We start from the raw sequence: 51,476 nt of genomic DNA, 5'->3' as shown, positions 1-51,476 counted from the left end.
CCAGGATCAAACTCTCCATAAAAGTAGTTTGAAAGCTCATTTGCTTTGCTAGCGATCCAACTTCGTTAGAAGTTGAAATCTATTGTTTGCTTCATTTAAGAAGCTTGTTTCATTAACGTTGCTTGTTCAGTTTTCAAGGTTCATTGCGTTGTCGATGTGACAACTTTTATATCTTATCATGATTCAGTGTTGTTTGTCAACACTTTTTTAATGAAAAGTTTTTTTACTGTTGAAGCGTTTTTCTTTCGTGCGACAACTTTTATTATATTACAGCATCCTTTCGCTCAAGTCAACCCTTTTTTAATATTTCGCTTTCAAAAGATGTTATCTTGTAAGGACTTTAAATATAATAACATTTGAAATTCTAATCGTCAATAGTTTATTAAATATTTTCACCCTTTTATTTTAAGTATATTTATATAAATGAAGTTATAATGAAAAGGGGCTGCTTCTTTAATTAAAGAAACAGCTCCCTTAACAATTAGTTCAGTTTATATCCCTTAGTAATTACACGTGAAATATAAAAGCTTCTATTAGATGAAAGATCCACAATTTCTCCTGTACGTGTCAATTTTACAAGTGGGCGTGTAGGTGAGTACTTATTAATGAACATTACTTCACCCAACTCTAAATTCGATAACTCAATTTTCGTTCCTATTGGTAAGTCAACGACAATATTCATTAAAGCTTGAACAACCTTAATATCGAATTTTCCAAACTCCTCTTCCTTAATCATTTCAATTACTTTGAAAAGAGATTGTTTTGAACGATACATACGCTCACTAGTCATTGCATGGAACACATCTGCTACAGCAATAATTTGGGCAAATATTGAAATAGACCCAATACGGTCACCTTTTGGATAGCCGCTGCCATCCAAACGTTCATGGTGCTGATATACAGCAACTTTCATAATATCCTTTATAGCGGTTACGTTTTTAATTAGTAAGTAACTATAGTAAGGGTGTTTTCGTACTTCCCCAAACTCTGACTCTGTTAATACACTCTTCTTATCCCGTATACGTGAGGGAATTCGCGACATTCCACTATCAGCCAGCATTCCGGCGATAGCCAGCTGAATCGTATCCCCTCGTTCATATCCCATTTTCTTTGCAATGACTGCTGCAATTAATCCGGTAGCGATACAATGATGATATAAATAGTCCTTTGCATTCGAATAACTGTTTAAATCGAATATGTAAGAGCGATCCTCTAAAACCATATCCATTAACGGGAGAATTATGTTTCTCACTTTTGTCAGATCGACTCTTCCGCCCGCTTCCCAATTTGAAAACTCTTTTTTCAGTTGTACAATACCATCAAGGTAATATTTTTCGAAACTTGTGAATTGCTGTAGCGGTATAGCTACTGGAGGGACATCCAATTTTTCTTCATTCAGCTCGATTTCTTCAACTTCGAATTCATTATGTACTAATACTGTTTTTAGATTAAATAAATCAAACACACGTAGGTGCTCTGGTTTTACTTTTGTATTTTTATAGATAATCGGATATTGTGTATTGGCGAAAATATCTTCAGCAATTACCTTACCTAACTGCAATTCCTCAACTCTTATCAATATTGCTTCCAATTTCACAACCCCTTATGCTTATTATCAGTTATACAGAAGAAAAAATCTTATCATATAATTTACTCTTACTAGATAACTGCTAAATTTTTCATATTATAAGTTAATTATAGCGAATGGAAAATAAAATACAACCAAAAAAAGTAATCTAGATAGTCTAAACTAACTAGATTACTTTTTAAATTACTCTTCTATATCTGAATTTGACTCTCCCTCAATTTCGGAATCGATTTCTTCATCATCCGGAGCATCTTCTTCTTTTTTAACTCGTGCCACAGTTGCTACATATTCGCCTTCAGCAAGTCTGATTAAACGAACGCCCTGTGTGCTACGCCCGATAACGGATATATCGTTTACATCCATTCGGATTAACATACCGTTAATCGTAATCAGCATAATGTCTTCTGATCCATCCACAGCCTTTACTGCACACATTTTACCGTTCTTATCGGTAATTTGCATCGTTTTCAGACCTAATCCGCCACGGCTTTGTAAACGGTATTCAGATTCTGGTGTACGTTTACCGTAACCATTTTCAGTGACAACTAAAATTTCCTGACCTGGTTCAAGAATTTCCATACCTACTACAAAGTCACCTTCACGAAGTTTAATACCGCGTACCCCGGCAGCTGAACGACCCATTGAACGAATATCGTCTTCTTTAAATCGTACTAACATACCATCGCTTGTACCGATAATAATTTCTTTCGTGCCATCCGTTAAGTGAACAGAAATTAAATCATCGTCTTCACGCAATGTAATGGCGATTAAACCATTTGTACGGATATTGGCAAACTGATCAACAGGTGTACGTTTTGTTACCCCTGTTTTTGTAGTAAAGATAAAGTAAGCATCTTCTTTAAACTCTGTTACGCGAATCATTGCAGTAACATGCTCACCTTTATCAATATTAAGCAAGTTTACTATTGGCAAACCTTTCGCTTGGCGACCAAACTCAGGAATTTCATATCCTTTTGCACGGAACACTTTCCCTTTTGAAGTGAAGAACAGAATTGTATCGTGTGTAGAAGTGAATAATAAATGTTCTACAAAGTCATCTTCATTCGTTCCCATACCTTGTACACCACGGCCACCGCGTTTTTGTGAGCGATACGTGTTCGCAGCTAAACGTTTAATATACCCGTTATGTGTTAATGTCAGTACCGAGTTTTCACGAGGAATTAAATCTTCGTCTTCGATCATTTCTAAGCCGCCAGCTGTAATTTCAGTACGACGCTCATCACTGTAGCGTTCTTTAATATCCGTCATTTCTGTACGGATAATTTCGACTACTTTTGCTTCGTCAGCTAAAATCGCTTTTAATTCATCGATTAACTTTAATAGTTCCTGGTACTCAGCTTCAATTTTTTCGCGTTCCAATCCACTTAAACGCACAAGACGCATATCTAAAATTGCCTGTGCTTGGCGTTCAGATAAATTAAAGCGCTCCATTAATTGAGGTCTTGCTTCTTCTCCGCTGCGAGATGCTCGGATAATAGAAATAATTTCATCGATATGATCAAGCGCAATACGTAAACCTTCTAAAATATGTGCACGTTCCTCTGCTTTTCGAAGTTCGAATGCAGTACGACGTTTAATAACTACTTTCTGGTGTTCTAAGTAATGATAAAGCACTTCTTTTAGACTTAATACTTTTGGCTGCCCATCAACTAGCGCAAGCATATTTACACCAAAGCTTGATTGCATCGCTGTTTGCTTGAATAAATTGTTCAATACGACATTTGCATTTGCATCACGGCGTACTTCAATTACAATACGCATACCATTACGGTCTGATTCATCACGTAAATTAGTAATGCCATCGATTTTTTTATCTCGAACTAACTCAGCAATTTTTTCAATTAGTTTCGCTTTGTTAACCTGATATGGCAATTCGTGTACTAGAATTGTCTCTTTGCCGTTAGAAGCTTGCTCAATTTCTACTTTAGCCCGAATTGTCAGTGAACCACGGCCCGATTCATATGCACGGCGAATACCGCTGCGCCCTAGAATAATTCCCCCTGTAGGGAAATCCGGACCTGGAATGATTTCCATTAGCTCTTCTGTCGTAATGCTTGGGTTATCTGCCACTGCTAATACGCCGTCAATTGTTTCTCCAAGATGATGTGGCGGTATATTTGTAGCCATACCTACTGCGATACCAGAAGCACCATTCACTAATAGATTCGGATAGCGTGCCGGCAATACTAAAGGTTCATTTTCACTACCATCATAGTTCGGTCCATAATCAATCGTATCTTTATTAATATCGCGCAACATTTCCATCGCGATCTTTGACATACGTGATTCCGTATAACGCATTGCTGCTGCACCGTCGCCATCAACAGAACCAAAGTTACCATGGCCATCGACTAGCATATAACGGTAGCTGAAGTCTTGCGCCATACGCACCATTGCATCATAAATTGATGAGTCACCGTGAGGGTGGAATTTACCCATTACGTCCCCTACAATACGGGCACTCTTTTTATATGGTTTATCTGAAGTATTTCCTAGCTCCTGCATACCATAGAGGATACGACGATGTACTGGTTTAAGCCCATCACGTACGTCTGGTAAGGCACGTGAAACGATAACGCTCATCGCATAGCTTAAGAAAGATGATTTTATTTCTGTTGTAATATTTCTAGATTCAATATGTCCATGCTGAATGTCAGACAAAATAAGGACCTCCTTCCAATTGCACTAACTAATCAATTATGCCCGAGCATAATTGCATCTTTCAGCGGTTTGAAAACCCGCTGAAAGATGTTAAACATCCAAGTCTTGCACGTATACTGCATTTTCTTCGATAAAATCACGACGAGGTGCAACTTCATCACCCATTAAGTGATCGAAAATTTTATCCGCTTCAATTGCATCATCCAATTCTACTCGAATTAAAGTACGGTGCTCTGGATCCATTGTTGTATCCCATAATTGTGTCGCATTCATTTCCCCTAAACCTTTATAACGCTGTACATTAGGTTTCGGTAATTTCGGCAGACGGTTTAAAATATCTTCTAACTCCTGATCTGAGTAGCAGTATTCAACATGTTTCCCTTGTTTCACCTGATAAAGAGGCGGTTTTGCTGCATATACATAGCCCGCTTCGATTAACGGACGCATGAAACGGAAGAAGAATGTCAGCAATAGTACACGAATATGTGCACCATCGACATCGGCATCCGTCATAATTACGATTTTATGATAACGTGCTTTTTCTAAATTAAATTCTTCTCCAATACCGGTACCAAATGCTGTAATCATCGCTCGAATTTCGGCATTCGATAAAATACGGTCTAAGCGTGCTTTCTCAACATTAAGGATTTTTCCGCGCAATGGTAAGATCGCCTGGAAATGACGGTCACGTCCTGATTTAGCAGAACCACCGGCAGAGTCACCCTCTACGATATAGATTTCAGATTCGGCAGGGTTTGTTGAAGAACAGTCTGCTAACTTACCTGGTAAGCTTGAAACTTCCAATGCAGATTTACGACGTGTAAATTCACGAGCCTTTTTCGCTGCTACACGAGCACGTGCCGCCATTGTACCCTTTTCAATAACTTGACGTGCTACCGATGGATTTTCAAGCAGGAAACGTTCAAATCCGTCTGAGAATAAAGCATTTGTAATCTGGCTTACTTCAGAGTTCCCTAGTTTTGTTTTTGTTTGACCCTCAAACTGAGGTTCCGGGTGTTTTATTGACACAATTGCCGTTAAACCTTCCCGAACATCTTCGCCTGTAAGGTTGGCATCCGATTCTTTAATTAAGTTTGATTTGCGGGCATAGTCGTTAATAACACGTGTTAAGGCAGTTTTAAAGCCCGATTCGTGGGTACCACCCTCATATGTGTTAATGTTGTTCGCAAAAGACATTATATTCGAGCTGAAACCTGCATTATACTGCATGGCAATTTCAACCGTAATGCCTTCTTTTTCACCCAACACATCAATTGGCGCATGAATCGCTTCTTTATTTTCGTTAATATGCTCAACATATTCGCGAATACCGCCTTCAAAGTGGAATGTCTCCGAACGTTCCTGTCCTGTACGCTCATCTGCAATCGTCAGGCTGATGCCGCGATTTAAATAGGCTAATTCACGGATACGTGTTGCTAAAATATCGTATTCATAAACTGTTGTTTCTTTAAATATTTCGCTGTCCGCTTTAAATCGAGTTGTTGTACCTGTATGGTCTGTTTCGCCAATGACTGTTAATTGTTGAACAGTATGACCGCGCTCAAAAATAATTTCATGGATTTTACCATCTCGATGTACTTGAACAATTGTCTGACTTGATAATGCGTTTACTACAGAAGCACCTACACCGTGAAGACCACCTGATACTTTGTAGCCTCCGCCTCCGAATTTACCGCCGGCGTGCAGTACTGTCATAATTACTTCAACAGCAGGCATACCCATTTTTTCTTGAATATCTACGGGAATACCACGACCGTTATCTTCTACGCGAATCCAATTGTCTTGTTCAATTGTTACTGTGATTCCTGTACAATAACCTGCTAAAGCTTCATCAATACTATTATCAACAATCTCCCAAACTAAATGGTGCAATCCTTTTGAACTTGTTGAACCAATATACATGCCCGGACGTTTTCGAACAGCCTCTAATCCTTCTAATACTTGTATTTGATCCGCATCATAAGATTGCTGGACTTTATTCTCTTCTAAAGCCACTATTGTTCACCTACTCTTTCATAACTATCAGTATGCTTCTTTATTACGTATTTCAATGCACTTATGGTTGTTCAATTGTTCCTTGTGTGACACGGAACAATTTTGCGTGCTGTATTGTGTCATGGTGAATGCCTTCTACACTCGTTGTTGTAACGAATGTCTGGACCTCACCTTGAATTGTATTTAATAAATGTGATTGGCGATAATCGTCCAATTCAGATAAAACATCATCCAATAAAAGAATCGGTGTTTCCTTCGTTTCCTGTTTGATCAGTTCAATTTCGGCAAGTTTTAAAGATAATGCCGTCGTGCGTTGCTGCCCTTGTGAGCCATATACTTGAACATCATAATCATTGACAAAAAACTGCAGATCGTCCCGATGAGGCCCTATAAGTGTTACGCCTCTCTCAATTTCACGCTGCTTCACTTCTTCTAGCTTCTTTGTTAAGTAATCCGCCATTTCTTCGGCAGTCCAGCTTGCATCCATCCCGGTTACAGGACGGTATTTTATGACGAGCTTTTCTAATCCCCGCGAAATACCAAAGTGAATCGGTTCAGCCCAATCCTGTAAAAGCTCGATAAACTGAAATCTTTTACGAATAATTTGAATTGCCGCCTGCACATATTGTTCAGTATAAATTTCAAACATCACATCGGATGCGAGTGATTGTTTACCCATATTCTTTTTTAATAAATGATTACGTTGTTTCAAAATCTTTTGGAATGTTAGTAAATCATGTAAGTAAACAGGGGAAATTTGTCCGATTTCCATATCGATGAATCTTCGGCGAATTTGGGGGCTGCCCTTTACGATATTCAAATCTTCAGGTGCAAACATTACTACATTCATCTGTCCGATATAATTGCTTAGTTTCGTTTGTTCAAGATGATTGATTTTGCCCTTTTTGCCTTTTTTTGAAATCGTCAATTCGATAGGAACGCCACCGTAACGCTTATTTACCACACCTTCTATTTTACCATAATCCGCATCCCAACGTATTAATTCTTTATCGTTCGCGGTACGATGAGATTTGGCCATCGCTAGTACATAGATTGATTCCATTACATTTGTTTTTCCTTGGGCATTTTCCCCAATAAAAACATTAATTTTATCTGAAAAATCCAGTGTTAACGATTCGTAGTTACGATAATTTGTTAGCTGCAAGCGCTCGATGTTCATGAATTAATTTTCTCCGTTTTCAATAAATGCATCGACAATTTTGTAACGTCCTACACCCGGAATATTAACTACATCTCCATGACGCAGTTTTTTCCCGCGGCGATCTTCCACTTCTCCATTTACAAACACTTCATGTTCACTTAAAAACCACTTTGCCATACCGCCAGAGCTAATTGTATCTGTCATTTTCAGCGCTTGACCAAGCGTTATAAATTCTGTATCAATTACTAATTCATTCAACGTAATTCATCCTCCACTTAAATAAAGTCTTATCATTCTATCATACCTAAAAATCGTCCATAAGTAAAAAAGGAACGGTCTCAATAACAAGTTAAGACCCTTCCTTTTAGAATTTTTATTGAATTTTAGTAAGTACGTACCGGTAAAATCAGCTGCAATATTGCATCATCTGCAACAGAACGTAAGATGAACGGACGCATTGCACCTGTAAATTCAATGACTACATCTTGTCCATCGATCGCTTTTAAGGCTTCCATCATATATTTCGCACTGAATGAAATTTTCAAATTTTCGCCTTCTAAACTTTCCACTTGGATCTGCTCTTCAACTTTACCAATCTCAGGTGAATTCGATGAAATTTCGACTGTTTGATTTTCAAGTGTTTCAAAACGAACAACATTATTGCGATCTTCACGAGCTAAAAGTGAAGCACGGTCAATTGCCTGCAATAAAGATTTTCCGTTAATAGTAATCATTGTTTTAAACTCTTCCGGAATTAAACGCGATGTATCCGGATAATTGCCTTCTAAAAGACGAGAGAAGAACAGGACATCATCTGTTTTAAATAATACATGCTGATTCGTTAATACGATTTGAACAGGATTATTTGTGTCTTCTAAAATTTTGTTCAATTCATTTAAACTTTTACCTGGAATTACGACTGAAGTAATATCATTTGGTAAATTTTCAAGATTGACTTTGCGGCGTGCTAAACGGTGACTATCCGTTGCAACGCATATTAATGCATCGCCTTCAACTTTCCAGTTTACACCTGTCAACACCGGACGGCTTTCCGATGTCGCTACAGCAAATACAGTTTCTCTAATAACTGATTTTAATAAATCGGTTGGGATCGTAAATTGTCGGTCAGCAGCAATTTCAGGTAATTGTGGATATTCTGTTGCATCTAAGCCGATAAGGTGGAATTCCGATTTACCTGAACGAATGATTGTTGCATAGCCGTTCGTAATTTCAATTTCAACTTCATTTGTCGGCAATTTACGGATAATTTCATTGTACATTCGAGCTTGTAGCACAATAGAGCCTGTTTGAGTAATATCCATAATTTGTTCGCCATTTTCTTCTACCGGGATGAAAGTCTGGATTGTAATGTCTGCATCACTACCAGTTAACGTCATACCTTCGTTTGTAACATCAATTTTAATTCCCGTTAAAATAGGAATCGTTGTTTTGGAACTTACAGCTTTCATTACATCGTTTAATCCTGCTAAAAGACGATCACGTAAAATAGTAAATTTCATTAGTTTACCTCTCTTATATAATTAATTATTTATTTAAAGATATTAATAGATATAGTAATAGGGCCTGTGAATTTGTGGATAACCCCTAATTTAAACAGGCAGAGCACACTATCCACATGTTGATAAGCTGTGAATAGGTATGTGTGAAAAACATAAAGTTATACACAGAGATTATTTACCTAACATACTACGTATTTGTTTAATATCCTGCTGAAGCTGCTGATCTGTTTTAAGTAAGGAAGAAATCTTTTCATGGGCATGGATCACTGTTGTATGATCACGGCCTCCAAACTCCTCACCAATTTTAGGTAATGAGTAATCTGTTAGCTCACGCGATAAATACATCGCCACTTGACGAGGATAAGCAATGGATTTTGTCCGGCGCTTAGCCTTAAAATCTTCCAGACGTATACTGTAATGTTCACCAGTTGCAGTTTGAATATCTAAAATCGAAATCATGCGCGGTTTTGAATTTGGCATAATATCTTTTAAAGCTTCTGCAGCAAGTTCAGGCGAAACATCCATATTTACTAAGGATGAGTAGGCCACAACCCGTATTAATGCCCCTTCAAGTTCACGAATATTTGTATCAACCTGATTGGCAATATAAAGCATGACTTCATTTGGAATATCGAGTCCATCGGCTTTGGCCTTCTTACGTAAAATAGCAATACGTGTTTCCAAATCTGGTGGTGCAATATCCGTAATTAGTCCCCATTCAAAGCGTGAACGCAAACGGTCCTCTAAAGTAGGGATTTCCTTTGGAGGGCGGTCACTTGAGATGACAATCTGCTTTGATTCTTCATGCAGTGTGTTGAATGTATGGAAGAATTCCTCTTGTGTCGATTCCTTACCAGCCAAAAATTGAATATCGTCAATTAGCAGTACATCAACATTGCGGTATTTATTTCGGAAATCGATTGTTTTATTATCACGGATTGAGTTAATGAACTCATTTGTGAACTTTTCGGATGATAAATAGACGACATTTGCTGTCGGATTATGTTCTTTTACATAATGGCCAATTGCATGCATTAAGTGAGTTTTTCCTAAACCTACCCCCCCATAAATAAAGAACGGGTTGTAAGCTTTTGCGGGTGCTTCTGCTACAGCTAAGCTCGCTGCATGGGCAAAGCGGTTACCGGAACCAATAACGAATGTATCAAATGTGTACTTTGGATTGAGCATACCCGGGGTAATGTCATGGTGTTCACTTGATTTTGCTTGAGTAATTGGGGGCGGTAGTTCAAAGTCGTCTGCCGTCTGATCTTTCTGGACAACAAAATTAATGACTAGATCCTCTCCAGTTAACTCGTTTAATATTCCTGTAATCATATGGATGTAATATTGTTCAAGCCAATCGCGGGCAAAAGAGTTAGGCGCGGAAATCGTCACTTTTGTGCCACTATGCGCAAGAAGTTTTGTTGATTTCAGCCAAGTATCAAAGCTCGGTTTCGAGATTTTCTGTTCAGCTTGGGCAAGGACGGCATTCCATAAGTTTTCTAAATGTTCCAAGCTCTTTCTTCCTTTCATTAATTCATTTCACATTCGATTCGTATATTTAAATGACAAGGCTCATACTAACGAAAATTAGATGAGAGTCTTTTTTATGTGAATTTCCTTACAATGCAAACTTTCTTGCTTACGAAAAAAGAAAGGCTCTGTTAAATGATTAATAGTAAACAGAGCTATAAAATATATATTTTATAATTAAAAAGGAGTTCATACACATAACCACAAGTTGTGGATAAAGGTTGTTCTAGAGTATGGGAAATCTTTGTCCACAGATTATCAACAATTGTGGATAATATATTTCCCAGAAAAGAATTCCACAAAGTAAAACACAGTTATCGTATCAAATAAAGTTAGGTATTTCAATACTTAAACGATCTTATCCACATAATCATATGTTATATACATAACAGTTGTCCACAGGTTTGTTATATGTGAAAAACCTGTAGATAAGCGTTGTGGATAATTTTTAAGAGCAAAAATACTATTCACAGCATAAACGTAAATTAATTTTATAAATTGTGGATAACTGAGAGTGTGGATCAGCAAAGGGATTTATATGAGGTTTATAGAGAAAAAGAGAAAAATTATAATGAGGCATTGACAAACAGGTTTTATTCTTTATATAATATCATGGTCTGTATGTAGAGATAGATATAGTAACGCTCGAATTCAGGAGGTGTATATAAATGAAACGCACGTACCAACCTAAAAAACGTAAGCACTCTAAAGTTCACGGTTTCCGCGCTCGTATGAGCACTAAAAACGGCCGTAACGTATTAGCTCGCCGTCGTAAAAAAGGAAGAAAAGTATTATCAGCATAAGTCCACTGAGCCACATCAGTGGTCTTTTTTTTCTTTTATCGTTGTTGAATGAGCAAAAAAAGTACCAATGATTAGATGGAGCAGGTGAATGGATCATGAATAAACGCCAACGTATAAAGAAAAATGAAGATTTTCAAAAGGTGTTTAAAAAAGGTAAGTCGTTTGCGAATCGCCAATTTGTTGTATATTGCTTGAAGAAGGAAGAACAACAGGCGTTTCGTATTGGCTTATCAGTGAGCAAAAAAGTAGGAAATGCGGTCACTCGGGTTCAAGTGAAACGCTATATTCGCCAAGCTTTTCTGGAATTAAAAGATGAAGTAAAACAAGATATGGATTATGTTATTATCGCCAGAACGCAGGCGGCCACACTGGATTTTCACGAAACCAAAAAGAGCTTGCAGCATGTTTTAAAGGTTGCAAGAGTATATAAAGGATAGTTCCATAATTAATTGTTTCTTATTCATTACTTGAAACTTTGAATATATAGAACAATTAGTAGTGTACGAACGTCCGTACATGGTAAAATATTGTCATAAAAATTGAATAGGTTTGCTTTAGGAGGAAGAAGGTTGAAGAAAAATCTATGGATAATGCTGTCACTTGTTTCAGTAGTATTACTGCTATCAGGCTGTACAGAATTTGACCAACCAATTTCATCTGAAAGTGATGGCTTTTGGAATGAATATATTGTTTGGCCATTAGTATCATTTATCAAGCTTTTTGCTGATATGTTTGAAGGTAATGCCGCGAATTATGCATTTGCAATTATTATCGTAACTGTTATTATTCGTCTAATCATTCTGCCTTTAACTATCAAACAAGTAAAAAGTTCTAAGAAAATGCAGGAAATGCAACCGAAGTTAAAAGAGCTGCAAGCAAAATACAGCTCAAAAGACGCGGCAACTCAGCAAAAATACCAGCAGGAAATGATGCAGTTAATGCAGACTTCAGGTGTTAACCCATTAGCTGGATGTTTACCGATTCTTATTCAAATGCCGATCTTAATCGGTTTCTATCATGCAATTAGCCGTATGAATGCAACACCGGATGCATTTGAGCTAGGGACATTTTTAGCGGTTCCATTAGCGGAGCCAAGTATTGTATTTGCTGTTATCGCAGGTCTTATCCAATATGTTGTATTAATGACTGGTCCCGCTGTAGATAATCCGCAAATGAAAATTATGATGTACATCATGCCATTAATGATTGTTGGTTTCGGTATTATTTTACCTGCCGCTTTATCATTATATTGGGTAGTTGGAAACTTTGTATCTGTATTACAAAACCTTGTTATTTACAAACCTTGGAATAAAAATAAACCGGATGCTACCGATGCAAAAGGAGCGAAATAAGTGAAACAAACTACGCAAATAGGCGCAACAGTAGAAGAAGCGATCTCATTAGCGTTACAAAAGCTTGGCCATACTCGTGAACAAGTTGATGTGGAAGTTTTACAAGAGGGTAAAAAAGGATTTTTAGGTTTTGGAGCACGAAATGCTGAAGTTCGTGTAACTGTAAAGGAAATTGTTCAGCAGCAAGTGGATCAAGAGACGACTTCAGCTTCTGCACCTGATGTGGAAGAACAACCAATTGTCGAGAAAACAATCGAGAATGAGCCGGTTTTAGCTAATGAAGATCAACCAATTCACCATGAACAACAACAACAAGTGGATCCTATTGAAGAAGCAAAAGAGTATTTAACGAATATTGCTTTAGGGATGGGAATTACAGATTTAACAATCGACCATGAAACAGATGGTAAACATGTTTCATTTAAGTTATCGAGCGAGAAAGCAGCATTATTAATTGGGAAGCGTGGTCTTACATTGAATGCGCTTCAACATTTAACTCAGCTCATTCTTAATAAAACAGCCAAATCGTTTATGATTTTACAAATGGATGTGGAAGATTATCGTGAGCGACGTCAAATTGCCCTTGAACAGCTGGCATTACGGATGGCGGACAAGGCTCTTCGAACACGAAAACCCGTATCATTTGAACCGATGGCATCTTATGAACGAAAAATTATTCATAATGCCCTGGCAAATCGTATAGATATTGAAACGCACTCAGAAGGTGTCGAACCAAATCGATATTTAGTCATAGAGCCAGTAAAATAATATACAGACAGTTTTCGACCTATTCTTTTGGATAGGTCGTTTTTTTAATGAAAGATGGAACCAAATCTACATTACTTTAGATTTTAATTAAAATATGTTAGTCTAAATTGTTAGTTAGTATAGCACGGATGTGATTTATCCACATGTGGATAACACTGAAATAGGAGGATATAAATGGAATTCGATACGATTGCTGCGATTTCCACTCCAATGGGAGAAGGAGCTATTGCGATTGTTCGTCTGAGCGGCGATGAGGCGGTAGCGATTGCAGATAAAATATTTAAATCACCAAATCATAAGCGTTTGACGGAAGTTGCGACACATACTATCCATTACGGACATTTGATCGACCCGAAAACGGATGAAGTGGTAGAGGAAGTTATGTTGAGCTTAATGCGCGGACCGAAAACATTTACGCGAGAAGATGTTGTCGAAATCAATTGTCATGGCGGTATTGTATCTGTTAACCGAGTATTACAGCTTGTCTTACGTTACGGTGCACGTTTAGCAGAGCCTGGGGAATTTACGAAACGTGCATTTTTAAATGGCCGTATTGACTTATCACAGGCAGAAGCCGTAATGGATTTAATTCGTGCGAAAACTGACCGCGCGATGAATGTTGCGCTTGGCCAGATGGATGGAAAGCTTTCTCGTCTTATTACATCTTTACGCCAGGCATTATTAGAGACGTTGGCACAAGTGGAAGTAAATATTGATTATCCGGAATATGACGATGTAGAAGAAATGACGATTCCTGTACTTCTTGAAAAATGCGGTTGGGTACGAGAGGAAATTATTAAATTACTTCAAACATCATCCCAAGGTAAAATTTTACGTGAAGGTTTATCTACCGTTATTTTAGGACGTCCAAACGTAGGTAAATCATCTCTTTTAAATAGTTTAGTTCAAGAAAATAAAGCGATTGTAACCGACATTGCAGGTACAACTCGTGATATTATTGAAGAATACGTAAATGTACGTGGAGTTCCTTTACGTTTAGTTGATACAGCAGGTATTCGGGAAACAGAAGATATTGTTGAACGAATCGGAGTTGAACGTTCGAGAGAGGCATTAAAAGATGCCGATTTAATATTGCTTGTATTAAATTACGGAGAAGAGCTTACAGAAGAAGATGAACGCCTTTTTGAAACGATTCAGGCGATGGATTATATTGTCGTTGTCAACAAGACAGATATCGAACGCAAAATCGATTTAAACCGTGTTCATGAATTGGCTGGAAAACATCGTGTCGTAACAACTTCGTTATTGAAAGAAGAAGGTGTAATCGAGCTGGAAGAAGCGATTGCAGCATTATTCTTTGAAGGGCAAGTAGAAGCGAATGATTTAACATATGTATCAAATGCGCGACATATTGCGCTATTGCATCAAGCTCAACAGGTGATTGAGGATGCGCTTGCTGCAGCTGAGTCAGGTGTACCTGTCGATATGATTCAAATCGATGTGACACGTACATGGGAAATTCTTGGTGAAATTATTGGAGATACTGTACAGGAAAGCTTGATCAATCAGCTATTCTCGCAGTTCTGTTTAGGGAAATAAATCGGAATAAAAGAGAGGAAGAACAACATGTCAATACAATACGAAGCAGGTAATTTTGACGTAATCGTTGTTGGTGCAGGACATGCAGGTGTGGAATCTGCCTATGCAGCTGCGAAAATGGGTGCTAAAACACTCATGCTTACAATTAACTTAGATATGATTGCGTTTATGCCTTGTAATCCATCAGTCGGCGGACCTGCAAAAGGAATCGTTGTTCGCGAAATTGATGCACTTGGCGGTTTAATGGGACGCATTATCGATAAAACACATATTCAAATGCGCATGTTAAATACCGGGAAAGGTCCAGCAGTACGTGCTTTACGTGCACAAGCGGATAAATTCCAGTATCAGCATGAGATGAAACGGGTTTTGGAAGAAGAAGAAAACCTTCAAATTCATCAGGCAATGGTCGATGAACTAATTGTAGAGGATGGCGAAGTAAAAGGTGTTATTACACAAGTTGGAGCAATTTACCGTGCACCGGCTGTCATCATTACAACAGGTACGTTTTTACGTGGGGAAATTATTTTAGGAAATCTGAAATATTCTTCAGGTCCAAACAACCAGCAGCCATCAATCAAATTAGCCGATAACTTAAAAGAATTAGGATTCGACTTAATCCGATTTAAAACAGGGACACCACCACGTGTAAACAACCGTACAATTGATTATTCAAAAACGGAAATTCAACCTGGTGATGATGTACCCCGTGCATTCAGTTTTGAAACAACAGAATATATTATGGATCAGCTTCCTTGCTGGTTAACTTATACAACAGAAGAAACACATCGTACAATTGAGGAAAATCTGCACCTATCCCCAATGTTTTCAGGGATGATTAAAGGGACAGGTCCACGTTACTGCCCTTCCATTGAAGATAAAGTAACACGCTTTAACGATAAGCCGCGTCACCAGATTTTCCTTGAGCCAGAAGGACGCAATACACGTGAAGTATATGTCCAAGGTTTATCGACAAGCTTACCTGAGCATGTTCAAAAGAAATTAATTGCTTCTATTCCAGGGTTGGAAAATGCGGAAATGATGCGTGCTGGCTATGCCATTGAGTATGATTCAGTCATTCCTACACAATTATGGCCAACATTAGAAACGAAAAAAATTCAAGGTCTTTATACAGCAGGTCAAATTAATGGTACTTCAGGCTATGAAGAAGCAGCAGGCCAAGGTTTAATGGCCGGGATGAATGCAGCAGCAAAAGTTTTAGGCCGTGAAGAAATCATATTAGACCGTTCTGATGCCTATATCGGTGTATTAATCGACGATCTAGTTACAAAAGGTACAAATGAGCCTTACCGTTTATTAACATCTCGTGCAGAGTACCGTCTTCTGTTACGTCATGACAATGCAGATTTACGTTTAACGGAAATCGGTTATAAAGCAGGGATGATTACGGAAGAGCGTTATGTGAAGTTCCAACATAAAAAAGCACAGATTGAACAGGAAATTGCCCGTCTGCGTGAAGTTATTATTAAACCAAATGCGACAACGCAGGAAGTAATCCGTAATGCTGGCGGTGCGGAGCTAAAAGATGGTATCCGCGGAGCAGACCTTTTAAAACGTACAGAAATGACGTATGATTTAGTTGCTTCCCTTACTCCATCGGAAATCGAACTTTCGGATGATGTAAAAGAGCAGATTGAAATTCAATTAAAATATGAAGGGTATATTCAAAAAGCGCTTCAGCAAGTAGAGAAAATGAAGAAGCTTGAGGATAAGAAAATCCCTGAAAATATCGATTATGATGCCATTCCAAGCTTAGCAACAGAAGCACGTATGAAACTGAAAAGTGTTCAGCCGCTTTCAATTGCTCAAGCATCGCGTATTTCAGGTGTTAACCCTGCAGATGTTTCAATTTTACTTGTCTATATTGAGCAAGGTAAAATTGCAAAAGTAACTACGAACTGAATGATGTGAGCGTCTTTATCCAGAAAGACGCTCATTCTTTAATATGGAGGAATCATTTTATGAACGAAAAGCAGTTTATCGAAGCATTGAAGGAAAAGGGTATTGAGCTATCAGAACACCAGATTGCGCAGTTTAAAAAATATTTTGAGCTATTGGTTGAGTGGAATGAAAAAATGAATTTAACGGCGATTACGGATTTGGAAGGTGTTTATTTAAAGCACTTCTATGATTCGATCAGTGCGTCTTTTTATTTTGATTTTACAAAGGTGACAACGGTATGCGACGTTGGTGCAGGTGCAGGATTCCCAAGTATTCCGATTAAAATTTGCTTCCCTCACTTACAAATTACGATTGTCGATTCACTTAACAAACGAATTACATTTTTAAATCATTTAACAAATGAGTTAAACTTGGATCATATGACATTTGTTCATGCCCGTGCTGAAGAGTTCGGTCAAAATGCAGCATATCGTGAAAAGTTTGATGTTGTAACAGCCCGCGCGGTAGCACGTCTTTCTGTTTTATCAGAGTTATGTATTCCTTTAGCAAAAGAAGGCGGTTATTTTGTTGCATTAAAAGCTGCAGCAGGTGCAGAGGAATTAAAAGATGCGACAAAAGCCATCTCTACGTTAGGCGGAAAATTAATAGAGGAGTTTGCATTCCATTTACCGGTTGAAGAAAGCGAACGTTCACTTTATGTATTTGATAAAGTAAAATCGACACCGAAAAAATACCCGCGTAAACCAGGTGTTCCGAATAAAACACCAATTAAATAAATAAATTTACGAAATTTGAAATATATCCGTCTTTTGCTGCATATATATTTATATTTATGTTTTTTTAGTGGATAGAAAAATATAAGTTTATTTTGAAATACAAATGGGTATAGACACTATTTTGTCCTATTTTAGGCGAATTCAGTCTATCACCTAAATTACTATTCATTGAACACTGTACATTTTTGATTGAATCAGAAATAATATTGTATATGAGGTAGACAGTTTCCTAAAGGTGGTGCCACACGGATGAAAAGTACTTTTTCACGTTTTTTCGGAGGCGGGAGCAAAGAGCCAGAAGTAAAAAGTGAAGTAGAAGTAATAGAGAATATCTCGATGGCTTCAGAAGAAGTAGTTAAAATTCCAATAGACAAAATCATTCCGAACCGTTATCAGCCACGTACAGTTTTTGATGATGAGAAGATTGAAGAATTAGCAAGAACGATTCATACACATGGCGTCATTCAACCAATTGTGATTCGTCCAATAAATGATGACGCGGATAAATATGAAATAATTGCCGGTGAGCGACGTTATCGAGCGATGAAATCCTTACAATGGACAGAAGTACCTGCTATTGTACGTAATTTAAATGATCGAGAAACGGCGTCTATTGCCCTTATTGAAAATCTTCAACGTGAGGAATTAACAGCAATTGAAGAAGCGCTTGCTTATCAACAATTATTAGGATTGCATCAGCTTACACAAGAAGCGCTTGCACAACGTCTTGGTAAAGGACAATCAACAGTTGCTAATAAATTGCGTTTATTAAAGTTGCCTCAATTTGTTCAGGATGCTATTTTAAATCGTGAAATTTCGGAACGTCATGCCCGAGCTTTAATTGTAATCAAAGATGAGCAATTACAAATGCAGCTCATTGCAGCGACAAAAGAGTTTGATTGGAATGTTAGACAGCTTGAAGAACAAATTCAAAAAATTCTAAATCCCGATGAGCCTGAGATAAAAAAACGTAAACCAAGCAGAAAAGCGATTAGCAAAGATGTACGTATTGCCCTTAATACGATCAAGCAGTCGTTATCGATGGTGACGAAAAGTGGAATTAATGTTAAAACGGAGGAAGAAGATACAGATGATTACTACCAAATCACTGTAAAAATTCCGAAGAAAAAATAAATTATTGAACTGCCCGAAAGATAACGACTTTCTAGGCAGTTTTTTTAGTAGATTAGTAGAAGCAGCAAGTTTTTTGAAAATAAATTTAGTTTCATAGCATCGTTTTCTAACATTTTTTGTTAAGATAAAAGAAACAGTATTATAAAAGGAAGATTTAATCATCCAAGATTTTTAGACTTTAAAAATATACCTAAATTGAAGTGATGAAAGCAGGTGCGGATATTGGGACGTATTATTGCGATAGCCAATCAAAAAGGTGGCGTTGGAAAAACGACAACCTCTGTTAACTTAAGTGCATGTTTAGCTTTTTTAGGAAAGAAAGTATTAATAATCGATATCGACCCACAAGGTAACGCTTCAAGCGGATTAGGTGTTCGAAAAGGTGATTTGGAAAGCTGTATTTACGATGTATTAATTAATGATGAAGATATTAAAGGCGTTATTCAACAAACAGATGTAGAAAATTTATATATTGTCCCTGCTACAATCTCATTGGCAGGTGCTGAAATTGAGCTTGTTTCCACAATTTCCCGTGAAGTTCGACTGAAAAAGTCATTACAGGAGATTAAAAATAACTTTGATTTTATTATTATTGATTGTCCGCCATCACTTGGCTTATTAACTATTAATGCGCTGACTGCCTCCGATGCACTGATTATCCCGGTACAATGTGAATATTATGCATTAGAAGGGCTGAGTCAGTTGCTTTCCACAGTCCGCCTTGTCCAAAAGCATTTGAACAAGGAGTTAATGATTGATGGAGTGCTACTCACAATGCTGGATGCCCGTACGAATTTAGGGCTTCAAGTAATTGACGAAGTAAAGCGCTATTTCCAGGATAAAGTATATCGCTCGATTATTCCGCGTAATGTGCGGTTAAGTGAGGCACCGAGTCATGGGAAACCGGTAATTTTATATGATGCAAAATCACGTGGGGCAGAAATTTATTTAGAGTTTGCAAGGGAAGTGATTAAAAATGGTTAAAGGTTTAGGTAAAGGGATTGATGCGCTTTTTCGTGAAGAGGCCGTACATAAAGAAGACCAGGTACAGCAAATTGCAGTCGGAAAAATTTTAGCAAACCCATTTCAGCCACGTAAAATTTTTGATGAAACTGCAATCGAAGAATTAGCTAGCTCTATTCATGAACATGGTATTATTCAACCGATTGTCGTCCGTAAAAACGGAAGGAAATATGAAATTGTAGCAGGTGAACGCCGTTATCGTGCGGCGGTTAGTGCAGGTTTGACAGAAGTCCCTGTCATTGTAAAAGATTTTAATGAGCAGCAAATGATGGAAGTTGCTATTTTGGAAAACTTGCAACGCGAAGATTTAACACCAATTGAAGAAGCAGAAGCATACAACAGTTTAATTGTGAAATTGAATTTTACACAAGATGATTTAGCGAAACGATTAGGGAAAAGTCGTCCACATATTGCCAACTTAATTCGTCTGTTGCAGTTACCGGAAGATATTCGGGACCTTGTCAACGAAGGAAAGCTTACAATGGGGCATGGGCGAGCATTGCTTGGTTTAAAAAATAAACGACGTATACCTGAAGTGGCTCATAAAGTTATAAAAGACCACCTTAATGTCCGTCAGTTGGAAAAGTATATTCAAGATTTAAATGAAGCTGTTTCACGTGAAACAAAGCCTACAAAAAAGGATATTCATACCCAGGCAACAGAATCCCAACTACGCGACTATTTTGGAACACAAGTACAAATCAAAAAAGCTAAGAACAAAGGTAAAATTGAAATTGAGTTTTATTCAGATGATGATTTGCATCGCATTTTGGAAATATTAAATATGGAACAACAATAAAAAGGTGCTGAGCGAAAAGTTTCAGCACTTTTTTTATGAACAGTTATAATATAAAAAAGACTAATACTTACCTAATACATTAAGGGAGTCTTATCTCTGCCTCGATTCTTCAGAGGCAGTCAAATTACTATCCGTTAATAAGAGTTAAAATTGAATTTGTTGGACAGCAAATAGAAAGAGGAAAATTTCATGGTATTACTAGGTTCTCTGTTAAATGCATTATTTATCATAATCGGTGCATTAATTGGCCGTATCTTCAAAAATATTCCAGAATCCATGCAACAGACAGTGTTATCCATTATCGGGTTAGTTGTTGCGCTATTAGGAATTCAAATGGGACTGGAGAGTACGAATTTTATTCTCCTTATAGTCAGTTTAATCATTGGTGCGGTCATCGGCGAGTGGCTCGACCTTGAAGGAAAGTTTAATCGCTTCGGTCAATGGATTGAGTCCCTTTTTGGAAAACGTGCACAAAAAGGAACGATTGCAGAGGGGTTTGTTACTGCAACGCTCATTTTTGTTATTGGTTCAATGGGAATTCTCGGTGCTCTTGATAGTGGCTTGCGCAACGATCACAATATACTCATCACTAAAGGAATTATTGATGGATTTATGTCCATTATATTAAGTTCAACTTTAGGAATCGGTGTCATATTATCAGCAATTCCTGTACTTTTATATCAAGGCTCAATTGCATTATTTGCAGGTGTTATTAGTACATATATACCTAGTGAAGCACTGGACCTATTCATCACAGAAATGACAGCAACGGGCGGTATTATGATTATGGCAATCGGTTTGAATATTGCCGGATTAACGAAAATCCGTATAGCCAATTTGCTGCCAGCGATTTTGATGGTCGGGATACTCGTTGCGATTATTTTTCCGTTTCAGTAAGTGACGCTGCCATGCTAAAACAAGTGCTCGAACGATTTTATCACTCATAGAATACGTAACATGCAGTCTCGTATTTTGTAATACTTTAGCTTCCATAAAGCCTCCGACGTTAACAATTCCTTTTACAGAAATATTACCGATAGGGGGCAACTCTTTTTTCACGGCCTTTCCGGGATAAAGAGGGCCCTGCTGGATAAGAATAGAACCAATCGCATTTGATTCACCTAAACATGCATCAATGGCAATAATAAAAGGTTGCTCTTTTTCATTAATCAACTGCTCGTAACGCTCTACAATATTGAGCGCGTGAAGCGGTGCCTGCAATGTACCAACAACCGGAAATGGAAATGAGAAAGTTTGGTGCAGCTGGCTGCCGATAATCGGGCCTAATGCATCACCTGTAGATCGGTCTGTACCGATACAGCAAAAAATAAGTTCTTCATGGTCAAACGGAATCGTTTTTAAAAAGATTTCGCTCAGCTCCCAAACAGCGCTCGTCTGTTCGTAATGTACACTATAATTTTGAGGACAGGCTTGTGTCATATTATCACTCCTTTAATTTTTAAATTTAAATAGATTACTCGAGAAATAAGCTAAAATACGATATATTTATGCAGTATATTCAATTTTAAAGTTTGTTATACAAGAGGTGGTAAATTTGGAAAAAGATTTGAAATTAGATTTAGAGGAATTTGCTGAAACGGATATTAAAGGACTCGCACGCTATACGACTAAACTTTGGGAATACGTCACAAGTGCGGAATTTTTGGATAAGATCATTGTAGCCAGCGCGAAAATTCTGGCGATTATCGTTATTTCATACCTTGTCGTTTTTATCGGCAAGAAGGTCATTCACCGAGTGTTTATGCTGCGTGTAAGAAATAATGAGCGTCGACAGCTTACGATTGTAAAGCTGCTGCAAAGCGTATTGAGCTATTTAGTGTACTTCTCTGCCATAATGGGAATTTTATCGGCTATGAATATACAAATTGCCGGGTTACTGGCAGGGGCAGGTATTGCTTCTGTGGCCATTGCCTTTGGTGCGCAAAACTTAGTGAAGGATGTTATTACAGGGTTCTTCATTATTTTAGAGGATCAGTTTGGTGTAGGGGATTTTGTGAAAATTAATACGGCAGAAGGTACTGTGATGGAGATTGGTCTTCGTACAACGAAAGTGAAAGGGATAACAGGAGAGCAATTTATTATTCCAAACGGCAGTATTGTAGATGTTATCAATTATTCTATCAACAACTCAAAAGCTACGATTAATATGCAAATTCCGCTTGATGTCAATATTGAAAAAGTTCAAATGGTTATACAAAGCTATCTGGATACATTACCGGAAAAGTATGAGGAGCTTGTCACTGCTCCGGTTTTTCTAGGTGTAACAAATACGACAAGCACAGAAGCGACAATTGGTATTACGCTGGAAACCTTGCCTTTACAGCAGTATTCCATTTCCCGTATTATCCGAAAAGATGTAATGGATATCCTGACTCGTAACGGCATTCCTCTTGCTGTACCGAAAATGATGTTTTATGAGCGAAATCAGGGAGGAGAATAATAGATGGAAGCAAAGCAGTACAGTCTTAATGACGTTGTGGAAATGAAAAAGCAACATCCTTGCGGCACGAACGAATGGAAAGTAATTCGATTAGGTGCCGATATTCGTATAAAATGTGAAGGTTGCGGACATAGCGTTATGATTCCACGCCGCGAGTTTGAGAAAAAAATGAAGAAAATATTACGTCAGGCAGAAGAAGTCTAAAAGCAAAATAGACTTTTATGCGTCCAATCAATATAATAGACAAGGTTGTAAAATTTAATGGACACAAAAATCCATAAAAGAATTAATAATAAATTTAAATGAACTGAACATAGAAAGGTTGTGTCAATATGGCATTAACAGCTGGTATTGTTGGTTTACCTAACGTAGGAAAATCGACTTTATTCAACGCAATTACAAAAGCAGGTGCACTTGCGGCTAACTATCCGTTCGCAACAATCGAACCGAACGTTGGCAGCGTAACTGTTCCGGATGAGCGTTTAGACAAATTAACAGAATTAGTAGTACCAAAGAAAACAGTTCCGACAACTTTTGAATTTACAGATATCGCGGGTATCGTAAAAGGCGCTTCTACTGGTGAGGGTTTAGGAAACAAATTCCTTGCCCACATTCGTGAAGTGGATGCAATTTGCCAAGTTGTACGTTGTTTTGAAGATGAAAATATTACGCACGTTTCAGGTACAGTAAATCCTATCGATGACATTGAAGTAATTAATTTAGAGTTAATTTTAGCGGATATGGAATCAGTAGATAAACGTATTGCACGTGTAGCAAAAATGGCAAAGCAAAAAGATAAAGAAGCAATGGTAGAAGAGCCAATTCTTCAAAAGCTTAAAGACGTATTAGAAGCTGAAAAACCTGCTCGCGCGGCAGATCTATCAGATGACGAGAAAAAAGTGATCAAAGGTTTACATCTATTAACGATTAAACCAATGCTTTATGTTGCGAACGTTTCTGAAGATGAAGTAGCGGATCCATCTGAAAACAAGTATGTAAAAATGGTACAAGAATACGCAGCAGCTGAAGGCGCACAAGTAATTACTGTTTGCGCGAAAATTGAGGAAGAAATTTCTGAGTTGGAAGACGATGAGAAAAAAGAATTTTTAGCTGAATTAGGAATTGCTGAATCAGGATTAGACCAATTGATTAAAGCTTCGTACAGCCTATTAGGTTTGGCTACTTACTTTACAGCTGGTGTGCAGGAAGTTCGTGCATGGACATTCCGTAAAGGGATGAAAGCACCACAATGTGCCGGTATTATTCACTCTGACTTTGAACGCGGCTTTATCCGAGCTGAAACAGTGGCATATACGGATTTAGTAGAATACGGTTCAAAGCCAGCTGCAAAAGAAGCAGGCCGAGTACGCGCTGAAGGTAAAGAGTATGTTGTACAAGATGGCGATGTATTAGAGTTCTTATTTAACGTATAATTAGTAGACGCTTTGTGAGTATAATCATATCCTCGCAAAGCGTTTATTTATATATGAAAATAATCTATTTCTTTAATATTAAAAGGCGTAGCCAGTTGCATAGAAATAACAACTATGATACAATTCATTGATGTGAGTAATAGAAGTTACTTGCTCCTTGCTCCCTATTTAGTAGGAGAGCCCAAGTCCATAAGGAGGTGCAAACACAAATGAGAAAGTACGAATTAATGTACATCATCCGCCCAAACATTGAAGAAGAAGCGAAGAAAGCTTTAGTAGAGCGTTTCCAAGAAATCTTAACTTCAAATGGTGCAGAGATCACTGAAGCAAAAGATTGGGGTAAGCGTCGTTTAGCTTACGAAATCAATGACTTCCGCGAAGGTTTCTACCAAATCGTGAAAGTTAACGCTGGTACTGAAGCTATCAACGAATACACTCGTCTAGCTAACATCAGCGAAGACATCATCCGTCACATCGCAGTACGCGAAGAAGACAAATAATTTTTAAACTTAAATGCTGAAAAAAGGAGGGTGCATTGATGATTAACCGTGTCGTATTAGTCGGAAGACTTACAAAGGATCCAGAGCTTCGTTACACACCGAGTGGAGTTCCAATGGCACGTTTTACGATTGCCGTAAACCGTACATTTTCGAGCCAGTCGGGTGAACGCGAAGCAGATTTCATAGGCTGTATCGCCTGGAGAAAACAAGCTGAAAACTTAGCAAACTTCATGAGAAAAGGGAGTTTGATTGGTGTAGAGGGTCGTATTCAAACAGGTAGCTTTGAAGGACAAGATGGAAAGCGTGTGTATACAACAGATGTCGTTGCTGATTCAGTGCAGTTCTTAGAACCACGTGGAGGAGCTAATGCATCACAAGGTGCACCAAGCCAACAATACGGTGGTGGAGGGCAAAATTATGGTGGTCAGCCATCTTATAATCAGCCTAACCCACAATTTGGAGGCGCGCAATCACAGGATTCTTACGGTTCTTATCAACAGCCAGCTCAAAATCAGCAAAACTATACACGTGTAGATGAAGATCCATTTGCAAACAGTAAAGGACCGATTGAAGTTTCTGAAGACGATTTACCGTTCTAAGAATTTCACATCTATAATTAAAAATTAAAAGGAGGAACACGATAATGGCACCACGTCGCGGAGGCCGCAAACGCCGTAAAGTTTGCTACTTCACTTCAAATAACATTACGCACATCGACTACAAAGATGTAGATCTTTTAAAGAAATTCATCTCTGAGCGCGGTAAAATTTTACCACGTCGCGTAACTGGTACTTCTGCTAAATACCAACGTAAACTTACATCTGCAATCAAAGTTTCACGTATTATGGCATTATTACCATTCGTAGCTGAAGAAAAATAATTTCTTAAAATGTACAGCAAAGGCTTAATTGTCCTCTGCTGTACTTTTTTTTATTGTATAAAATTTTTTTATAGATCCATAAACAAAGGCTGCCACAAAACAACTTGTGACAGCCTGAGAAGTGCAACAGCTCATTTGCAGGCTGTTGCATACATTATTATTTTGTAATTAAATCAAGATTGACCGGAATAACCTCTTCAACCGTTTCACCGTTTAAATAAGCAATCGCTGTTTCCATCGCGATCTTTCCTATCTCATCAGGTTTTTGTGCAACGGTTGCAGCTAGATTCCCTGCTTTTACAGCAGCCACCGCATCGTCTGTCGCATCAAAGCCAACTACTACAATTTTCTTACCCGAAGCTGAAATTGCTTCCTGCGCACCTAATGCCATTTCGTCATTGTGTGCAAATACTGCTGTAACATCCGGATTAGACTGCAGGATATTCTCCATGACTGTTAAGCCCTCTGAACGGTTAAAGTTCGCTGTTTGCTTTGCAACGACGTCTAAGATACCTGTTACAGCTTCATTGAATCCTTGTCCACGATCACGTGCAGCAGATGAACCTGCGACACCTTCCAACTCGACGACTTTGGCACCTTCACCAACTAACTCTGTAATATATTCTCCTGCCAGTTTTCCGCCAGCTACGTTATCAGAGGCGATATGCGATACGACTTCTCCACCTTCAGAAGAACGGTCTACCGTAATGACGGGAATATTTAAAGCATTAGCAGATTCAACAGCAGTTGCAACAGCAACAGAATCTACAGGGTTAATAATGATCAAATCAACATTTTGCTGGATTAAATCTTCAATATCGGAAGCTTGTTTAGACGCATTATCTTGGGCATCTACAATCGTTGTATTTACACCAAGTTCTCTTGCTTTTGCTTCCGCATTTTCACTTAGCGTCACGAAAAATGGATTATTTAAAGTTGAAATCGATAAACCGATTGTCATTGTATCACTACTGCCTTTTGTGGATGTGGCAGATGTTCCGAAAGAAGGTTCCAAAGAGAAGCCAGGTTTTACCGAACAAGCCGATAGCATCACAGTGGCCAAAAGAGCCATTAATAATATTAATTGTTTTTTCACGCTTATGACCTCCGTCTACGCTGTTTTTTTACGGTCAATTAACACCGCGATTAAAATAACAATTCCTTTTACAACTTGCTGGAAGAATGAAGAAACGCCGATTAAGTTCAATCCGTTATTCAACACTCCGATAATTAAGGCACCTACTAATGTACCGAAAATCCAGCCTTTACCGCCTGTTAAACTTGTCCCACCTAAAACAACTGCTGCAATTGCATCCAACTCATAAGATGTACCTGCTGTTGGCTGTGCAGAGTTTAGACGAGATGTTAAAATCAGTGCGGATAAAGCTGCTAACATACCAGTTAATGAGTATACAGCAATTTTTACACGGTCCACATTGATTCCTGATAATTTAGAAGCCGCTTCATTGCCGCCTACTGCATAAACACGGCGACCGAATGTTGTTTTATGCATAATTACATATAACGCAATGAAAGCTAGAATCATTGTACATACTGGAACTGGAATACCGAAGAAGTATCCTTTACCTAACATCTGGAATGTAATTTCATTTCCTAAGTCAGAAACAGGGCGACCATCCGTATACACTAACGTTAATCCACGGTAAATTGTCATGGTTGCCAATGTTGCGATGAATGGTGCTACTTTACCCTTTGCAATGATGACACCATTTACAGCACCAAGAATGCCCCCTAATAATAAGGCTGCAAGAATCGTTAACACAGGATCTATTCCTGAAGCAAGCATTGTGGCAGCAACTGCTCCTGTAAGGGCTAATGTCGAGCCAACCGATAAATCGATGCCGCCGGTTAAAATAACAAAAGTCATACCGAATGCAATGAGCGCACTAATCGATACTTGACGTAAAATATTTAAAATATTATCTGTTGTCATAAAGCTTGGATTTAAAATCGTAATGACAATTACAATTAGAAATAATCCTAAGAGAGGACCTAGCTTTCCTAACATTTCTTTTGAGCTAGTTTTTAACAACTTCTTCTCCTCCTGTTGCGTAATGCATAATAGTTTCTTGTGTTAAGTCAACGTTGTCTAAAATAGCTGTTTGACGTCCTTCGTGCATGATCATTACACGGTCCGCCATACCTAACACTTCCGTTAGCTCTGAGGAAATCATTAAAATGGCTACACCTTCCTCGGCTAACTGATTCATAATCGAGTAGATTTCTTTTTTTGCACCGATATCAACACCGCGAGTGGGTTCGTCCAAGATTAAAATATCCGGTTTTGTACTTAACCATTTCGCAATAACTACTTTCTGCTGATTACCGCCGCTTAGTGAGCCGACAGCCTGTGTCGCATCACTGCAGCGAATATTTAACTGCTCAATATATTTTGCAGCATGTGATTCCTCTTGTTGCGGTTGAATAAAGCCGCTTTTTGCAATTGTTTTCAAATTAGTTAAAAACATGTTTTCCTTAATTGAAAAATCTAGTACAAGACCTTCTGTTTTACGGTCTTCCGTTACAAAACCAATTCCGTATTTCATTGCTTGAATCGGGTTTTTGATCGTCACCTTTTCCCCATGGATGAAAATATCCCCTTTGGACTTTTTAAGGTTACCGAAAATGGCCTGTGCCACTTCTGTACGGCCTGCGCCCATTAAACCAGCAAACGCTAAGATTTCCCCTTTACGAATCTTGAAGTTAATATCATTGCATATCGCGGGACATGTTAACCCTTTTACTTCTAGAGCAATGTCCCCAATTTTTGCATTACGGCTTGGATAACGTTCACCAAGCTCACGTCCGACCATCATTTTTACAATTTCATCAAAAGTTGTTTTTGGAATTTCACGAACACCAACATACTCACCATCACGTAAAATTGTAATACGATCACAAATTGCAAAAATCTCTTCCATACGATGCGAAATATAGACAAACGAAATACCTTTTGCTTTTAGTTCTCTAATCGTTTCAAAAAGTGTTTCAATTTCACGATCTGTAAGGGCAGCTGTTGGTTCATCCATTACGATATACTTTGCTTCTGAATTAATTGCTTTGGCAATTTCAATCAGCTGTTGTTTTCCGACAGATAGCGAACCGGCAGGCTGGCGAACATCAATATGCAAACCAAGTTTTGCTAATAGTGTCTGTGCTTCTTTATTCATTTCACGGGTACGCAGTAATCCTGTACGACCGACTGTTTTTTCTTTCCCTAAAAATAAGTTTTCCGCTACCGATAAATGCGGCAGAATATTTAATTCTTGGTGAATTACGTGAATGCCTAAACTTTCTGCGTCTTTTGCTGAAGTAAATGTATACGACTGACCGTCAACTAGCACGTCACCATTATCACGCGAGTAGATGCCGGCCAAAATTTTCATCATTGTTGATTTACCGGCACCATTCTCACCCATTAAGGCATGGATTTCCCCGTTTAACAGGGTGAACTCAACATTGTTTAATACGACGTTTCCATTGAATGCTTTTCTTATGCCCTTCATTTCAATCATGTTCCGTCACCTACCTTAAAAAATTACGCCGCTTTGTAGCATGATATTGGCGTATGGTGTTATTTCACCTGTACGAATAATGACCTTTGCTTCGCTCGACATCTTCTTGAATTGTTCGTGGGATATATATGTAACCGGTTCCACTTTTTGCAATATAGAAGAATGAATAGTTTCGTTAGCAGTTTTTATTTCTTCGGCTAAGTAACTATGTTCTACTTTTAAATCTTCTAGAACAACTTCTAAAATCGCGATAAATCCTGGTTCTCCCAGTTTGTATGCTAAATCAATACATGTAACACCGTCCGGAACTGGTAAGCCGCAATCGGCAATAACAATTTTGTCAGTATGACCTAAACGTGCAAATATACCGGCTAATTCTCGGTTTAAAATGCCTTGTTTTTTCATTTTGCGCCTTCCTTTCGAACAATCACATCTTCTAATTTTGGCATCCCACCTTGGGCTCCAAATTTTTCAACGGACAATGACGCTGCTATATTCGCAAAAAATACTGCTTCTTCAATCGATTGACCGTTTGTAATAGCATGTGCAAAGGCACCGTTAAATGTATCACCGGCACCTGTCGTATCGACAGCTGTTGTGTTGAACCCTTTTACATGTACATGTTTTGTCCCATCAAAGTAGCGTGCACCATCTTCACCTAATGTCACAATTAACTGATTCGGATATTTTTCCAATGCTGCTTCAAGATCATCTCCAAATAGTAGGGCACATTCAGTTTCGTTCGGTGTTAAGTACTTAATATACGGCATCCATTCAATGTCGAAGTTTGCTGCTGGAGCAGGATTAAATAGTACTGGCACTTGAAGCTCTTTACATAAATTTAGGCTATATTTTATCGTTTCTACTGGAATTTCAAGCTGCATTACAACTAACTGACTATTTTCAATAACAGTTTTTGCAGAAGCAATCACTTCTGGAGATACTTTAGAGTTGGCGCCTGGTACAACGACAATACGGTTGTCCGATTCGTGGAGTAAAATATTTGCAATGCCTGTAGCACCACTTGTATTCATAACTAAGCTCGTATCTATATTTTCTTCATTCAGGTTCGCACGGAGTTCCGTACCGAAGCTATCCGAACCGACAGCGCCTAACATTTTTACTTGGCTGCCTAAACGTGCAGCTGCTACTGCCTGATTCGCACCTTTTCCGCCTGGAACCGTTGTAAATAAGCTCCCTAAAACGGTTTCCCCTTTTTTAGGGAATACATTCATTTGAACGACTAAGTCCATATTGATACTTCCTATTACCGTTATCATTTTGCAGCTTCCTTTCTTGTCGTCCCTCGCACAATTAATTGCGGATCTATATTTAATACCGTTTGTTTCATTTCTTTGCCTTCAATCTGTTCGATTAACATTGTTGCGGCTGCAGTACCCATCTTGTATAAATCCTGACCGACCGTTGTTAAAGGCGGTGATACCATCTCACCGAGCGCAATACCATCAAAGCCAACAATTTGCAGTTCTTCTGGTACGCGCTTGCCAAGCTTATGTGCAATGTGAAGTGCAGCAATGGCTAATGTATCGCTGCTTGCAAAAATACCATCAATCTGCGGATTTATTGCTAAACACTGTTCGATCGCTTTAGCAGCAACTTTAAAATCAAATGACGATGTTATAACTATTGGATCTAATCCATGTTTATCAGTTGCTTCTAGAAACCCTGTAAGACGATCATCCGCCGTTTTTAAACCGTGTGGACCACCTATACATAATAAATTTCTTGCACCATTCGTGAGTAAGTACTCACCCCCAAGCCTTGCTCCTTTTTGGTTATCGGTTGCCACGGTCGGGACAGTTGCATCGATTATTCGGTCAAGAGCAACAATTGGTGTATTGATTGATAGATAAACAGAGGAATCTAATAAGCTTGTTGCCACAATTAAGCCGGCAACATAGGTTTGTGATAAGCGCTCTAAATATAACAATTCCTTTTCTATTTGGTCGTCTGAATTACAAAGAACAACTGTATAGCCATAAGACCACGCCATGTCTTCCACAGCACGCGCCAATTCTGGAAAATACGGATTTTTTATATCAGGAACTATGAGGCCAATAATATTGGATTGTTTTTTACTTAGTGAACGTGCAACGCTGCTTGGCTTATAATCCAGCTCACGAATTGCCTGTTCAATACGTTCTGATGACTTTTTACTGACATAACCATTTTGGTTTAAGTAGCGTGATACTGTTGCTACAGAAAGATTTGCAACCTTTGCTACATCTTTAATGTTAACCATTTATCCGCCCCCTAAAACAAAATGTGTTACCGGTTACATAATATATGCTATACAATACAAATTGTCAACGAAATAGATGACATAAAGAACAGAAAAAAGGCTTTTTATACGTAGAATCTAGTTATTCAAACAAAAATTACTCCATATTAAGTTATACTAAAAAAATTATAATGACATACTATTGGTTTCTTTTACATTTTAGCCAATAGATTTCAACCCTATTTATTGGAGTTATTCCAGTATTTAGATGCCCCCGCACAGTTTTGGATGGATGCAGATGTGGTAAGTAGAGGAGAAGTCAAAGGGGATATCATCATCTATACGTTTAATCATTCTTCTTGTCATGACGGTTATTTTGAATGGGCATGCAAAAATGGTACAATAGAAACGTGAGAAAAGTTGAAAGTAGACTGGTCAAAAAGACGACCAAATGTAATAACAAGGTTTAAATAATCGTTGCATTATAAAGTCTTACGAACAACAGATAAGGAAGGTTCTCCATGCAAAATAATCAAACAAGAAAGCTGGCACATGGTGCGATGATGATTGCGCTGTTCACTGTGCTGATGGCAATCGTATTTTATATTCCATTGGCGAATATTATCGCGGCGATTATTGCTCCATTACCGATGATTTGGTATAGCGCAAACTATAATCGAAAGTCATCGCTTTTAGTCGCAGTGATTGCTGTATTTATTACCTTTTTTATAGGTGGACTGCTTTTACTACCCGCTTCATTAATCTTTGCAGCAGCAGGTGTAGCGATAGGGGATGCTATTTATCATAAAAAAAGTAAAGTATTTATGTTTATCTCAACAAGTATCGTCCTGCTGTTCACATTTGCAATTCAGTATTTAATTTCATTGCGTTTGTTTGAAGTAGATTTTATTCGAGATTCTATTGCGCTCATGAAGACGAGCTATATGGAGTCAATTAAAATGACCGAAAATCTGACTGGACAACCTGTGCCCAAAGAAACAATGGAACTGGCGAATACTATGTTAGATACGTTGGAAATGACAATTCCGGCTTCCATTACATTTGCCATGTTATTTATGGCATTTATTATTATTACCGTTAATTTACCGATTTTAAAGCGTTTAAAAGTAGACGTTCCAAAATTTGCGAAGTTTAGTGAATTACGTTTACCCCGATCGGTATTATGGTATTATTTAATCGTTTTATCTGTGAATTTATTCGTTCGTCCAGAGGCGGATTCGTCATTGGCTATTATCATCCTAAATATTTCGATGGTATTATGGGTATTATTAACAATACAAGGTATCTCATTTATTCATTTTGTCATTGATGCTTTTGGTTATCCGAAGTTTATAAAAGTTTTAAGTACAATTTTGGCAATACCTCTCTATTCATTTGTCATTTTAGTAGGTATTGTTGATTTAGGCTTTAATGCACGTAATTACATTCAAGAAAAGAGTCAGAAATGAGGAGCTGATGGGAATGGGGATTTTTCGTAAAAGACCAATTCGATATCCACTATTAGTATTATTTTTACTTGGTGCAGTAGCAGCTATCCTTATTATGATGTGGAATGTATGGGTGGGAATAGCCTTTATAGCTATTTATGCAGTAGCAGCTTACTACACGGTAAAAGTTGAATTATTAACATATGTAGAAACTGAAAAGCATATTCAAACACTTTCTTACCGGATGGAGGATGTTGGAAAAGAGGCATTTCTGGAAATGCCATTCGGAATCCTTTTAATGAATGATGAAATGACGGTGGAATGGGCGAATCCGTTTATGCTTCGCGTCCTACAGCAAGAATCGCTAGTCGGATATGAACTGGAAATGATATCAGAAGAGCTGCCTATACTTGTAAATCAGGAACAAAAAAATGAAACGGTCATTGCTATTAATGATCGCAAATATCATATTTATTACAAAGAAGAAGAAAAACTTTTTTACTTCTTTGATATTACAAAACAAGTACAGATTGAAAAGCAATATATGGCGGACCGTACAGTACTTGCAATTTTATTTATCGATAATTATGATGAGCTTACTTCGGGCATGGATGACCAGGCACGAAGCGTGACCAATACGATGATGACATCGATTATTAATGAATGGGCAGCACATTATGATATTTTTGTTAAAAGAATTGCATCGGACCGTTACATGGCTGTGTTAAATGAATCGATTTTATCGGAGCTTGAGCAGAAGCGATTTTCAATTTTAGACGTCATCCGGGAACGAACGTTGATGCAGAAAAATTTATCATTAACATTAAGTATCGGAATTGGAGCAGGTTCTCAATCACTTGTAGAGCTTGGGCAATTAGCACAATCGGGACTTGATCTAGTTCTAGGTCGTGGTGGTGACCAAGTTGCCATTAAGCAGTCCAATGGTAAGATTCGCTTTTATGGGGGCAAAACAAACCCTGTTGAAAAGCGCACGAGAGTACGTGCACGTGTAATATCACATGCGCTAAGTGATTTAATACAAGATAGTGACCGTGTTTTCGTGATGGGTCATAAAAGCCCGGATATGGACTCGATAGGAGCCTCTGTCGGTGTACGCAAAATGGTTGCGATGAACGGGATTGAAGGCTTTGTCGTAGTCAATTTTGATGAAGTTCGAGGAAGTGTAGACCGGTTGATGACCGAGTTGGAGCAAAAAACCGATTTTTACGATCGCTTTATTACACCGGACGAAGCTTTATCTAAAATAACTCCAAAATCACTTGTAGTCATTGTCGATACACATAAGCCGAGCATGGTAATTGATAGCCGAATATTAAGTAGAACAGATAAGGTTGTTGTTATCGACCATCACCGTCGCGGGGAAGAATTCATCAATAATCCGACGTTAGTATATATGGAGCCATATGCATCATCTACAGCAGAACTCGTTACGGAGCTGCTGGAATACCAGCCTCAAAATGAAAAGTTATTGCCGCTTGAAGCAACAGCATTATTGTCTGGTATTATAGTCGATACAAAAAGCTTTACATTAAGAACAGGTGCGCGTACATTTGAAGCCGCTTCGTATTTACGAACATTTGGTGCTGATACCGTGCTGATTCAACGTCTGTTAAAAGAAGATGTAGAAACATATGTCGCCCGTTCAAAAATTATTCAAACTGTTGAATTTCCGTTTGCAGGAATTGCGATTGCAAATGGTGAAGATTCAAAAATATACGATTCCGTACTAATCGCACAAACGGCAGATATTTTACTTACAATGAAAGATGTCGGTGCCTCGTTTGTCATTGCTCATCGCAATGATGGATTAATCGGTATTAGTGCACGTTCATTAGGAGAAGTAAATGTCCAGCTTGTCATGGAAAGGCTTGGCGGTGGAGGTCATTTAACAAATGCTGCTACCCAAATGGAAGCACAATCCATTGACGAAGTGAAAAAGTATTTATATGAAGCAATTAATGAAGTAATTGAAGGGAGTAAAGAATCATGAAAGTAGTATTTTTAAAAGACGTAAAAGGTAAAGGCAAAAAAGGTGAAATTAAAGAAGTAGCAGAAGGTTATGCACGTAACTTTTTAATTAAAAACGGTTATGCAAAAGAAGCTAATAACCAGGCAATTAGCGAACTGCAAGGTCAAAAGCGATTAGAAGAAAAAAATGCGGCAGCAGAGTTGCAGGCAGCGAAAGATTTAAAAGAGCAATTAGAAGCAATTACAGTAGAAGTAAAAGCGAAATCAGGTGAAGGTGGTCGCCTATTTGGTTCGGTATCTACGAAGCAAATTGCAGATGCACTACAAAAGAAACATGGTTTTAAAGTAGACAAACGTAAAATGGATTGTAATGAAGGACTTCGTTCATTAGGTTTTGCCAATGTACCAGTGAAGTTACATCAAGATGTAAAGGCTACTTTAAAGGTACATGTAATTGAAGAGTAAGGAGCGACAACAATGAACGAATCCATGATGGACCGTGTTCCTCCACATAATAGTGAAGCGGAACAATCGGTCATTGGAGCCGTTTTCCTTGAACCACAAGCTCTAATAACAGCATCCGAAATTGTTATAGCAGATGATTTTTATCATATTGCCCATCAAAAGATTTTCCAAACGATGCTGAACTTGAGCGATCAGGGAAAAGCAATTGATCTTGTCACTGTAACGGAAGAATTATCAGCCAAAAAAGAGCTCGAGGATATCGGCGGATTAAGCTATATTACGGAACTGGCAAATGCTGTTCCGACGGCTGCCAATATTGCACATTACGCAAAGATAGTAGAGGAAAAGGCGATTTTACGTCGCCTTATTCGCGTTGCATCTAAAATTGCAGATGATGGATATACGCGCGAAGATGAGGTAGAAATTCTTTTAGCAGAAGCTGAAAAGAAAATGCTTGAAGTTTCGAACCGCAAAAATGCGGGCGATTTTAAGCACGTAAAAGATGTACTCGTTCAAACATTTGATAATATTGAACAGCTCCAGTCACGTGAGGGGGATGTGACAGGTATTCCTACCGGTTTCCGTGATTTGGACAAGATGACGGCCGGTTTCCAACGCAACGATTTAATTATTGTGGCAGCCCGTCCATCGGTTGGTAAAACAGCCTTTGCCTTAAACGTAGCCCAAAGTGTTGCTGTAAAGGCCCGTGAAAATGTAGCGATTTTCTCTCTTGAAATGGGAGCAGACCAGCTTGTCATGCGTATGTTATGTGCAGAAGGAAATATCGATGCACAACGGTTGCGTACAGGCGCTTTAGAAACAGAGGACTGGAGCAAGCTGACGATGGCTATGGGAAGTTTATCAAATTCCGGTATTTACATCGATGACTCTCCGGGTGTACGCATGACAGATATACGTGCCAAATGCCGACGATTAGCTAAGGAAAACGGTTTAGGAATGATTATGATCGATTACTTGCAGCTTATTTTAGGTAGCGGTAAACCAGGGGAAAACCGTCAGCAGGAAGTATCGGAAATTTCCCGTTCATTAAAAGGTTTAGCGCGTGAACTAAAGGTACCTATAATTGCCCTCTCACAGCTGTCGCGTGGTGTAGAGCAACGTCAGGATAAAAGACCGATGATGAGTGACTTGCGTGAATCTGGTTCGATTGAGCAAGATGCCGATATCGTAGCCTTCTTATACCGTGATGATTACTACGATAAAGAATCGGAAAGTAAGGATATTATCGAAATCATTATTGCAAAACAACGTAACGGTCCAACAGGCACGGTAAGCTTGGCATTCCGTAAAGAGTACAATAAGTTCTTAAATTTAGAATTTACCCCACCTCCACGAGAGGAATAATCGTTAAACACGAACGTTTCACATTGATTTAATGTGTACGTTCGTGTTTTTTGTTGACATTTAGGATTTATAATTGTTAAAATGTTCATGTTTCATCATTAAGGAATTAAAAGGTAAATTCTTATGAAAAAGAATGAAATACTTAATACGTAATTTTCATTAGGTGAATCATTCGTCGGAGGTGCACATAGATGACAGCTGTAGTTGTAGTAGGTACGCAATGGGGAGATGAAGGAAAAGGCAAAATTACCGATTTCCTTTCAAAAAGAGCAGATGCAATCGCACGTTATGCTGGTGGGGATAACGCAGGTCACACAATAAAAATTGGTGGAGAAACATATAAATTGCATTTAATCCCTTCAGGAATTTTTTATCCGGATAAACTTTCGGTTATAGGAAATGGTGTTGTTCTTAATCCGAAATCAATTGTAACGGAATTAAAAGGACTGCAAGCTAGAGGAATTGATACATCGAATTTAAGAATTTCCAATCGTGCACACGTAATTTTGCCGTATCACATTTATCAGGATATTGCAGAGGAACAGGCACGTGGTGATGAAAAAATAGGCACAACAGCAAAAGGAATTGGTCCATGCTACCAAGATAAAGTTGCCCGGATCGGGATTCGTGTAGCAGACCTATTAGATAAAGAAACATTTGAAAAGAAATTACGCGCAAATTTAACATTAAAAAATCGCTTATTTACAAAGTTTTATGAAGTAGAAGGATTACAATTTGATGATATCTTCGAGGAATACTTTGCTTATGGTCAGGAAATTGCCCAATATGTAACGGATACATCGAAAGTGCTGAATGATGTTATTGAAGAAGGCGGTAAAGTGCTGTTTGAAGGGGCACAAGGGATTATGCTTGATGTAGATCAAGGTACTTATCCATATGTAACTTCTTCAAATCCAGTGGCAGGCGGGATAGCAATTGGATCAGGAGTTGGTCCAACAGCAGTAGAACGCGTCGTTGGCGTTTGTAAGGCATATACATCTCGTGTTGGAGATGGTCCATTTCCTTCTGAACTTCATGATGAAATTGGTCAGCAAATTCGGGAAGTAGGCCGTGAATATGGTACAACAACGGGCCGCCCACGTCGTGTTGGTTGGTTTGACTCGGTCGTTGTTCGCCATTCACGCCGAGTTTCGGGAATAACGGATTTAGCATTAAATTCTATTGATGTATTATCAGGTCTTGAAACGGTTAAAATTTGTACAGCGTATGAATATAACGGAGAACAAATTACAGAATACCCGGCGAACCTGGAAATCATTAAACAGTGCAAACCTGTTTATGAAGAACTGCCAGGTTGGTCAGAAGATGTGACAAACGTTCGGACATTTGATGAGCTGCCTGATAACGCGAAAAATTATATACACCGCATTGTAGAGCTTACAGGTATTTCATTAATGACATTCTCAGTAGGCCCTTCACGTGAGCAAACGAATATCGTAAATGAAATCTGGAAATAACCGGTTTGAATATAAAAGTGTATTAAATGTCTAACAGACTTTAATACGCTTTTTTATTATTTCTAATAAAATGAAAAAGAGGATACTAAGTGGGTGAATATACTATTTTAACTAATTAAAATGTAACAAATTTTTAGATAATAATACATTTACATTACAAAAAGACTGGAGCGGTTCATTTGAAATGTGAAATATGATACATTAGCGAAGTGTGTTTTTTGACCATTACGGGCTATTAAAAGAAAATACAAACATTTTTATAGAATAGATAGGTAGTCGAAAGGAGCTTTATCATGAGTTCAAAAGGAAACAAGTTAGACTTAAAAAAACATAATCTAAGTCTAATGAATCGTCATAATAGAAAACTTAAAATGGCAACATTATTTGCATTACTTGTTTCTACAGTGACATTCAATATAGGTTTCGCGAATGAAACAGATAAAGAAAAATTCGCTAAAGTTTTCCACGTTTATGTAGCTGATACATACGTAGGTTCTGTTGCAGATGAAGCAACAGTAAATGAGATTGTCGACCAAAAAGAGCAAGAGGCAATCGAACAATATGAAGATTTAACAATTGACGCTGGCGCAGATATTTCAATCATCCCAGAGCAAGTATTTACAGTCGAAGCTAATGAAGAGCAGACATTAAAAAACCTTCAGGAAGCAATAACTGTTCAGGCAAAAGCCTACTCCCTAAAAGTAGGGGAAACAGACGTTGCATCAGTGAAGGATAGAGAAGAGTTCGAAGCTGTAATTGACGGATTAAAGCTTCAGTTTGTGTCACAAAAAGATTTAAAAGAATTGCAAAACAATGCTACTAAAGATTCTCTACCCGAATTGAAGGATGATGAAACACGCCTGGTTGATCTTACATTATCAGCTCCGATTACAGGAGATGAAGTGTTAGCCGAGCCAGAGGAGATTGTTTCAGCCAAACAAGCGGTACAGCTTTTACAAACAGGTGCATTAGAGCAAAAAGTATATACGGTAAAAGCAGGAGATGTGTTAGGTTCGATTGCAAAAGACCACAATTTAACAACTGCTGAATTATTAAAAATCAATCCTACACTTAAAGCAGACACTGTCCTGAGTATAGGCGAACAAGTTAACGTAACTGTACAAAAACCGTTTGTTACTGTAAAGGCAGTTTATGAAAAGAAAAAAGTAGAGGGAATCGACTTTGCGAAAATCGTTAAAGAAGATGAAACGATGCTTAAAGGCAAAAAAGTAGTTAAGCAGGAAGGCGAAAAGGGCAAAAAGGAAGTTTCCTACTTAATTACTGAAGAGAATGGTGTCCGAACGGAAAGAATACAATCAGAGGCAAATGTAGTAGCCGAGCCTGAAGAACGTGTTGTTGTTGTCGGAACTAAAGTAATCCCTTCAGTTGGTACAGGTAACTTTGCTTGGCCTGCAGTTGGTGGCTATATATCAAGTAATATGGGAGAGCGTTGGGGACGTTACCACTACGGAATTGATATTGCCCGACCATCAAACTATACGATAAAAGCATCGGATAACGGTGTTGTTAAAACTGCAGGTAAGCATTCAACATACGGAAATTATGTCGTGGTTAACCATAAAAACGGTTTTGAATCGTTATATGCTCATTTATCTCGTATTGACGTAGAAGTTGGACAAGTAGTTGAACAAGGTTCCGCTTTAGGGCAAATGGGTTCAACAGGACGTTCAACAGGTACACATTTACATTTCGAAATTCATAAGAACGGTACAGAAGTAAACCCGTTATCATATTTAAATTAAATTTTAGCAGTCCAAGCGGAGTTTTGGGCTGCTTTTTCTATAATATGGTCATTAGTTAATTTAATGGGTAAAGTTCAAAAACTATTCTTATATGGGTGGAATATTTCCCGGAAAATAATCATAGCAATATAGCTGTATAATGCACCAAATTGCAAAGCATGATAGAGTAGTTATAGTAAAAATAAAAGATAACCTTTCATAATTATATAGAGAATTTATGAGAAAAGAGGAATTAGATGATGGATAAAACGATATTAGTTGTAGACGATGAAAAACCGATTGCAGACATTCTGCAGTTTAATTTAATAAAAGAAGGTTATCGCGTCATTTGTGCATACGATGGGGACGAAGCGCTTCAAAGAGTAGAAGAGGAACAGCCGGATTTAATGTTGCTGGATATTATGCTACCTAAACGTGACGGCATGGAAGTATGTCGTGAAGTGCGTAAAAAATATGATTTCCCAATTATTATGCTAACGGCAAAAGGGTCGGAAATCGATAAAGTGCTAGGACTGGAAATGGGTGCTGACGATTATGTAACAAAGCCGTTCAGTACACGTGAATTAATCGCCCGTGTAAAAGCGAATATGCGCAGATTAAATGTGCCTGCTCAAATAGAAGAGGCACAGGCGGAAACGAATGATATTGTAGTAGGCTCTTTAACGATTCAGCCAGATGCCTATTTAGTATTAAAGCGTGACGAGTCAATTGAATTAACACACCGCGAATTTGAATTACTGCATTATTTAGCAAAACATATTGGTCAAGTAATGACGCGTGAGCATTTGCTGCAAACAGTATGGGGTTATGATTATTTCGGTGATGTACGAACAGTGGATGTAACAATCCGCCGTTTACGTGAAAAAATTGAAGATAATCCAAGTCACCCTTTATGGATTGTTACGAGACGAGGAGTAGGCTATTACTTACGAAACCCTGAACAGGAGTAAAATACATGCAAAAAGTGAGCTTTTTTAAGTCCATCCATGTAAAGCTTGTATTGATCTATGTCCTATTAATTATTATTGCTCTTCAAATTATAGGCATTTATTTCTCAAAGCAGCTGGAGACGAATTTAAAAACGAATTTCCAAGATTCGATTCGCCAAAGAATAGAGCTTGTGCATTATAGTGTACGTGAAGAAATGTTAAAAGTGCGGGATGAAAATACGCCTCCTACGATAGAGGATAGTTTAAAGTCCATTTTGCAGGGGTTTTCTACAGAAGATATTAACAAAATCAATGTAGTGGACCCTCAATACCGTATATTGGCTACTTCCGATAATGACCAGGCAATTGTTGGTCAGCGGATAAATGAAGAAATTATACAACAGGCGGCGTCTTCCGAAACACTGTTGGAAAAGATTTCAATGGATCGGGATACAGGAGAGCGCATGTGGATACTGGCGGTCCCTATTATGGATAATGTAGAGCCTAAAGGAGAATTGAAGGGTGTCATTTACGTTCAATCGAATATTGAAAAGGTATATGAGCAATTAAATGAAATTAATCGTATTTTTGCAGCAGGTATTGCAGTTTCACTTGCTATTACGATTATATTAGGAATTTTAGTTGCGCGAACTATTACTCGCCCTATTTCCGATATGCGTAAACAGGCGCAGGCAATGTCAAAAGGGAATTATGCAAGGAAAGTCCGTGTATACGGAACAGATGAAATCGGTCAGTTAGCTATTGCCTTCAATCATTTAACCAATCGTCTGCAGGAAGCACAATCTACAACAGAGGCTGAACGCCGAAAACTGGCAAGTGTACTTAGTAATATGACAGATGGTGTAATAGCAACAGACCGTAAAGGGAAAATTATTTTAATTAATGATCCGGCATTGGAATTGCTTCATGATTCACGTGAAACAACTTTAAACCGCCCGATTGCATCGGTATTGCGTTTAGACCAGGAATATAGTTTTGAAGACTTGATTCATATGAAAGATCCTGTGAATCTTGATTTTAGTATGAATGATGCACCATATATGTTACGAGCAAACTTTTCTGTAATTCAAAAGGAAACAGGTTTTGTAAATGGTCTGATTACTGTATTGCATGATATTACCGAACAGGAAAAAATTGATATGGAACGTCGTGAATTTGTTGCGAATGTTTCACATGAATTGCGTACGCCGTTAACGACGATGCGCAGCTATTTAGAAGCACTTGCAGAAGGTGCATGGAAAGATGAAAATATAGCGCCGACATTTTTAAACGTCACGCAAACTGAAACAGAGCGTATGATCCGCCTTGTTAATGATTTGCTGCAATTATCAAAAATGGACAGCCAGGAGTATGAACTGAACTTGGAGTTTGTTGAATTTAATAAGTTTTTCACTCGAATTATTGATCGATTTGAAATGTCGAAGTCACGAAATGTAGAGTTTATCCGATTGCTTCCGGAAAAAAGTTATTTTGTTGATATTGATACCGATAAGCTTACGCAAGTAATCGATAATATTATTTCAAATGCATTGAAATATTCTCCGGATGGCGGCAATATTCGTTTTGGTTTTACCGTGCATGATAATATGCTGCGTGTCATGATTTCAGATGATGGCATGGGAATTCCGAAAGAAAATGTGACACGTATTTTCGATCGTTTTTATCGTGTAGACCGAGCAAGAGCAAGGTCGATGGGTGGAACAGGTTTAGGTCTTGCAATTGCTCGTGAAATGATTGAAGCACACGGCGGGAAAATTTGGGCAGAAAGTGAGGAAGGCCAGGGTACTACGATATTCTTCACATTGCCATATGAATTGGATGAAGCGGGGGATTGGGAATGAAATATGTTGAACAGATAAAATCTCTTTTATTAGCATTCCTCGTTTTACTCAGCATTGTGTTCACACTTCTTATTTGGAATTACAAACCGGAATATGAAACGATAAAGGAGACCCAGATTGAGGAAGTACTTGTCGGCAAACCTAAGGATTTACAGGAAGTAATAAAACCGTACAGATTGTTGTATCGCCAAAATGACCAATTTTACGGGACAGTCTCTTCAACACCTTTAAAAGGTTTATATAAACACTTACGTTCATGGCAAGTTTACGAGATGGAATTAATTAAAAATGACCTTTCAGACAGTAAAATGAATGAAATGGTGCGTACGAATAATCGTATAACAATGTTTTATAATGAAGAAATTCCTTTGCGCGTTTTCTCTAATCTATTGTCATATAATGAAAATGAAATACCGGATGCAAGCTTTACACGTCTTATTATAGACTGGTCAAATGTTGAAAATAGCGATCAGATACAGTTGCTCTTCCTAAACACAGAAAAACGTTTATATTATAGAGCGTATGCAAGCGTACCGGATAAGGATTATTTCATGGAGAAGGTAATTGAACCGGCAAATGATTATAGCCAATATGTTGAAGTTGAACGGGATGCTTTACGTTCTTTATATGTAGCCAAAGATCCTATACAGTCAGCAAGGTACAGATATTTAGCTGAAGAGATTAAACCTGATCTATTTAAAAAGATTCTGTTCACCGATTTAAAAATCGTACAACGGAATATTGAAAGTTCTCAATCCGAACGCTTTACTGATGGGACATCGTTAATGACAGTTGATAGCCAAAATCGTATTATAAATTATGTATACCCGACTGCAGAAAGTATTGCACCGATTCCTCCCGCAAGATTATTAATAGATAGCTTTAATTATATAAATGATCATGGTGGGTTTTCAATGGATTACCGCTTGTCCTCTATGAACATTGGAAGGCATAGTACAGAGTATCAGCTATTTGTACAGGGGCTTCCTGTATACAGTGATGTTACGATAACGCGTCTAGTAACTACATGGGGGGAAAACCGTATTTTCCGTTACCGCCGTCCTTATTATTCAATAGGGTCAGTTTTCCAAAGAGTACCGAGAGAGCTCGAATCAGGAGAACAAATAATTGAATCACTGCGTAAAAATGATAATAACTTATTTAAAGAAACAGAGGAAATCGTTGTTGGGTACGAGTTAACGCAGGAAAAATCTGAGGAAGATACGGATATAATCGTATTGGAGCCACGTTGGTTTGCCGTTACAAACAATGAATGGACACGCCTTTCACCCCAGGAAATAGGGGGTGATGAATTTGGATTGGAGTAGAACGAAAACTATTTTTATATGGGTTTTTCTAGTATTGAATATCTTTTTATATACGCAGTATTTAGAGAGCTATAAAGAAGGAGAGAAAATAGAAGTTTTAGGGGAAACGGTGGAAATCGAAGCCCGTTTGAAGGAAGATAATATAACGTATATTGCCCTTCCGAACAATAAGGAAAGTGCGGCATATTATTCCGGACAAATTAAAAATTTCTCTCCATCTGAAGTGCCATACTTTCCGAATCAAAGTGCAACGATTGAAAATAACAATAAGCTGGTTGTGACGATGGACAAGCCTGTGAAACTTCAGAAAAGCGATACCCGAGATTCATATACTGATTTTGTCCACAACAATGTATATGAAGGTGATTCCTATGTGCTTTGGAATATTGATGAAGAGAAAAAAGAAGCGACATTTTTCCAGAAGGTAAACGATGTAACATTGTATTATAATGTGCGTGGTTATGTAAAACTTTATTGGGATGATAACAACCGCATTGTTTCCTATGAGCAAACAATGCTGGAAGAGCATAAAAAATTAGATAAAGAACAGAATCTATTAACTGCAAGACAAGTATTGCAGATTTTATATGGAAAGAATTTATTAAAACCAGATTCTCAGATTACGGAAATGAATCTAGGCTACTCTACAATTGTTCAATTAACGCAAACACAAGTATTTGCACCGACATGGGAAGTACGGGTGAAGCTGGCTGATGACAAGGAAGAAATACATTTTGTGAATGCGGTACAGGGACGAATTGTAGAGATCCAAAATGATTTATCCGAAATTGTCGAGCAGACAGAGGATTTGGAATAGTAGGGAGTTTTAACAATGCGATTTAGCGTTTTAGCAAGTGGCAGTACAGGAAACGCAGTCTACGTAGAAAATGATGAACATTCATTTTTGATTGATGCAGGCTTAAGCGGAAAGAAAATGGAGCAACTGTTTGCTAATATAGATCGTGATATGAAAAATTTATCAGGTATTTTAGTAACACATGAGCATAGTGATCATATTAAAGGGCTCGGTGTCATTGCACGTAAATATAATATTCCTGTATTTGCAAATGCAAAAACATGGACAGCAATGGATGGGCTCGTAGGAACAATTCCGACAGATTTATGTTTCGATTTTGATATGGAAACAGTAAAAACATTTGGAGGACTGGATATTCAATCATTTGCCGTGTCTCACGATGCTGCTGAACCGATGTTCTATACATTCTATGAAAACGGACGAAAGCTTGTTGTCATTACAGATACAGGCTATGTCAGCGACCGGATGAAAGGATATATCTCAGCGGCAGATGCCTATGTATTTGAAAGTAATCATGATGTGAGTATGCTTCAAATGGGCAAATACCCTTGGAGTATTAAACGCCGTATATTATCCGATGTAGGACATGTTTCGAACGAAGATGCTGCAGTGGCAATGGCAGATGTTGTAGCTGAAAAACCGACACAAATTTATTTGGCGCATTTAAGTAAAGACAACAATATGAAAGATCTGGCGCGGATGAGCGTAGAACAGACATTGCAGTCTTGCGGCATTATGGCAGGGGAATATCTGCATCTGCATGATACCGATGCAAATGAGCCGACAAGGCTTGTGACAGTTTAATTTCAGCAAGGCATAATTGAAGTAAATATGGGTAAAAGATAGGTGTGTTAAAAGTTTCTACTTTTAGCATACCTTTTTAATTTTATTGACAATTTTTAATTAGGTTTTATGAGATTTTCATCTAATTTTAATGTTAAGTGTGTATGCTATCAGTAAGAAGAAATAAGGAAGGATGAGCGATATGGGATACTATCCTGAAGACGATAAGAAAGAAACCCAAAATGATCGTATTGCAGAGCTTGAGGCTCGTTTAAAAAGAGAAGAAGAAGAAAAAAAACAGCGGCAGAATAGAAAAGAAAAAAAAGGCGGCAGTAAAGGCGGGTACTTTTTATCTGGCTTGAGCGGTGTTGTCGTTGGTGCTTTATTATTATGGCTCCTGCTTCCCTCATTGGCAAACCAGTTACCAGGTGGTAATGAAGTGAACTCGGTTACAAATGACTCCCCCAACTCAACAATTAGTCAAACTGCAACAGAGGTGACAACAGATGTAACAAATGCGGTCGAAAAAGTATCGAGTGCCGTTGTTGGGATTACAAATATTCAAAATGTAGCACCGAACTTCTGGAACCAAAGTACGGGAGAAGCTCAAGCGGTAGGTAGCGGTTCAGGCGTTGTATATAAAAAAGAAGGGAACTTTGCCTTTATCGTTACAAATCACCATGTTGTGGATGGTGCAGAACAAATTGAAGTAACTTTAGACGATGGTGAGAAAGTAAAAGCAGAGCTTATTGGTTCTGATATTTGGACAGACTTAGCAATACTTTCAATACCAAGTGAAGGAATTGAAACAGTAGCTAACTTCGGAGATTCGGATGTATTAAAACAAGGTGAAACGGTAATTGCCATCGGAAATCCATTAGGATTAGATTTTTATGGTTCGGTAACAACAGGTGTAATTTCAGGGAAAGATCGGTCTGTACCAGTCGATTTAAATGAAGATGGTGCGGAAGACTGGTCAACAGAAGTATTACAGACTGATGCAGCGATCAATTCAGGGAACTCTGGTGGCGCTTTAGTGAATATTGCAGGAGAATTAATCGGTATAAATTCGATGAAAATTGCCCAGTCTTCAGTTGAGGGCTTAGGATTTGCAATTCCGATCAATTCAGCAATTCCAATTATTGAACAACTCGAAAAGCATGGTGAAGTACAACGCCCAACAATGGGAATTTCCTTAGTCGATTTAACGGAAGTACCGGCTTATTATCAACAGCAAACATTAAAATTGCCTGAAGAAGTAACAAATGGCGTTGTCATTTCTCAAGTTGTACGAGGTTCAGCTGCTGATAAAGCTGGTTTGCAACAGTACGATGTCATTGTGGAGATGGATGGCGAAAAAATTGAAAATGCAATTGAGCTTCGCAAACATCTATATAATGAAAAATCCATTGGCGATACACTAAAAATTAAAGTATATCGTAACGGTAAAATAGTAGAAGCTAATTTAGAGTTAGTGGAAAATGCACAATTGTAAATGTGGATAACTTAATTAAAGAGTGAAATTGTACACAACGGGTAGAGAAGAAAAAGGCTTGTCTTTTCTACTCGTTTTTTGTCTGTTACAATGGGTTGTGGATAACATTTCAAAAATTGTGAATAAGTTTGTGGAAATTTCAGAAAAGAAAGAAGGTTTAAAAATGAAGACATACAGCTGTGAAACCCATATAGATCATGCGTTAGATATGCACGTGGCAGAAACGGAACAATTCCCTATGATGGATTTTTTATCGGAAGAGGAAAAGTTATCAACAACTTGTTCTTACTGTGAACAGTCAGCAACATATGTTGTATCAAGTAAATAACTTTACACAATATATAGTTTTTATTTGTGGATATGTGCATAACTTTTGTGGATAACTTGTTTGTAAATGGAACGTAAAGGTGGATAAGTTGTGAATATTACTATCATCTCGGTTGGTAAATTAAAAGAAAAGTATTTAAAAATGGGCATCGAGGAATATGTGAAGCGATTAGGCGGCTATGCAAAAATCGATTTAGTAGAAGTCCCGGATGAAAAAGCACCTGAACAGTTAAGCGATGCCGATATGGAAATCGTCAAACGAAAAGAAGGTGACCGTATCCTTGCGAAAATTAATGATGGTACATATGTCATCGCTTTGGCACTCGACGGTAAAATGAAAACGAGCGAAGAAATGGCGGCAGATTTAGAGGCGCTGATGACTTACGGGAAAAGCAAAGTTGCGTTTGTTATAGGCGGGTCATTAGGGTTGCATACGGATGTACTTAAGCGCGCGGATGAAAAACTATGCTTCGGAAAAATGACGCTGCCTCACCAGTTGATGAAACTTGTGCTAGTAGAACAGATTTACCGCAGTTTTAGAATAATTAAGGGTGAACCTTATCATAAGTAAGTGCGGTTTTATTGGAATTACATTTGAAATCTTCTGGAAACTTATATATTATAATCTTATACAATAACGCCCGAAGTAAAACGGGAGAGGTTCATAGCTAATACCCTCTATAAAAAACTATGGAAACATGACAATTCGCCATGTCCATATAGGACATGGCTTTTTATGTTTTAATCATATGTTTTAATAGAACGATTCGTAGCAACCTCTCTTGGAAAGTGTCGGAAACATTTTACGAGGGAGTTTTTATATTTATATGCTGGAGGAGATTTTAACGTATGCCAGATTTTAGAATTGTCGATAAGCTACAAAAAATGGATGTAGATATTAAAAGAAGTCAATTAAAGTATCATGCAAAACGTGTGCTTGTGAGTAAAGAGTTTACGTTTGACGCCGCGCATCATTTACATAACTATGAGGGAAAGTGTAAAAATCTACATGGACATACGTATCGTGTGATTTTAGGCTTAAGCGGTTATACGGACGATCGAGGATTGATGATTGACTTTGGGGATATTAAGGAAATGTGGAAGCAAATCGAAACATATTTGGACCATCATTATATCAATGAAACGCTACCACCGATGAATACAACAGCTGAAAATATTGTTGTTTGGATTTATGAAAAGTTACATGAAGCTTTGCAAAAGGAGCAACGTTATGATGGTGCACGTGTAGAGTTTATTAAGCTATATGAAACGCCTACGAGCTATGCTGAAGCAAGAAGGGAATGGATGGAAGTTGAGTAAAGTCCCTGTAATCGAAATTTTCGGTCCTACAATTCAAGGCGAGGGTATGGTAATAGGTCAGAAGACGATGTTTGTACGCACAGCTGGATGTGATTATGCCTGTTCTTGGTGCGATTCGTCATTTACATGGGATGGAAGCGGCAAGCATTTAATCGTGCAAATGACGGCGGAGGATATTTGGATGGAGTTAAAACGTCTTGGTGGAAATAGGTTTTCGTTTGTCACAATTTCAGGAGGAAATCCAGCACTTCTTTACAACTTAGGTGCACTGATTGCCATTTTGAAAAAAAATAATATAAAAATTGGGGTAGAGACGCAAGGAAGTAAGTGGCAGGATTGGCTATACGATATCGATGAATTGACAATTTCGCCAAAACCACCTAGCTCAGGTATGACCACAGATTTTTTGATGCTGTCTCATATTTTAGAGAAGTTGAAAATTCGAAATGGTAATCAGCAAATGTCGCTAAAAATCGTAGTGTTTAATCAAGAGGATTATGAGTATGCCAAAGAAGTACATCGACGATACCCAGACACTCCACTTTATTTACAAGTCGGAAATGATGACATTACCTCTTTAGACACTGGCCAATTAGCAAACTATCTATTGGCAAAGTATGAAATGCTCATTGATCAAGTGATGATGGATGAACAATTAAACGATGTTAAAGTACTGCCACAGCTGCATACCCTCATCTGGGGAAATAAAAGAGGGGTGTAATTCGGGGCTGTAAAATTATGGTAAAATGTTAAGTGTGCTTGAATATAGTATGAAGTGAATTCTAACTGTTTAAGAAAAGCAAAATTTTTAAAATATTGATTTACATATACCAATATGTATTATAAAATGAAAAATAATGAAATACCTGAGTTGTCAGGAGAGGTTCATAGCTGATACCCTCTATAAAAAACTATGGATACATGTATATTACGCCATGTCCATATCGGATGTGGCTTTTTTTTATGCCTCTAATAGTTTGTTTATAGTTGTTACAGTTAGCCCTCCTTGGAATACTACGGTATTAGCTTAAGGAGGTTTTTTTATGTCTGGTCGTCACCAAACAGAAGGATTAGAAGATTTAACATTATTAGGGAATCAAAACGTGAGTTACACATTTGCATATGCACCAGAAGTATTAGAGTCTGTTGACAATTTACATGTAGGCCGTGATTATTTTGTGAAATTTAATTGCCCAGAGTTTACAAGTCTTTGTCCGATTACGCAGCAACCGGATTTTGCAACAATGTATATTTCATATATTCCAGATAAAAAAATTGTGGAAAGTAAGTCGTTAAAATTATATTTATTTAGTTTCCGCAACCACGGTGATTTCCACGAAGATTGTGTAAATATTATTATGAATGATTTAATTAAACTTTTAGATCCTCGCTATATTGAAGTATGGGGAAAGTTTACGCCACGTGGAGGTATTTCAATCGATCCATGGTGTAACTACGGTCGTCCAGGTACGAAATATGAAGAAATAGCAAACTATCGTTTAATGAATCATGATTTATATCCTGAAAAAATTGATAATCGGTAATTTTTTCAATCAATAAATTTTGCTTGCAAAGAGAGGGGAAAGATAATGAAACATGATAAAGCCGTTGTTGTATTTAGTGGCGGGCAAGATAGTACAACGTGTTTGTTTTGGGCTTTAAAAAACTTTAAAGAGGTAGAAGTTGTAACTTTTGATTATGGACAACGACATGCACTAGAAATTGAATGTGCTAAACATATTGCACAGGAGTTGAACGTACGACATCATATTTTAAATATGTCGCTCTTGAATCAGTTAGCACCGAATGCTTTAACGCGTGACGATATCGAAATAAATGAAGGAGAGGAAGGCGAGCTCCCATCTACATTTGTACCGGGCCGTAATTTAGTTTTTTTATCATTCGCAGGGATTTTAGCAAGCCAAATTGGCGCTAAGCATATTGTGACAGGTGTATGTGAAACCGATTTTAGTGGCTATCCAGATTGTCGCGATGCCTTTGTAAAATCATTAAATGTCACATTAAATTTATCAATGGATACATCATTTGTTATACATACGCCACTCATGTGGATCAATAAAGCAGAGACATGGGCTTTAGCGGATCAGCTAGGTGCGTTTGATTTTGTACGTCAAAAAACATTGACATGTTATAACGGAATAATAGCGGATGGATGCGGGGAGTGCCCGGCATGTAAGCTTCGTCTGCAAGGAATGGAAGCATATGTACAATCGTTAAGATAGGAGGATTTTATGAGTAGAGTTTTACTTTATTTAATATCAATTGTTACGGCAAATGTCGTAACAGCGAGATTTATGCCACTTGAATTTGGAATGTTTATTGTACCGATGGGCTCATTCTTTATTGGTGCGACATTTATTTTCCGCGACATAGTTCAAAATAAATATGGCCGCAA

At 38.0% G+C, this 51,476-nt stretch carries 50 protein-coding genes and 2 riboswitches (1 of these 52 only partly in view); of the genes, 36 read left to right on the top strand and 14 right to left on the bottom strand.

Annotation, left to right across the window (positions count from 1 at the left end):
* Positions 1-481: 481 nt before the first annotated feature.
* The 7 genes from CBM15_RS13655 to dnaA all read right to left on the bottom strand — a co-directional run bounded on the left by CBM15_RS13655 (position 482) and on the right by dnaA (position 10,483).
* Positions 482-1,597 carry an HD-GYP domain-containing protein gene (locus CBM15_RS13655; protein WP_239835853.1) on the bottom strand — a complete coding sequence of 372 codons (1,116 nt, stop codon included), beginning with the start codon at positions 1,595-1,597 and terminating at the stop codon, positions 482-484.
* Between the two features lie 174 nt (positions 1,598-1,771).
* On the bottom strand, positions 1,772-4,270 hold the full coding sequence (gyrA, locus tag CBM15_RS13650; protein WP_087617929.1) for a DNA gyrase subunit A: 2,499 nt from the start codon (positions 4,268-4,270) through the stop codon (positions 1,772-1,774).
* A 90-nt stretch (positions 4,271-4,360) separates the two neighbouring features.
* The gene (gyrB, locus tag CBM15_RS13645; protein ID WP_087617928.1) at positions 4,361-6,286 is read right to left on the bottom strand and encodes a DNA topoisomerase (ATP-hydrolyzing) subunit B; all 1,926 of its coding nucleotides are present in this window, start codon (positions 6,284-6,286) and stop codon (positions 4,361-4,363) included.
* Positions 6,287-6,347: 61 nt separating this feature from the next.
* Positions 6,348-7,466, bottom strand: a complete 1,119-nt coding sequence (gene recF / locus CBM15_RS13640; RefSeq protein ID WP_008408394.1) for a DNA replication/repair protein RecF — start codon at positions 7,464-7,466, stop codon at positions 6,348-6,350.
* Between the two features lie 3 nt (positions 7,467-7,469).
* Positions 7,470-7,706, bottom strand: coding sequence for a S4 domain-containing protein YaaA (yaaA, locus tag CBM15_RS13635; protein ID WP_008408393.1), 237 nt, complete (start codon positions 7,704-7,706; stop codon positions 7,470-7,472).
* Positions 7,707-7,831: 125 nt separating this feature from the next.
* On the bottom strand, positions 7,832-8,968 hold the full coding sequence (gene dnaN / locus CBM15_RS13630; protein WP_008408392.1) for a DNA polymerase III subunit beta: 1,137 nt from the start codon (positions 8,966-8,968) through the stop codon (positions 7,832-7,834).
* Positions 8,969-9,139: 171 nt separating this feature from the next.
* Entirely contained in the window at positions 9,140-10,483 is a 1,344-nt protein-coding gene (dnaA, locus tag CBM15_RS13625; RefSeq protein WP_008408391.1) for a chromosomal replication initiator protein DnaA, read from the bottom strand.
* A 686-nt stretch (positions 10,484-11,169) separates the two neighbouring features.
* Here dnaA and rpmH point away from each other — a divergent pair.
* From rpmH to CBM15_RS13570, 11 genes are all read left to right on the top strand, one after another.
* Positions 11,170-11,304, top strand: a complete 135-nt coding sequence (rpmH, locus tag CBM15_RS13620; RefSeq protein ID WP_008408389.1) for a 50S ribosomal protein L34 — start codon at positions 11,170-11,172, stop codon at positions 11,302-11,304.
* Between the two features lie 95 nt (positions 11,305-11,399).
* Positions 11,400-11,741, top strand: a complete 342-nt coding sequence (rnpA, locus tag CBM15_RS13615) for a ribonuclease P protein component (protein ID WP_008408387.1) — start codon at positions 11,400-11,402, stop codon at positions 11,739-11,741.
* 132 nt (positions 11,742-11,873) lie between these two features.
* Entirely contained in the window at positions 11,874-12,656 is a 783-nt protein-coding gene (gene yidC, locus CBM15_RS13610) for a membrane protein insertase YidC (RefSeq protein WP_087617927.1), read from the top strand.
* On the top strand, positions 12,657-13,424 hold the full coding sequence (jag, locus tag CBM15_RS13605; protein ID WP_087617926.1) for an RNA-binding cell elongation regulator Jag/EloR: 768 nt from the start codon (positions 12,657-12,659) through the stop codon (positions 13,422-13,424).
* Between the two features lie 174 nt (positions 13,425-13,598).
* Positions 13,599-14,984, top strand: coding sequence for a tRNA uridine-5-carboxymethylaminomethyl(34) synthesis GTPase MnmE (gene mnmE / locus CBM15_RS13600; RefSeq protein ID WP_008408382.1), 1,386 nt, complete (start codon positions 13,599-13,601; stop codon positions 14,982-14,984).
* Between the two features lie 27 nt (positions 14,985-15,011).
* Entirely contained in the window at positions 15,012-16,907 is a 1,896-nt protein-coding gene (gene mnmG, locus CBM15_RS13595; RefSeq protein WP_140405569.1) for a tRNA uridine-5-carboxymethylaminomethyl(34) synthesis enzyme MnmG, read from the top strand.
* Positions 16,908-16,966: 59 nt separating this feature from the next.
* Entirely contained in the window at positions 16,967-17,683 is a 717-nt protein-coding gene (gene rsmG, locus CBM15_RS13590) for a 16S rRNA (guanine(527)-N(7))-methyltransferase RsmG (RefSeq protein ID WP_014822346.1), read from the top strand.
* A gap of 249 nt (positions 17,684-17,932) precedes the next feature.
* Positions 17,933-18,817 carry a nucleoid occlusion protein gene (gene noc, locus CBM15_RS13585; RefSeq protein ID WP_008408374.1) on the top strand — a complete coding sequence of 295 codons (885 nt, stop codon included), beginning with the start codon at positions 17,933-17,935 and terminating at the stop codon, positions 18,815-18,817.
* Positions 18,818-19,039: 222 nt separating this feature from the next.
* The gene (locus CBM15_RS13580) at positions 19,040-19,801 is read left to right on the top strand and encodes a ParA family protein (RefSeq protein ID WP_014822348.1); all 762 of its coding nucleotides are present in this window, start codon (positions 19,040-19,042) and stop codon (positions 19,799-19,801) included.
* Positions 19,794-20,639 (top strand): ParB/RepB/Spo0J family partition protein, encoded by an 846-nt coding sequence (locus CBM15_RS13575; protein ID WP_008408369.1) that lies wholly within the window; start codon positions 19,794-19,796, stop codon positions 20,637-20,639. Before CBM15_RS13580 ends, CBM15_RS13575 begins: the two co-directional genes overlap by 8 nt.
* A 189-nt stretch (positions 20,640-20,828) precedes the next feature.
* The gene (locus tag CBM15_RS13570) at positions 20,829-21,536 is read left to right on the top strand and encodes a DUF554 domain-containing protein (RefSeq protein ID WP_087617925.1); all 708 of its coding nucleotides are present in this window, start codon (positions 20,829-20,831) and stop codon (positions 21,534-21,536) included.
* On the opposite strand, the gene yyaC is transcribed toward CBM15_RS13570, so the two are convergent.
* The gene (gene yyaC / locus CBM15_RS13565) at positions 21,453-22,079 is read right to left on the bottom strand and encodes a spore protease YyaC (protein WP_008408365.1); all 627 of its coding nucleotides are present in this window, start codon (positions 22,077-22,079) and stop codon (positions 21,453-21,455) included. The genes CBM15_RS13570 and yyaC overlap by 84 nt on opposite strands.
* Before the next feature lie 115 nt (positions 22,080-22,194).
* Here yyaC and CBM15_RS13560 point away from each other — a divergent pair, with 115 nt between their 5' ends.
* From CBM15_RS13560 to rpsR, 6 genes are all read left to right on the top strand, one after another.
* Positions 22,195-23,100 (top strand): mechanosensitive ion channel family protein, encoded by a 906-nt coding sequence (locus tag CBM15_RS13560; protein WP_087617924.1) that lies wholly within the window; start codon positions 22,195-22,197, stop codon positions 23,098-23,100.
* A 3-nt stretch (positions 23,101-23,103) separates the two neighbouring features.
* A complete protein-coding gene (locus CBM15_RS13555; RefSeq protein WP_008408362.1) occupies positions 23,104-23,304 on the top strand; it encodes a DUF951 domain-containing protein in 201 nt (66 codons plus the stop codon).
* A 128-nt stretch (positions 23,305-23,432) separates the two neighbouring features.
* Positions 23,433-24,533: a redox-regulated ATPase YchF gene (gene ychF, locus CBM15_RS13550; RefSeq protein ID WP_014822352.1), complete on the top strand. Its 1,101-nt coding sequence runs from the start codon at positions 23,433-23,435 to the stop codon at positions 24,531-24,533.
* Positions 24,534-24,742: 209 nt separating this feature from the next.
* The gene (rpsF, locus tag CBM15_RS13545) at positions 24,743-25,033 is read left to right on the top strand and encodes a 30S ribosomal protein S6 (protein ID WP_008408357.1); all 291 of its coding nucleotides are present in this window, start codon (positions 24,743-24,745) and stop codon (positions 25,031-25,033) included.
* A 38-nt stretch (positions 25,034-25,071) separates the two neighbouring features.
* A complete protein-coding gene (gene ssb / locus CBM15_RS13540; protein WP_087617923.1) occupies positions 25,072-25,632 on the top strand; it encodes a single-stranded DNA-binding protein in 561 nt (186 codons plus the stop codon).
* Between the two features lie 41 nt (positions 25,633-25,673).
* Positions 25,674-25,913, top strand: coding sequence for a 30S ribosomal protein S18 (rpsR, locus tag CBM15_RS13535; protein WP_172954456.1), 240 nt, complete (start codon positions 25,674-25,676; stop codon positions 25,911-25,913).
* 157 nt (positions 25,914-26,070) lie between these two features.
* Here rpsR and rbsB read toward each other — a convergent pair whose 3' ends face one another.
* From rbsB to CBM15_RS13505, 6 genes are read right to left on the bottom strand one after another with little or no spacing between them, the layout of a single operon-like run.
* A complete protein-coding gene (gene rbsB, locus CBM15_RS13530; RefSeq protein ID WP_087617922.1) occupies positions 26,071-27,009 on the bottom strand; it encodes a ribose ABC transporter substrate-binding protein RbsB in 939 nt (312 codons plus the stop codon).
* A gap of 15 nt (positions 27,010-27,024) precedes the next feature.
* Positions 27,025-27,966: a ribose ABC transporter permease gene (gene rbsC / locus CBM15_RS13525; protein WP_087617921.1), complete on the bottom strand. Its 942-nt coding sequence runs from the start codon at positions 27,964-27,966 to the stop codon at positions 27,025-27,027.
* On the bottom strand, positions 27,953-29,449 hold the full coding sequence (locus CBM15_RS13520) for a sugar ABC transporter ATP-binding protein (RefSeq protein ID WP_087617920.1): 1,497 nt from the start codon (positions 29,447-29,449) through the stop codon (positions 27,953-27,955). Before CBM15_RS13520 ends, rbsC begins: the two co-directional genes overlap by 14 nt.
* Before the next feature lie 15 nt (positions 29,450-29,464).
* Positions 29,465-29,854: a D-ribose pyranase gene (rbsD, locus tag CBM15_RS13515; RefSeq protein ID WP_087617919.1), complete on the bottom strand. Its 390-nt coding sequence runs from the start codon at positions 29,852-29,854 to the stop codon at positions 29,465-29,467.
* On the bottom strand, positions 29,851-30,729 hold the full coding sequence (gene rbsK / locus CBM15_RS13510; RefSeq protein WP_087617918.1) for a ribokinase: 879 nt from the start codon (positions 30,727-30,729) through the stop codon (positions 29,851-29,853). The genes rbsD and rbsK overlap by 4 nt, the downstream gene beginning before the upstream one ends.
* On the bottom strand, positions 30,726-31,712 hold the full coding sequence (locus CBM15_RS13505) for a LacI family DNA-binding transcriptional regulator (RefSeq protein ID WP_087617917.1): 987 nt from the start codon (positions 31,710-31,712) through the stop codon (positions 30,726-30,728). The genes rbsK and CBM15_RS13505 overlap by 4 nt, the downstream gene beginning before the upstream one ends.
* 500 nt (positions 31,713-32,212) lie before the next feature.
* On the opposite strand from CBM15_RS13505, the gene CBM15_RS13500 reads away from it, so the two are divergent.
* The 19 genes from CBM15_RS13500 to CBM15_RS13410 all read left to right on the top strand — a co-directional run.
* Positions 32,213-33,160, top strand: coding sequence for a YybS family protein (locus CBM15_RS13500; protein WP_087617916.1), 948 nt, complete (start codon positions 32,213-32,215; stop codon positions 33,158-33,160).
* Positions 33,161-33,173: 13 nt separating this feature from the next.
* On the top strand, positions 33,174-35,150 hold the full coding sequence (locus CBM15_RS13495) for a DHH family phosphoesterase (RefSeq protein ID WP_008408343.1): 1,977 nt from the start codon (positions 33,174-33,176) through the stop codon (positions 35,148-35,150).
* Entirely contained in the window at positions 35,147-35,593 is a 447-nt protein-coding gene (gene rplI, locus CBM15_RS13490; protein ID WP_008408342.1) for a 50S ribosomal protein L9, read from the top strand. The genes CBM15_RS13495 and rplI overlap by 4 nt, the downstream gene beginning before the upstream one ends.
* A 12-nt stretch (positions 35,594-35,605) precedes the next feature.
* Entirely contained in the window at positions 35,606-36,958 is a 1,353-nt protein-coding gene (gene dnaB / locus CBM15_RS13485) for a replicative DNA helicase (RefSeq protein ID WP_087617915.1), read from the top strand.
* A 191-nt stretch (positions 36,959-37,149) separates the two neighbouring features.
* Entirely contained in the window at positions 37,150-38,436 is a 1,287-nt protein-coding gene (locus tag CBM15_RS13480; protein ID WP_087617914.1) for an adenylosuccinate synthase, read from the top strand.
* A 293-nt stretch (positions 38,437-38,729) separates the two neighbouring features.
* Positions 38,730-40,199: a M23 family metallopeptidase gene (locus CBM15_RS13475; protein WP_087617913.1), complete on the top strand. Its 1,470-nt coding sequence runs from the start codon at positions 38,730-38,732 to the stop codon at positions 40,197-40,199.
* Between the two features lie 239 nt (positions 40,200-40,438).
* A complete protein-coding gene (yycF, locus tag CBM15_RS13470) occupies positions 40,439-41,149 on the top strand; it encodes a response regulator YycF (protein WP_008408338.1) in 711 nt (236 codons plus the stop codon).
* 5 nt (positions 41,150-41,154) lie between these two features.
* Complete coding sequence (gene walK, locus CBM15_RS13465) at positions 41,155-42,990, top strand: cell wall metabolism sensor histidine kinase WalK (RefSeq protein WP_087617912.1); 1,836 nt, start codon at positions 41,155-41,157, stop codon at positions 42,988-42,990.
* Positions 42,987-44,318, top strand: a complete 1,332-nt coding sequence (locus CBM15_RS13460) for a YycH family regulatory protein (protein ID WP_087617911.1) — start codon at positions 42,987-42,989, stop codon at positions 44,316-44,318. Before walK ends, CBM15_RS13460 begins: the two co-directional genes overlap by 4 nt.
* A complete protein-coding gene (locus tag CBM15_RS13455; RefSeq protein ID WP_239534849.1) occupies positions 44,299-45,135 on the top strand; it encodes a two-component system regulatory protein YycI in 837 nt (278 codons plus the stop codon). Before CBM15_RS13460 ends, CBM15_RS13455 begins: the two co-directional genes overlap by 20 nt.
* A 15-nt stretch (positions 45,136-45,150) precedes the next feature.
* Complete coding sequence (locus CBM15_RS13450) at positions 45,151-45,939, top strand: MBL fold metallo-hydrolase (RefSeq protein WP_087617909.1); 789 nt, start codon at positions 45,151-45,153, stop codon at positions 45,937-45,939.
* 181 nt (positions 45,940-46,120) lie between these two features.
* A complete protein-coding gene (locus CBM15_RS13445; RefSeq protein ID WP_087617908.1) occupies positions 46,121-47,413 on the top strand; it encodes a S1C family serine protease in 1,293 nt (430 codons plus the stop codon).
* A 163-nt stretch (positions 47,414-47,576) separates the two neighbouring features.
* Positions 47,577-47,741, top strand: a complete 165-nt coding sequence (locus CBM15_RS13440) for a CxxH/CxxC protein (RefSeq protein WP_041865814.1) — start codon at positions 47,577-47,579, stop codon at positions 47,739-47,741.
* Positions 47,742-47,831: 90 nt separating this feature from the next.
* On the top strand, positions 47,832-48,311 hold the full coding sequence (rlmH, locus tag CBM15_RS13435) for a 23S rRNA (pseudouridine(1915)-N(3))-methyltransferase RlmH (RefSeq protein ID WP_087617907.1): 480 nt from the start codon (positions 47,832-47,834) through the stop codon (positions 48,309-48,311).
* An 80-nt stretch (positions 48,312-48,391) separates the two neighbouring features.
* Positions 48,392-48,438, top strand: a riboswitch (PreQ1 riboswitch).
* A 151-nt stretch (positions 48,439-48,589) separates the two neighbouring features.
* Entirely contained in the window at positions 48,590-49,060 is a 471-nt protein-coding gene (gene queD / locus CBM15_RS13430) for a 6-carboxytetrahydropterin synthase QueD (protein ID WP_087617906.1), read from the top strand.
* Complete coding sequence (gene queE, locus CBM15_RS13425; protein WP_087617905.1) at positions 49,053-49,781, top strand: 7-carboxy-7-deazaguanine synthase QueE; 729 nt, start codon at positions 49,053-49,055, stop codon at positions 49,779-49,781. Before queD ends, queE begins: the two co-directional genes overlap by 8 nt.
* A 153-nt stretch (positions 49,782-49,934) precedes the next feature.
* Positions 49,935-49,981: riboswitch (PreQ1 riboswitch) on the top strand.
* A gap of 122 nt (positions 49,982-50,103) precedes the next feature.
* A complete protein-coding gene (queF, locus tag CBM15_RS13420) occupies positions 50,104-50,604 on the top strand; it encodes a preQ(1) synthase (RefSeq protein WP_087617904.1) in 501 nt (166 codons plus the stop codon).
* Positions 50,605-50,649: 45 nt separating this feature from the next.
* Positions 50,650-51,303 carry a 7-cyano-7-deazaguanine synthase QueC gene (queC, locus tag CBM15_RS13415; RefSeq protein ID WP_087617903.1) on the top strand — a complete coding sequence of 218 codons (654 nt, stop codon included), beginning with the start codon at positions 50,650-50,652 and terminating at the stop codon, positions 51,301-51,303.
* A 9-nt stretch (positions 51,304-51,312) separates the two neighbouring features.
* Positions 51,313-51,476, top strand: the start of a protein-coding gene (locus CBM15_RS13410) for a VUT family protein (RefSeq protein ID WP_087617902.1). Its footprint extends 385 nt past the window's final position; the window shows 164 of its 549 coding nt (coding positions 1-164); it begins with the start codon at positions 51,313-51,315; the stop codon falls past the right edge of the window.

Source organism: Solibacillus kalamii, assembly GCF_002174535.1.
Lineage (GTDB): Bacteria > Bacillota > Bacilli > Bacillales_A > Planococcaceae > Solibacillus > Solibacillus silvestris.
This window is presented reverse-complemented; position numbering and strand designations above follow the sequence as displayed.

Excerpts from the sequence above, each read along its gene's own strand:
- CBM15_RS13555 (WP_008408362.1), top strand. The coding sequence starts at position 23,104 with ATGGAAGCAAAGCAGTACAGTCTTAATGACGTTGTGGAAATGAAAAAG.
- CBM15_RS13455 (WP_239534849.1), top strand. The coding sequence starts at position 44,299 with ATGAATTTGGATTGGAGTAGAACGAAAACTATTTTTATATGGGTTTTT.
- rnpA (WP_008408387.1), top strand. The coding sequence starts at position 11,400 with ATGAATAAACGCCAACGTATAAAGAAAAATGAAGATTTTCAAAAGGTG.
- walK (WP_087617912.1), top strand. The coding sequence starts at position 41,155 with ATGCAAAAAGTGAGCTTTTTTAAGTCCATCCATGTAAAGCTTGTATTG.
- rpmH (WP_008408389.1), top strand. The coding sequence starts at position 11,170 with ATGAAACGCACGTACCAACCTAAAAAACGTAAGCACTCTAAAGTTCAC.
- recF (WP_008408394.1), bottom strand. The coding sequence starts at position 7,466 with ATGAACATCGAGCGCTTGCAGCTAACAAATTATCGTAACTACGAATCG.
- CBM15_RS13575 (WP_008408369.1), top strand. The coding sequence starts at position 19,794 with ATGGTTAAAGGTTTAGGTAAAGGGATTGATGCGCTTTTTCGTGAAGAG.
- CBM15_RS13440 (WP_041865814.1), top strand. The coding sequence starts at position 47,577 with ATGAAGACATACAGCTGTGAAACCCATATAGATCATGCGTTAGATATG.
- queD (WP_087617906.1), top strand. The coding sequence starts at position 48,590 with ATGCCAGATTTTAGAATTGTCGATAAGCTACAAAAAATGGATGTAGAT.
- noc (WP_008408374.1), top strand. The coding sequence starts at position 17,933 with ATGAAAAGTACTTTTTCACGTTTTTTCGGAGGCGGGAGCAAAGAGCCA.
- queF (WP_087617904.1), top strand. The coding sequence starts at position 50,104 with ATGTCTGGTCGTCACCAAACAGAAGGATTAGAAGATTTAACATTATTA.
- rbsD (WP_087617919.1), bottom strand. The coding sequence starts at position 29,854 with ATGAAAAAACAAGGCATTTTAAACCGAGAATTAGCCGGTATATTTGCA.
- CBM15_RS13475 (WP_087617913.1), top strand. The coding sequence starts at position 38,730 with ATGAGTTCAAAAGGAAACAAGTTAGACTTAAAAAAACATAATCTAAGT.
- CBM15_RS13520 (WP_087617920.1), bottom strand. The coding sequence starts at position 29,449 with ATGATTGAAATGAAGGGCATAAGAAAAGCATTCAATGGAAACGTCGTA.
- ssb (WP_087617923.1), top strand. The coding sequence starts at position 25,072 with ATGATTAACCGTGTCGTATTAGTCGGAAGACTTACAAAGGATCCAGAG.
- CBM15_RS13480 (WP_087617914.1), top strand. The coding sequence starts at position 37,150 with ATGACAGCTGTAGTTGTAGTAGGTACGCAATGGGGAGATGAAGGAAAA.
- yyaC (WP_008408365.1), bottom strand. The coding sequence starts at position 22,079 with ATGACACAAGCCTGTCCTCAAAATTATAGTGTACATTACGAACAGACG.
- queC (WP_087617903.1), top strand. The coding sequence starts at position 50,650 with ATGAAACATGATAAAGCCGTTGTTGTATTTAGTGGCGGGCAAGATAGT.
- CBM15_RS13505 (WP_087617917.1), bottom strand. The coding sequence starts at position 31,712 with ATGGTTAACATTAAAGATGTAGCAAAGGTTGCAAATCTTTCTGTAGCA.
- ychF (WP_014822352.1), top strand. The coding sequence starts at position 23,433 with ATGGCATTAACAGCTGGTATTGTTGGTTTACCTAACGTAGGAAAATCG.
- CBM15_RS13495 (WP_008408343.1), top strand. The coding sequence starts at position 33,174 with ATGGGGATTTTTCGTAAAAGACCAATTCGATATCCACTATTAGTATTA.
- CBM15_RS13450 (WP_087617909.1), top strand. The coding sequence starts at position 45,151 with ATGCGATTTAGCGTTTTAGCAAGTGGCAGTACAGGAAACGCAGTCTAC.
- mnmE (WP_008408382.1), top strand. The coding sequence starts at position 13,599 with ATGGAATTCGATACGATTGCTGCGATTTCCACTCCAATGGGAGAAGGA.
- CBM15_RS13445 (WP_087617908.1), top strand. The coding sequence starts at position 46,121 with ATGGGATACTATCCTGAAGACGATAAGAAAGAAACCCAAAATGATCGT.
- yycF (WP_008408338.1), top strand. The coding sequence starts at position 40,439 with ATGGATAAAACGATATTAGTTGTAGACGATGAAAAACCGATTGCAGAC.
- CBM15_RS13460 (WP_087617911.1), top strand. The coding sequence starts at position 42,987 with ATGAAATATGTTGAACAGATAAAATCTCTTTTATTAGCATTCCTCGTT.
- dnaB (WP_087617915.1), top strand. The coding sequence starts at position 35,606 with ATGAACGAATCCATGATGGACCGTGTTCCTCCACATAATAGTGAAGCG.
- rpsF (WP_008408357.1), top strand. The coding sequence starts at position 24,743 with ATGAGAAAGTACGAATTAATGTACATCATCCGCCCAAACATTGAAGAA.
- dnaN (WP_008408392.1), bottom strand. The coding sequence starts at position 8,968 with ATGAAATTTACTATTTTACGTGATCGTCTTTTAGCAGGATTAAACGAT.
- rplI (WP_008408342.1), top strand. The coding sequence starts at position 35,147 with ATGAAAGTAGTATTTTTAAAAGACGTAAAAGGTAAAGGCAAAAAAGGT.
- mnmG (WP_140405569.1), top strand. The coding sequence starts at position 15,012 with ATGTCAATACAATACGAAGCAGGTAATTTTGACGTAATCGTTGTTGGT.
- rbsK (WP_087617918.1), bottom strand. The coding sequence starts at position 30,729 with ATGATAACGGTAATAGGAAGTATCAATATGGACTTAGTCGTTCAAATG.
- CBM15_RS13500 (WP_087617916.1), top strand. The coding sequence starts at position 32,213 with ATGCAAAATAATCAAACAAGAAAGCTGGCACATGGTGCGATGATGATT.
- rsmG (WP_014822346.1), top strand. The coding sequence starts at position 16,967 with ATGAACGAAAAGCAGTTTATCGAAGCATTGAAGGAAAAGGGTATTGAG.
- CBM15_RS13570 (WP_087617925.1), top strand. The coding sequence starts at position 20,829 with ATGGTATTACTAGGTTCTCTGTTAAATGCATTATTTATCATAATCGGT.